The sequence below is a fragment of the Halorubellus litoreus genome (assembly GCF_037081675.1).
In the GTDB taxonomy this organism is placed as follows: domain Archaea; phylum Halobacteriota; class Halobacteria; order Halobacteriales; family Natrialbaceae; genus Halorubellus; species Halorubellus litoreus.
In genome coordinates this window covers 56,677-114,347 of sequence record NZ_JAZAQL010000003.1, presented here as the reverse complement: position 1 = coordinate 114,347, position 57,671 = coordinate 56,677, and the positions used below count along the sequence as shown (strand labels likewise).

Sequence of the window (57,671 nt, the reverse complement as noted above, 5' to 3'; positions counted from 1 at the left end):
GCGACGCCCGGTCTCCTCGACCATCTCCTTCGTCTCCGCCATCTCGTCGGTATCGAGGTCGGCGACGACGACCGAGGCACCTCGTCGAGCGAGCTCTACACAGATCGATTGACCGATACCGCGGGCGCCACCGGTGACGATCGCGGTGCTCTCGGGACGCATAGCACGATAGAGTCACACATGCTATTTAGATTTTTGGGTGAACCGGCTGACGGGGGTGAGTATCACCACGTACGCGGGATAGCTGGCCAGCCGACCGCGAGCCAACCCCACACCCAAAACTTTATACAATCATTTCGAGTCTTTTTCGACCATGGCTTACAGCGGGTACGAGGACTACTTCGAGAAGAAGCTGATAATCAGCGTGGCGACGACCGGCGGCCACCACGGCAAGGAGGCGAACCCGAATCTCCCCGAACAGCCGGTCGAGGTCGCACAGGACCTCGCGGCGTGCGAGGAGGCCGGTGCCTCCATCGTGCACCTCCACGCGAGGGACGACGCCGGTGACAAGACGAAGTCGGTCGCGCGGTATCAGGAACTCCTCGACACCATCGACGAGTACTGCGACGACATCATCGTCAACTTCACGACCGGTGGCGGCGGCATCTTCACCCGCGAGGAGCGCATCGCCCCGGCCCTGGAGACCGACCCTCGCCCGGAGATGGCGACGATGGACCTCGGGCCGATGAACTTCGGCCAGACCAGGACGGCGGTGAACACCCGCGAGCAGAACGAGGAGTACGCGGAACGCCTTCGGGAAGCAGGCGTGAAACCGGAACTCGAGGTCTTCAACCCTGGCCACTACCCCGAGATGACCCACCTCATCGACGAGGGACTCCTCGAGACCCCGTACTGGTGTACGCTCATCCTCGGGATGCAGACCGGGACGCCGGCGCATCCACGTAACCTGATAAACCTCGTCGACAACCTCCCCGAGCCGGCGGAGTGGCAGGCGCTCGCGGTCGGCCGCCACCAACTCCCGCTGACGACGATGGCGATCACGATGGGGGGGCACGTTCGCGTCGGGATGGAGGACAACATCTACTACCGGAAGGACGAACTCGCGGAGAGCAACGCGCAGTTCGTCGAACGGACCGCCCGTATCGCCGACGAGCTGAATCGCCCCATCGCAGACACGGACGAGGCGCGGGCGATGCTGGGTCTCTGACCGTCGCGTCCCGCCCACTACTTCTCTCCGTCAGCCTGGTTCGTGAGCTATCGCTCGCGCCATTCGAATTCATCACGATTGTTTGGGCCAGATTCTGCTCTCGCGAATGGGCTCCTCACCGCCCCCGGCACGGTGGCTTATTCCGGACGATGTGTCACGGACAGAAGTCGATACGTGGACGTTTATTCACCTTATAGACTACCCATTGCCTAGAGTACGTACGGGCAACCCCGGTTCACGAGGACTGGACTTCATATACCACGTTCGATACCGGGCGAGAGACGGTCGCTACCGGCGCAGAACGCGGTGTCTCTCCCTCTTGCGAACGACTACCGTGATATGCGACACCGGGTGCGATACAATAACATGCACCGTCTGTCCGCGAGCAATGGATTATATATAGGGCGGGGCCCAGATTGTGGGTATGACCAACACGGAACAGTCGCGGACGCTGCAGACGACGAAGACGACGCTGGCGATCGTTCGGTCGCTCGAGGAACACGGACCGGTTCGCGTGACCGAACTCGCCGACCGCCTCGACATGGCGTCGAGCACCGTCCACAGTCACCTCGCGACGTTGACCGACGAGGAGTTCGTCGCGAAGGACGGCGACTTCTACCGACTGAGTCTGGAGTTCCTTCGGCTCGGGACGCACGTCCGTAACCTCCGTGACGAGGCGCAGGTTCTCGGGTCCTACACCGAGCAACTGGCCGAGGAGACCGACTGTCGAGCCGTCTTCCTCGTCGAGGAGCACGGCCGCGGCGTCTACCTCTACACGCACTCCGGGAAGCACGCCGTGTGGAACTACTCGACGGTCGGCAAGCAGACGCCACTGCACGTCTCGGCCAGCGGGAAGTCGATCCTCTCGGCGCTCCCGCGCCAGCGCGTCGACGATATCATCGACCGTCACGGCCTCGAACCCGCGACGGACCAGACCATCACCGATCGCGACGCACTCCACGCGGAACTCGACGAGATCAGGGAGCGTGGGTTCGCGTTCAACCACGAGGAACAGCTCGACGGCATCAAAGCGGTCGGCGTCCCGGTCAGTGGGCCCGACGGTCGCGTCATCGGCGCGTTCAGTGCGGCAAGTCCCGCGAAGCGCATGGACGACGAGTGGTTCGAGACGGAACTCCCGAACCAGGTGCTTGGTATCGCGAACGAGTACGAGCTCGAGATATCGCTCCCGTGATTCCTCACTGACCGGGATGGGACGTCCCGTGGCAGTGCCGGGCGGACCGCGCACTCACGCTGTGTGATACAACAATATGGCTGTAACACGATATTCCGGCTCCTTTCGAACCGGTCCGACGCCCGCCCCGTATCGGCCGTCGACTCTCCACTGACCGTCAGCGGACACCGCCAACGACGTGTCGTGGGCGCCCGTGGTACGCGGCCACCCCTCTCGGCTCCGTCGGCCGTTCCACGGGCCGTGGACGCTCCACGCTCACTGACTCCGCCAGCCTCTCGTCGTCCCGGGTCTGTCACGACCGCGTCGCATAACGCTCAAAATACTTCATAACCTCTAAATTTGACAACTATGCGGATGGGTGCTTCGGTGCCCGCTCTCGATGGTCGAGACGGTCGCTGGTTCCGGGAGTGCCGCGCTCCAGCGAGGGCAGCAGGTTCCACCGGGTCTGCGTAGGGCCCCCATGGGACCGCAGAACGCGAACCCGGTGTCGGCTTCGTCGCTCTTCGTCCACGCTCCGTCTCGCAACGCCGACTGCGTTCGTCATCGAACCCGAACCGCGATCACCGGTCTGCATACGGAGATGATCGGCGACCAGAGCAGCGAACCGCACTCGAAACTGCTTCGTCACGCGCGAAGCCGACCCCGGAGTAGCTCGGCGTCCAAATGGCGGCGGTCACGCGCTTCGAAACGCTTCCCTCACTGTGTTCCACGACGACACGAACAGCATCGGGCACCGAGTCCACTGGACTCCCGACAATCACGGCCGACCGTCCACGCCCTGCACGCAGCGAATTATAACTAATATATTAAATTAGGATACCTCTAAGAATAGTATAGTGACTGAATTCGTGGTTTTGCGGGCGTTTGGATTCCCGCAGCTGCGGATGCCGGAGCCAGTGTCGACCCCGAGACGAGTTCCCGGCTGGCGTCCGTGAGTGGCGGCCCGTAAAGTCGGTGGAGGTCGTCCCCGAACGTCCAACCGTCGGCCGCTACGGTCACCTCGCGCGTCCAGCAGTCCGGATGCCAGACGCTCGACGCCGGATGTGAGCCAGCGACCTCGCTCGCCGCATTGGTGTTCCAAGTGATACTACCGCGCGATGGCGTCGTTCTCCACTCCACCGCCGTCAGTGGGGGGATGACGGTCCAGGTTTCGGACACCGCCCCCTGCGTCGAGCTGCCAAGAACAAGACACTTGTACCGGGCGGGCGACCCTGCCAGCGATGCCCTCCAGACGCGACCTCCTCGCGGCGAGCGGTGCAGTTCTCGCGGCGACGACCGCGGGCTGTCTCGACGACGTCGACGGCTCGGGGTCGCACGTGACGCCCGGGACCGACGAGAACACCGAGTGGCCGATGCCGGACTACGACTCGAACGGGACCGCGTACGCATCGGACGCGGCGGCACCGCGGTCGCGTCCGAGCGAGCGGTTCGCGGTCGAGACGCGACTCCCGTACGACCGACCGGTCGTCGCCGACGGGACGGCGTACCTGCCGACGCAGAAGGAACTGGTCGCGTTCGACGCCACGGACGGCACCGAGCGCTGGCGGTACGGCGGCGGCGAGGAGTCGAGCCTGCCGGTCCGGTCACCTGCAGTACGCGACGGGACGGTGTACGCGGCGGGCGGGCCGGGGCTCGTCGCGCTCGACGCCGCCGACGGCAGCGAGCGGTGGCGCGTGGAGACCCCAGGTGACGTGCAGGCGCCGGTTGCGGTGACTCGGGACTGGGACGCGCTGTTCGTCGGGGACGAACGCGGGAACGTGTATCGCGTGACTCCGGACGGCGACGTCGAGTGGCGCGCCGAGGTGTTCGGGCCGGTCTCGCGGATCGTCACCGTCGCGTTCGGCGGGACGTACGTCGGCACCGTCGGCGGCGAGGTGTACCGCCTCTACGACGGCCGCGGCATCTGGCGCAAGCGCGTGCCGGGGAAGGTCACGGCACTCGCCGTGGGTGACGGTGGCGGCCCGTACGTCGGGACGTTCGGCGGCGGCGTCCTCCGCCTCCAGGACGGCGCGCACGCCGGCCGGCCGCGCTGGCACGCCGAGGACGGCCCGGGGGTAGACCGGGCGCTCGTCCTCGCGGGCGACGGCGTCTTCGGGGCGGACGCTGGTGACCTTACGCGACTCGAACGGCGGACCGGCGAACGGGACTGGCGGTTCGACGGTGACTACGCGAGCACGCTCGCGGCGGCCGGCGACACCGTCTACGTCGGCGGCGAGGGCGCAGTCACGGCGTACAAGCTCGGCGGCGGCGCCGGCAGCGGCGGGAGCCGCATCGACCCGCGCCGATGGCGGTACGGCCTCGGCGAGCGGGACGCCGAGTTCATCGCGATCGCCGACGGTGCGCTGTTCGTCTCGGTCTGGGGCCGCGAGGACGGACGAACCGAACTCGTCGCGCTGGAGTAGGGCGGGTGCAGCGCCGAGGACCGACGCGACGGGCCGGCGTCGAGGGACAAGACACTTGACGTGGATGGCCGCACGTGCTCGACGATGCCCTCCAGACGCGACCTCCTCGCGACGACCGGTGCGGTCCTCGCGGCGGCGACCGCGGGCTGTCTCGGCGACGGCCGCGCCACCGGTGTGACGCCCGGCACCGACGACGAGACGGACTGGCCGATGCCCGACCACGGCGCCCTCGCGTCGAGCTACGCTCCGGACGCGGTGGCGCCCCGGTCGTCGCCGAGCGAACGGTTCGCGGTCGAGACGTCGACGCCCACGGACCGGCCCGTCGTCGCAGACGGCGCGGTCTACCTGCCGACGATGGCGGGCCTGCTGGCGCTCGACGCGACGGACGGAACACAGCGCTGGGGGTTCTCGACCGACGAGGCGGGCAGCGAGTGGTTCCGGTCGCCCGCGGTCCACGACGGGACGGTGTACGTCACGGGCGAACCGGGCCTGCTCGCGCTCGACGCGAGCGACGGAACGGAGCGCTGGCGCGTCGAAACGGCCGACCGCGTGCAAGCGCCGGTCGCACCGATGCTCGAGTGGGACGGCTTCTACCTCGGCGACGATGCCGGGAACGTGTACCGCCTGACCCTGGACGGAACTGTCGAGTGGCGGACGCAGGTGTTCGGGTCGGTGACCCGACTCGTCGCCGACCACATCGACGGCGCGATAGCTGGTACCGCAGGCGGCGAAGTGTATCGACTATACGACGGGCGCGGGCTCTGGCGGAAGCGAGTCCCGGGGAAGGTGACGGCGCTCTCGCTCGCCGACGGGGACGGCCCGTACGTCGCCACGTTCGGCGGCGGCGTCCTCCGTCTGCAGGGCGGCGCGCACGCCGGCCGGCCGCGCTGGCACGCCGAGGACGGCCCGGTCGCCCATCGGGCGTTCGCGGTCGCTGGCGACGGCGTCTTCGGTTCGGACATGGCGGGTATCACGCGCCTGGACGACCGGACCGGCGAGCGCGACTGGCGGCTCGAGGGCGACCACGGAGCGGCACCCGCCGCCGCGGGTGACACCGTCTACGTCGGCGGTGAGGGCGCGGTCACGGCGTACAAGCTCGGCGGTGGCGTCGGGAGCGGCGGGAGCCGAATCGACCCGCGCCGGTGGACGCACGACCTCGGCGGCCGTTCGGCCGGGTCGGTCGCGGTCGCCGACGGCGCGCTGTTCGTGCCGATCTTCGGAGGTAAGGACGGACGCACCGAACTCGTCGTGCTCGAATAACGGGGTCGTTGCGGGCCGCCGGACCGAACGTCGGGGCGGCCGAGACGTACAGCTTCGGGCTGCTCTCGGGAGTCGTCGTTCGCTCCGAATCGCAGGCGACAAACCCGAACGCGAACGACTGACTGGTATGGGACTCGTCGCCGAATTCTCGATCGCCTGCGAAGCCCTCCCGCTCGTGGACGTCGCCGCGGCCGTCCCGGACGCGACGGTGACGATGGAGTTCCAGTTCAACCACGGTCGTCGGCCGTCGTTCCTCGCGACGGTCGCCGGCGGGTGTGCGGACGACGTCGAGGATGCGCTCGCGGACGCTCCCGACGTCGGCCCGTGGACGCTCGTCGGCCGAGCCGGGGAGACGCGCCGGTACAAGGTGACGCCCGCATTCAGTCTCGAAGAACAACTTGGGGCGGCGGTCGACGACCTCGATGACCTCGAGGCGCTCGCGCGGACCGACGCCATCGTCGAACGCATCGACGTCACTGCGGCGGGGTCGCGACAGACCGGCTGGTTCGCGGACCGGGACGCGTTCGACGCGTTCCGGACGTTCTGGCAGCGAAACGCCGGTTTCCGGCTGCACCGCCTCACGCAGGACGGCGACCCCGAACCCGCGGGCGACGGGCTCACGGACCGGCAACGCGAGGCGCTCCGAACCGCCTACGAGATGGGGTACTTCGAGATTCCTCGTCGGACGTCGCTCGAAGCCGTCGCGGACGAACTCGACGTCGCCGCGTCCTCGGCGTCCGAGCGCCTGCGGCGCGCGGAGACCGAACTCATCGAGGCGGTCGTCGCGACCACGTGGCCGCCACTCCCCGAGTGACGGCCCCGGCGTCGTCTACTCGTGGAGGAGGGAGTGACGGCTTCGGCGTCGTCTACTCGCGGAGGAAGGCGTCGACCGCGGCGACGACGCGTTCCGGCGCTTCGCTCGGCCCGGAGTGACTGACGCCGTGGAGTTCGACGAACCGACTTCTCGGGAGTGCGCCGTGGACCGAGCGTGCGCTCTCGCGAAGGAAGTCCGGGCCGTCGGTCCCCGTCAACACGAGGACGGGCGCGTCGACGTCGAGACGCTCGGGGAGCTCGTACCGCTCGACGGCGCGGTTCATGCGGACGACCTCCTCGGCGAGGTCGACGCACTCCGGCCACACCGGCCAGTCGGCGAGCCACGCGTCGAGGTCGTCGACGCCGTCGGGGTGGAGGACCTGTTCGACGTAGCGTTTGACTGCCTCTCGGCGCTGGCCCGCGTCGACGAGGTCGGCCATGCGTCTGGCGAGGTCGGCGTCCTCGCGATAGTCGGCGGGAAGGACCGCGGGCTCGTACGCGACGACGGCGGCGACGTCGAGGTCCGTGGCGGCCTCGATCGCGGTGAGTGCGCCGAAGGAGTGCCCGAACAGGACCGGGTTGGCGTCGTCGGGGAGCGAGTCGAGGAGGGCGTGAACGTAGTCGACCTCTCCGGGGAGGACCTCGTCGCTGCTCGTCTCGGCGAGGTCGTCGCGGCACGTCCCGAACCCGGGCCGCTGTGGGACCACGGCGCGGTATCGGTCGAGGTGCGGGAGGACGGGCGTCCAGTACTCGCGCGGCGCCATGCCACCGTGGAGCAGGACGACGGGCTGGCCGTCGCCGTGACGTTCGTAGACGATCTCCGGGTCGTCTGTCGCGGACGGTTGCTGCATGCACGCTTCGTTCGTTCGCGATCCGGCTCAGTCGCACTCTCAGTCGTTCGGCCATTCAAGACGGGGGTAGTATCTTCGGTTCGTGGGAGTGGAGCGGGGAACTTGCGAGTGGCCCGGGACGATGCCGGTGACCGCCGGATGCCGAATCGTTAACCCGCGTCGTCGCCGAGTCGCGGACATGGACCTCTCTATCGTCGACCTGTCGCCGGTCCCGGAGGATGGGACGGCGTCGGACGCGTTCGCGAACACGGTGGAGGCGGCACAGCAGGCCGAACGACTCGGATACGAGCGGTTCTGGGTGGCAGAGCATCACAGTCGCGAGTCGCTCGCGGGGACGACGCCCGAGGTGCTCCTGGGGCACCTCGCGGCGGAGACCGAGTCGATACGGCTCGGTTCCGGCGCCGTGCTCCTGAACCACTACAGTCCGTTCAAGGTCGCGGAGTCGTTCGCGGCACTGGACGGCCTGGCACCTGGGCGCGTCGACCTCGGCCTCGGTCGCGCGAACGAGTCCCCCGCGGTCGACCACGCGCTCGGCACCGAACGCCACCTCGACGACCCCGACGGCGACCAGCGGGCGCGCGTCGAGGCGGTCGCGAACCACCTCGCGGACGCCTACCCCGACGACCACGAGTACGCCGACGTCACCATTCCGCGGTCGGGCGAGGGGCCGCCGACGCCGTGGGTGCTCGGGTCGAGTCCGTCGAGCGCCGAGATAGCGGGGGAACTCGGGCTCCCGTACTGCTTCGCGGCGTTCATCCGGCCGGTGTTCGCCGAGAACGCGTTCGACGCGTACCGCGAAGCGTTCCGGCCGTCGCCGTACGCGATGGGCGTCGACCAGCCGACCGGAATGATAGCGGTGAACGCGGTCTGTGCGCCGACCGACGAGGAAGCCGCCCGGTTGCGGGCGGTCGCCGAGGCCGTCTACGAGCGCCTCAAACAGGGCCGGCCGACGGGCCGGCCGAGCGTCGAGGACGCCATCGAGGAACTCGGTGGCGTCCCCGAGCCGACGCCCGCGACGCTCGACCACGACGAGTGGCCGCGCGCGGTCTCGGGGAACCCGGAGACGCTCGCTGGCCTCCTCGAACAGCTCGCGGACCGCGTCGGCGTCGACGAGGTCATGATACAGCACTCCATCCCTGACCACGAGGACGCGCTGCGCTCGCATCGCCTCCTCGCGGACGGCGTCGGGCTCGACGAGCGATAGCGCGAGCACGGGTACCGCCCACAGGACTGCAGAAGACACTTCACGCGGCCGTTCGCAGCGGCGAGTATGCCCTCCAGACGTGCGGTCCTGCGAGCGGCCGCGCCTGCCGTCGCGGCCGGGACGGTGAGCGGGCTCTCTGGCTGTCTCGGGTTCGGCGACGGCGGCCCGGAGGCGGCGGCGTGGCGAGCGTCGACGACCGCCGGCGTCGGTCGGGCGTCTCCGGTCGTCGCGTCGGGCGTCGTCGCGACGCTCGGCCACCGCGAGGACGGTGCCGGTGGTCGCATCGCGGGGTTCGACGCGGACACCGGCGAGGAGCGCTGGAGCGCGAACGTGGGCCGCCCGACCGGGCTCGCCGCCGACGGCGACCACGTCTACGCCGGCGTGAAGACCGGCGGCGACGCCGGTCGCGTCGTCTCGTTCGCGGCCGAGAACGGCGAGCGCGAGTGGACCGCCGACGTCCGGAACCTCGCGTCCGCGCTCGCCACCACCGGTGACACCGTGTACGCGGCGAACGGGACGCTCGCCGCCATCGACGCCGCCGACGGCTCTATCCGCTGGGAGGTCGAGGAGCGCGCCGGCGCGGACTTCTCGGTCCTGGCCGCGCCCGACGACCAGCTCGCCGCGACCGACGACGCGGTCGTGTTCGCGGACGCGGACCGCGTGCTCGCGCTCGCGCCGAGCGACGGCACGACCGCGTGGGAGCACGCCCTTGCGGACTGGGAGACGTCGGCGGCTGGTCCGTACCTCTGGAACGACCGCGTGTACGTCGGGAGCAGCGAGGCCCAGCAGGTGGTGGCACTGGAACGCGAGAGCGATGACAGCGGCGGCCGCGTCCAGCGCGCGTGGCGACGGGAGTACGGGAGCGCCGGCACCGTCGTCGGTTTCCACGCGCAGAACCAGTCGCTGGTGGTCGCGTCGCGAACCGGGCCGAGCGCCGACGATGGCACGGGCTCGGTTCGCGTCGTCGACCCGGTGGACGGCGGCGTCGACCGGACGATCGAACTCGCTGACGCACCAGCGCGGACGGCGAGCGCGCACGACCGGTTCGTCGTCGCGACCGGCGACGGCACAGTCGTCGGGTACGACGTCGGCTGGGACGACCCCGAACTCTGGCGTGCGTCGCTGGGCGGGGACGACGTCCGCGTCGCGACCGACGGCCAGACCGGGTACGCGCACGCCGACGACGGCACGCTCTGGGCGTTCGAGCGCTCCTGACGCTCCGCGCGACAGCGACCGACGGCGTCGAGCAGGGGCGCAGCGCCGAGTGGTACTTGTCCGTCGAGTCCTGACCATCGAGTATGGCTAGCACACCGCCCGGTCCGCGTGGCGAACCGCTCTTCGGGGACGCGCGTCGGTACGCGAACGACCCGTTCGCGTTCGTGACGGCGCTCGAAGAGAGCTATCGCGGGATCGCCGCGTTCGACATGGGCCCGATGGAGACGTACATGGTGACGGACCCGATGGCGATCGAGCGCGTGCTCGTCTCCGAGGCCGACCGGTTCCGGAAGCCGGACTTCCAGGACGACGCGCTCGGCGACCTGCTCGGCGACGGCCTCCTGTTGAGCGAGGGGGAGACGTGGCGCGAGCAACGCCAGCTCGCCAGTCCGGCGTTCGCGTTCGACCGACTGTCCGGGATGGCGGGCCGCATCACCGAGCACGCCGACGACATGGTCGCGGACTGGTCGGACGGCGACCGGGTGGACGTGGAGGCGGAGATGACTCGGGTGACGCTCGACGTCATCCTCGACCTCATGATGGGCGTTCGCGTCGACGACGCGACCGTCGAGACGATCCGCGAGCAGATGGTGCCGCTCGGCCGACGGTTCGAGCCGGACCCGCTCCGGTTCGCGATGCCGTCGTGGGTGCCGGCACCGGACGACGCGGAGTACGAGCGCGCGGTCGCGACGCTCGACGGCGTCCTCGACGACGTGCTGGCGGCCCGGAAGGGGACGGAGGGAACCGACGAGGACGGCCCGATGGACTTCCTGTCCGTCTTGCGGCGCGCGCAGGACCGCGGCGAGCAGTCGAGCGAGCAGTTGCGCGACGAACTGATGACGATGCTGCTCGCGGGCCACGACACGACCGCGTTGACGCTCACGTACACGATGTACCTCCTCTCGGAGCACCCGGAGGCGGCCGAGCGCGTTCGCACGGAGGTCGACGACGTCGTCGGCGACGACGACCCGGGGATGGCGCACGTCCGCGAGTTCGAGTTCGTCGAGTGGGCGATTCAGGAGGCGATGCGGCTCTACCCGCCGGTGTTCACGATGTTCCGCGCGCCGACCGAGCGCGTGGAGCTGTGCGGGTACGAGGTCCCGGAGGACGTCGCCATCATGCTCCCGCAGTACGCGGTGCACAGGTCCGCGCGCTACTGGGAGTCGCCCGACGCGTTCGACCCAGAGCGGTTCTCGGCGGCGCGCAGCGAGGACCGGCCGCGGTTCGCGTACTTCCCGTTCGGCGGCGGCCCCCGGCACTGCATCGGCAAGCACCTCGCGATGCTGGAGGCGCAGCTCATCCTTGCACGAGTCGTCCAGGACTACGAACTCGCGTACGACGGCGACGGGCTGGAGTTGCTGCCGTCGCTGACCGCGCACCCGAAGGACGGGATGCCGATGCGCGTCGTCGAACGCTGACGTCGCCTCGCCCCATCTTCGTCCGCGACGTTCGGGCCGCGCGCTCGCCGTCAGCGCGTCCCGGACGGCGGAACGATGAGGACGTTGCAGTTGCTTCGGCGGGCGATGGCTTCGGTGGTCGACCCGACGAGCAACCGACGGATGCGGCTCCGGCCGCGCGACCCGAGGAGGACGGTCGTGGGTTTCACCTCCTGCTCGGCGGCGAGTATCTCCGCGGTGGTCTCCCCGGAGCGAACCATCGTCGTGACCTCGTCGATGCCTTTCTCGCGGAGTTCGTCCGCGAGCGCTTCGAGACGCGCTTCGGCGTCCGCTATCGCGTCGGCGTCCGCGCGTCGGTCCGGGGGCGTGACGTGCAGGAGCGTCGCCTCCTGCGTGGCGTGCTTGAGGTTGCGGAACTGCTCGAACGCGCGCTCGGCGTTCTCGGAGAAGTCCGTCGCGTACAGGACGCGCCGGAAGAGGTGCTCGTGGGCGACCTCGTACTCGACGTCGTCGGCGCCGGGGTCTCTGGTCCCGTCGTGGTGCTCCTCGGGCGTCTCGCGCCGGATGCGTTCGAGGAGGAGCGGGCGGACGGTGGTCCGGACGAGGTCGCGCGCGGTGCCGCCGATGAAGCGCTCCTGGAGCGGGCTCTGCCCGCGCGACCCGGCGATGACGAGGTCGGCGTGGACGCGTTCGGCGAGTCCGTTGATGCGCCGGTGGGGGGTGCCGCGGACGACGTGGACGTCGACGTCGAACCCTTCGGCTTCGAGCGTTCGCTCCTGTCGTTCGAGCGCTCGTTTCGTGCGGCTCCCGACGTCGCTCCCCGGCATCCCGGTGGTGACGTTCGGGCTTGTGACGGTGATGAGGTCGATGGCGTCGATGCCGTAGCGGGCGAGGCATTCGAGGCACACGCGTGATTCGATGGCGGTGTCCATGGCGTCGGAGAGGTCGGTGGCGATGACGGCGCGCATACCACATCTCGGTGCTCCAGCGCTATAGTATTGTCTTCTATTCCCAATACTCTGTCCTCGGGGGTGGTCCGCGTCGTCACCGGCGCTCGTCGCGACGCCCGACTGGCGCGCCAGCACGCCGACGCGCCGAGGTCCGCGGTCATAAGTACACCGAGCGCGTCGACGGTCGCATGACAGTCGTCCTCTGTGGCGTCGGCGCGGACACCGGGAACGTTCGACCCGTCCCGCGCGTCGACGACGCCGGCCGGTTCGAGTACGTCCCCATCCCGGAGAAGGGCGCGACGACCGAGCCGGCGACCTACGGGTCGCTCCCGCGACGCCACGGCGACGGCTCCCTAGCGTCGCTCATCGACGGCATCCGACCCGGCAGCGAGGGCGACTGGGTGACGGACGCGGCCGACGTCGAGGACCACGCGGTCCACCGCGACCCGAACCTCGACGCGCTCACCTACGGCGAACACCGACCACCGTACGTCTCCACGCTCGCGGCCCTCGACGCCGGCGACGTCGTCGCGTTCTACGGCGGCTTCCGCGGCCCCGAGAACGACCTGAAGCACCGGTACCTATTCGGGTACCTCACGGTCGCCGCATCCCCGACCGTCCTCCAGCCCGGAATGGACGACGACGCGGTCGCCGACGTCCTCGACTCGCACCCCGAGAACGCGCACGCCAGACGCTACGCGGCCCACGGCAGCCTCTACTACCACGACCCCGAGTTCACGGACAGACCCGAGTCCGTCGTCGTCGTCCCCGGGCGCGAACCCGGCGGCCGCCTCGACCGCGCCGTCCGCCTGAGCGACCACCGCGTCGGCCCGAACTACTACATGGCGGACGACGTCGCGCGCGTCCTCGACCCGGTCCGTGGCGGCGCGCACGGCACGCACCTCGGCGGGTTCAAGCCCGCGGTCGAGTGCGACGTCGACCCCGACCGATTCAGGGAGTTCGTCGAGGCCCGCGTCGCCGACGCGACCGAGTGACCCCTCGTTCGTCTCCGCTCGCCATCACATGTGGCACGCGCTGGTTCAGTCGTAGTTCGACGGCACAGATAGCGCGACCGAACGGAGAGAGACGCGTCCTTCGACGCGTCGGCGTGGGACGAACTCAGTTCGGTCGCGTTCCGAGTGACGCTTCGCTTCGTTCCGCGGCCCCCACCACGGTTCGGGGAACGAACGCGGCGTCTCTGTCGCGGACGCCACCGTCGAGATGGGGTCGGGCGGACGACAGGGTCGTTCGACCCTTCCGTCCCGGACGCCGGCGGCGCTCCCGACACGACCGACGACCGGGTTCGCTGACCAGGCGATGGAACGTCGTCCGCCGCCCCACGTGAACCTCGGTGTCGGTGTAAGGTAGGCTCCCGGGGTCGTTCCAGCGCCGTGGGAACGACCCCGTAGGCGTTCGTGTCCAGCGGACGAACCCGGTGGTCGTCGTCCTCTCTGGGTCGTTGAGAACCGAACGAAAGTGGGGTGGGGTGGTGCCGCGTCGGCGGACCCGACGCGGCCGTAGATGGCGTCCGACTGATGGACGCCGGGGGTGGATGGGGTGGGATGAGGCACCGACGGGGTGGTGTCGGTGCCTCGGCAGGCTTGGCACTCCGACCGGTTGCGCGACGAGAGTGGGGTGCCAGTCGCGCGAACACGGGCGACTCGGAGTACCGTATGAGCGTTGCAGGTGGAGGGTCAAAAGTGAATCGCTCGTTCAATCCTGGTGAATCGACCGGCGGACGACCATCGTCCGACGGTTTGGAGTTACGTCTCGTAACTTGATAGGGTAGGGTAACCGTTAACGTGGTCGCGTCCGTAGGGCGGGTCATGAGCGAGGAGGAGCAATCGTCGACGGCGCCGGCGGAGGAGCGGCTGCCGGTCTGGTGTGCGGGCGAGGACTGGTGTCCGATCACCACGACCGCCACGCTCATCGGGAAGAAGTGGCATCCGGTCATCCTCCATCGCCTGATGGAGGGTGGGCCGGCAGGGTTCAACGAGCTCGAGGTCCGCGTCGACGGCATCTCCAGCAAGGTGCTATCCGAGAGCCTGGACGACCTGGAGGAGCACGGGCTCGTGGACCGCGATATCGTCAGCGAGAAGCCGGTTCGGGTCCAGTACTCGCTGACGGATCTGGGTGCGTCGCTGGATTCGGTCGTGTACGCGATGCGGGACTGGGGGAACGAGCATCTGGAGGAACCGGCGGACGCGGACGGTGGGTAGTCGAGTCGCGGAACGTCCAAAAACATCGAAAATATAACTGGAAATCCTCCGGCTGACGACCGTTTACTATTGCGGTTTCGTAGACGTAACCGAGTAACCGCTCGGTTGGCTGAGATTAATTACGACTCCTCACCCAGTTTCGAGTGGTTACCATGCACGACATCGATAGGCGGACGCTCATCAGGTTCGGCGGTATCGCCACGGTGACGGGCCTCGCCGGATGCACGACCGGATTCCGCGAGACGGAGACAGCGGCCGACACGGAGGAACCGACGGAGACCGATGCCGCGACGACGACTAGCGGCGGCGGCGGTGCGCCACCGGGCGCGGACGTCCTCGGCGGTCCGGACGACCTCGAGTCGGCACCGAGCGTGACCGCGGCGACCCTCGAGCGTGACCAGGGCGCCGGCCAGTTCGTGTTCACGCCCGCCGTCGTCTGGGTCGAGCAAGGCGCGACCGTCGAGTGGACCATCGAGGGCGGCTCGCACTCGGTCACCGCCTACCACGAGGAAAACGGCCAGCCAGGGCGCGTTCCCGAGGACGCGAGCGCGTTCGACTCCGGCGTCCTCTCCGCCGGCGAGTCGTTCGAGCACACGTTCGAGACGCCGGGCGTCCACAACTACTACTGCACGCCCCACCGCGGCCTCGGCATGACCGGTATCGTCGTCGTCGAGGCGTCGGAGGGCGGCCCGGGGACGACCGACCCCAGCGACGTCGAGAGCGACGCCGAAGCGACCGCGCTCGCCCGCCAGCTCGCCGCCGCGGGCCTCGGCGACGGCGGCGGCGGGGGTGACGGCGAGGCGGCGTACCAGTGGTTCGACGCGACGCTCGATTCCTACTGGTACTCGCTGTACAACATGAGCACGAACATCGCGATGAGCGGGAACGGCGTCCAGTTCCCGCACAACGAACAACAGCAGCAGGCCTTCGAGAAGCGCGTGCCTGCGATGCTGGAAGCGGCTGACGTCGAGAAGCCTCCCATCGCGAACCCGAACCTGAACATGGCGCCGTTCACGGAGGGCGACCCGCACTTCACCCAGCAGCCCGTGTTCGATAGCGGAGACGGTCGGCCGGATGCCTCGACGCTGAAGTGGGACATGTCCAAGTCCTCGAAGACCGTCAGCCCGTCGTCGGTGGCGTGGACGCACCTGAAGGGCGTGACGTGGGCGAAGAACTTCGAGTCGCACTTCGACGTGCTCCCGCCGGGGCTCGCGGCGAAGTTCCGCGCGCAGATGCTGACGACGCTCGCGCAGATCGGCGTGAACGCGACGCTCATCGCGGGCGGCCCCGACGGGAACGGCGCGCTCACGAAGGGCGACTCGCTGCAACTCGTCTCCGGGTTCAAACCGGGGACGGGCGAGGTGACCGACTCCACGACCCGCCCGAAGCACCACCTCTCGATGCTGTGGTTCCTCTCGAACCTGAACAGCCTCGCGCAGAACGGCTGGTTCGGGTACGTGAACCCCGAGCCGCTCATTCCCGCGAACAAGGTACAGCAACTCACTGACGGGATGGCGAAGACGACGATGAACGCGTTCGAGCCGAGCGACGTCGTCTCGATGGGGTCGACGCGGGACCTCGGGCTCGCGCTCGGCGCGGCCGCGTGGTACGGGACGCAGGCGGGCTCGAGCGACCTTGAGTCGATGACCGCGTCGTGGGCGAACGCGCTCGCGGACGAGGTCGCGGCGAACGTCGACGGCGACGGCCGGGTCGCCGGAAGCGCGCAGAATCAGGCGGCGACGCAGGGCGCGGTCGTCCAGGGGCTGACGTGGGCGAGCGAACTCGACGGCGTCGACCGTACCGGTCTCGCCGCGGACGCGCTCGGCTACCTGACCGACGACCTCTACGACGCCGACGCGGGGACGTTCGCGTCGAACGCCGACGACGACGTCTACCGGTACACCGCCCGCGACGTCGGCGACGTCACCGGTGGCCTGAACGCGGCCGACGCCGTCCTCGACGCGGACGTCGGCGAGCAGTACGCGTCGTTCTTCGATGGAACGCTCAACCGCGGACGCCTCCAGCGCGCGGAACGCCCGCCGTCGCGGAACGCGAACGCCGAGCACGCGCTCCCGCTGCCCCCGAAGGCCGGCGGCGAGTTCGGGCAGGCGGCAGTGTACAACCAGGCCGTCGCGTACGACACCGGCGCGGACGAGTGGTCGGTCGCCGACGACCGGTTCGTCACTGCCGACGCGCTGTACGCCGCGAACCAGGAGATCTGGATCAGTCACTGGAACGGCGACTTCTACGCCGGCCGTGGCGTTCCCGGCCGGACCGAGGAACCACCGTAGTAACCCGGGACGACCACCAGCCGCCTCGGGCCGTCCAGGGCGTCGGTGTCGGTCGCCCGAGATGGTCCGTCCCGGTCGCAGGTGCCGGGCGAACGCCATCTCGCTCCGGGTGTCGAGGGGCGTGCGGCGAGCGCGTCGCTACCAGTCGAACGCCTCGTGTATCGCGCGGCCCTGGTCGTTCAGCACCGGTCCCTGTACCGTCGTCCGGTCGCCGAGGATGGTCGCGGCGCGGACCGGCGGGTGCTCGCCGGTGAAGTCGCCGATCTCGTCGCCGGCGACGCTGTAGACGACGCGCGCGAATCCGGCGGTCCGCATGCCGCCGGCGCACATCGGGCACGGTTCGGTGCTCGTGTACATCACCGTCTCGGCGCGCTCGCTCGCGTCCAGCTCGCGGCACGCACGATGCGCGAGGTGGAGTTCTGGGTGTCGGCGGACGTCGTCGGCGGTGTTCACGCGGTTCGACTCGCGCATCACGACCGCGTCGTCGCGAACGAGCACGCTCCCGAACGGTTCGTCACCGCGTGCTGTGGCCTCGCGCGCCAGTTCGAACGCCTCGCGCACGTGTCGCTCGTGGTCGAAGTCGTCGAGGTCGGTCACGTGCAGCGGTACGGCCACCGTCGAGAAAAACGTGGGTCGTCGTGCCGGGGGAGCGCGGCGAACGCGTTCGGGGCAAGCTTCCCGGGTACGGCGCGTGAACGGTGACGTATGCCCACGGGAGAACCACCGCAGGTGGACGGGTTGCTCGCCGACACTCACGTGCCCGCGGACCGCGACCGCGAGTACCTCGACGTCCGAGAGCTCCCGCCACCGGAACCGCTCACGGAGACGCTCGAACGGCTCGCGGCGCTCGCCGACGACGCGACGCTCGTGCAGGCGAACGACCGCGTTCCGCAACATCTGTTCCCGAAGCTCGACGACCGCGGGTTCGCGTACGAGCACGTCGAGGCCGACGACGGCACGGTCTACACCGCCATCTGGTCGCCGACCTGACCGCGAGCGCCACCGCGGATCGGCGTCCACGCCACCACTGTCATCCCACCCAGCGAGACCGAGCCGAACATGTTCGGCTAAACCGACAGGGGCGTGGTGTTCGTAGCCGAACACGTTCACAGATGCCCGAAGCCCGCCTCACGCTCTCGATCCCGGAGCACATCTGGATCGGCGAGATCTCTCGACGCTACCCCGACGCGGAGGTGACCATCGTCGCCGCCGTCACCGACGACGACGCCGGCGTCGGCGTCGCGGAGATAACCGCGGAGGAACTGCTCGCCGTCGTCGAGGACATGACCGACCACGACACCCTGGAGTCCGTGGAACTCCTCGAACACCACGGGAACACCGCGATGGTACAGTTCCGGACGCGGGAACCGATGCTGTTGTTCGCCGCGCGCGGCAGCGGGCTCCCCGTGGAGATGCCGTTCGACATCCAGGACGGCGACGCGACGTGGGAGCTCACGACGACCCGCGAGACGCTCTCGGAGCTCGTCACGAAACTCGACGCGTTCGGCATCCCCTTCGAGGTCGAGGAGCTCCGCGAGCGCGTGGACGCGCCCGAGTCACCGCTCACGGAACGCCAGTGGCGGCTCGTCAGCGAGGCCGTCGACCGCGGCTACTACGACACGCCCCGCGGCACGACGCTCACCGAGCTCGCGGACGCGGTCGGTATCGCGAAGTCGACGTGCAGCGAGACGCTGCATCGCGCCGAGGAACGCATCGTGAAGCACTTCGTCGAGAACGCGACGCGCCCCCGCGAGGTCGCCGCCACCGTCGAGGAGTGACCGACTCGACGACGGCGACCTCGGCACTGACCGTGCGGCGAACGTGTTCGGCGAATCCGATACCGACGCCGCGGTCGTAGCTCCGTGCATGCGTCCCGACGACGTGGATACGGCCGAGCGGCCGGTGGTGTTGGTGTGGGAGGTGACGCAGGCGTGTTCGCTGGCGTGCGAGCACTGTCGCGCGGAGGCGACGCCGCGACGCCACCCCGACGAGCTCTCGACAGCAGCGGGCGAGGCGCTCCTGGAGGACGCGGCCGCGTTCGGCGACGGCCAGCTCGTCGTGCTTTCGGGGGGCGACCCGCTCGCTCGCGACGACCTCGAGCACCTCGTCGCGTACGGCGACGACCTCGGCCTCCGGATGACGCTGACGCCGAGCGGCACCGACTCGCTGACCCGCGAGCGCGTCGAGGCGCTCGCGGACGCGGGCCTGCAGCGGATGGCGTTGAGTCTCGACGGCGCGACACAGGATGCGCACGACGCGTTCCGCGGGGAACGCGGGAGCTTCGAGTCGACGCTCCGCGCTGCGCGGTACGCCGCGGACGCCGGGCTCCCGGTCCAGGTGAACACGACCGTCTGCGAGTCGACGGTCGAGGAACTCCCCGGGCTCCGCGACGTCGTCCGCGACCTGGATGCAGTGCTTTGGTCGGTGTTCTTCCTCGTGCCCGTCGGCCGCGGCCGGCTGCTCGACCCGGTCGAGCCGGCGCGCGCGGACCGCGTGATGGACTGGCTCGACGAGGTCCGCGCCAGCGAACCGTACGCGGTGAAGACGACGGAGGCGCCGCAGTACCGGCGCGTGGTCCTCCAGAAGCGCCGCGCGGAATCGACCGAGGATGACGCCGGCAGCGCATCCGGGGTCCCCGGACGCGACGGTGGCGGGCCGCCGGCATCGGTAGCGGGGCGACGCGGTGGCGTCCGTGCCGGCTCCGGGTTCGCGTTCGTCTCGCACGTCGGCGACGTCTACCCCTCGGGGTTCCTCCCCGAATCAGCCGGGAACGTCCGCGAGGACTCGGTCGTCGACGTCTACCGGGACAGCGACCTCTTCGAGTCGCTCAGGGACCCCGACGCGTTCCGCGGGAAGTGCGGCGCGTGCGAGTACCGGCACGTCTGCGGGGGCTCGCGGTCGCGAGCGTACGCCGCCACGGGCGACCCGCTGGCCAGCGACCCGCTCTGCCCGCACGTCCCCGAGGACTGGGACGGTGCGCTCCTGGGCGACGGCGAGGCGTCCTCGACCGGCGTGCACGGGGACTGAGCGACTCCACGGGTCGGGGGTGGCCCACAGAAGACTTATCCTGAACTCGTCACGATTACGGCCCAATGCCCTCCCATGGAGAAGACGCTGCGACGAGCGACGGTGCCGGGCGGCCGTCGCGGCGCGGCCTCCTCCGGACCGGCGGCGCCCTCGCGCTCGCGACGCTCGCGGGGTGTAGCACGACGCGCTCGCCGACCAGTTCGACGGATTCGAGCACCGACGCCGGTGTCGAGACCAGCACCGAACGGCCGACGGACCAGCCGCCTTCGGGGCCGGCGGCGCCCCCGCTCCGCGGCCCGTGGCCGACCGTGCACGCGGACGCCCGGAACACCGGTGCGGTCGAGGCGTCGGGACCACAGGGGCCGCCGGCGCTCCAGTGGCGCAGCGGCGTCCGCCTCGGCACCGAACTCACCGCCGCGAGCGGCCCGGACGGCCCGGTCGTCACCCAGCGGAACGGGACCGTCGTCGCGTACGACCACGACGGCGGCGTCCGCTGGCGCGACCGCCACGACGCGGACTTCGTCGCCGCACCCGTCGTCGCCGCGGACGGCACGGTCGTCGTCGGCACGCTCGACGGACGGGTGACTGCGTACAACGCGGGCGGGGACCGTCGCTGGGAGCGCTCGACGCAGGACGGGCTCTTCGCGCCACACGCCAACGACGCGACGCCGTTCGCGGTCGTCGACGACGTCGTCTACCTCGCTCACCCCCGCGGGAGCGCGTACGCGTTCTCGCTCGCAGACGGAACGGAGCGATGGCGGACGAGCGTCCCCCGTCGCTGTCACCGGCCCGCGCTCGAAGCCGGGAACGTCATCCTCACGTCCCGTGGAATGCGGAGCAGTGGCGACGACGAGAGCCCGGTGCTCGCGCTCGACGCGACCGACGGGAGCGAGGTCTGGCGGACGAACGTACCGGGGACGGTCTCCATCGGCGCGGGCGTCGACGGCGACGCCGCGTACGTCGGCACCATCGACGGCCGCCTCTCCGCGCACGACGTCGCGGACGGGAGCGAACGCTGGACGGTCCAGGTCGACCCCGAGGAGACGCCGTGGATAAGCTCGATACCGACCGCGTTCGCGGACCGCGTCTGGGTCGGAACGCTCGACGACGGCCTCTACGCGGTGGACGCGGACGGCGTCACCGCGCACGTCGCCGTCGACGCGGAGACCACGCCCGCGGTCGGCGACGGGCGACTCTACGTCGGGAGCGCGGACTACGAGTCCGGCGACGCGGAGGCGAACGGCTCGCTCCTCGCGGTCGATCCCGACGGCAGAGTCGCGTGGCGAACGGAGATCCGGGGCCAGCCCGACGCACAGGTCCTGTACCGCGACGGCCAGGTCGTCGTCGGCACGCACAGCGGCGTCGTCGAGACGGTCGAGGCGTCGACGGGCGACCGACGCTGGCGCGCGTTCGAACGCCCCGCCTCGCTCCCGTCGCCGATCGTCGGCGACGGCGCGCTCTACTGCGGGAGCCTCCACGACGCCGTCAGCGGGTACGACGCGAGGAAGGGCGAGAGTCACCTCTGGTACGTCGAGCTCGGCGGGCCGACACCCGGGGCGCCGGTCTCCGCTGGCGACACCGTCCTCGCCGGCAGCTGGAGCGGCGAGGTCGCGGGGACGCCGCCCCACGAGCACGCCGACCCGCCGACGGACCCGATGACGAAACCCGACCGGACGACGACGACCGTGCACGTGGACGCGCCGAGTCCGAACCCGCGCTGGCGCGTCGACCTGGACGGCCCCGTCGGCGACTTCGGCTACGGGACGCCCAGCGAGGCCGGGACCGAGGCAGGGACGACGGCCGGGGGTGCGTTCGTCGGCGCCGGGTCGCGCGTCGTCGCGCTCACGGCGAACGGGGACGTCCGCTGGGAGACCGACGTCGGCGCGCGCGTCGCCACGAGTCCAGCGGTCCACGACGGCGCCGTGTTCGCGACGACGACCGACGGCGACCTCCTCTCGCTCGCTGACTCCGATGGCGGCGTCAACTGGCAGACGGACGTCGGTGGCGCGGCGACCGCACCGGTCGTCGTCACCTCGACCGACCCATCGCTGGTCGTCCTCGGGACTGCAGAGGGCGTCGTCGCCCGACAGGCCACGGACGGCGCCGAAGCCTGGACCGCACCCGGCCAGGGCCGCGTCCGCGGTGCACCGGCGCTCGCGAGCGACGGCACCGTCGTCGCGGCGGACGACGCCGGTGTCGTCCGCGGTCTCGACGCTGCGTCGGGGGAGGAGACGTGGCGATTCCAGGCCGACGGTGCGGTCCACGGTGCTCCCGCTATCGCCGACGGCGTCGCGTACGTCGGGACCCGCGGCAGTCGCCTCCTGGCTATCGACGTCCAGGAAGGGGGCGTCGAGTGGTCGTTCGAGATGCAGGACTGGGTCGACGGGTCACCGGTCGTCGCCTACGGCGCCGTCTTCGTCGCGACGCAGGCCGGGACCATCGACGCCGTCGTCGCCGACCCGGCGTGAGGAGCGACCGGCCGCGACGACCGCCGCCAGCGCGAGCCTAGTTCTCGTCGACGTCGGTCTTGACGATAGTGACCGGGCGGTCGCTCATCCGCGCGACGCGCTCGGCGACGCTCCCGAGGAGCCGCCGGTACTCGCCCGATCGCTGCTTCGTTCCGACCACCGTCACGTCGACGTCCACGTCGTCGGCGTACGCGAGGATCTCCTCGTGCGGGACGCCGTGTCGGACCACCGTCTCCACGTTCACGCCGGCCGCTCGCGCACGCTCGGCGATCGCGTCGATGGCTTCGCCACCGGCTTCCTCGAGCGCGTGCTCGAGGCCCTCGTCCTCGTGGACGTACTCGTCGCCGGGATACGACCCGACGGTGTCCGCGTCGACGACGTAGAGCACGTGCAGGGTCGCGTCGTACTGGCTCGCGAGGTCGATGGCGTGCTCGATGGCGTCGGAGACGCCGGCGCTGCTGTCGGTCGGCAGGAGGATGTTCTCGTACATACTCGAAGAAAGGTGCGGACGAATCGTATAGCTTGCTCTCGATTCCACGCCGATGAGAACGAGCGAAAACCCCTGCTCGACGACGCGAAAGCGAGCGACAGCCTCAGTCGTCGCCGTTGCGCGCGTTCACCGCGAGCACGGGCGCGTCGGCGTGCCGGACGACGCGCTCCGTCGTGCTCCCGAGGAGGTAGCGGTCCAGGCCCGTGCGACCCGTCGTTCCCATCGCGACCAGGTCGACGGCCTCGTCCTCGACGTACTCCAGGAGCGCGTGCCCCGGCGACCCCTTCAGGACCGCCGTCTCAGCGGCGAGCCCCGCCTCGCGGGCGCGCTTCGCGACGTCGCTCGTCGCTTCCTCACCCGCCGCCTCGAAGCGCTCCAGGAGTTCCGTCGCGGGCGCCTCGCCCGCCGACGCGGCGAGCGACGACACGTCGACGACGTTCACCGCGTGCACCGTCGCGCCGCCGACCGCAGCGAGCGCGAGCGCGTGCTCGACAGCCACGTCCGCGTCCTCGCTCCCGTCCGTCGGCACGAGCACGTTCTCGTACTCGTCGAGCGACCGCGCCGCTTCGAGGTCCCGAACCGTCAACACCGGAACGTGCGTCCGGCGGAGCACGCGCTCGGTGACGCTCCCCGCGACGTACCGGTCCACGCCCGTCCGGCCGTGCGTCCCCATCACGAGGAGGTCCGCGTCCACCTCGTCGGCGTACCCGACGATGGACTCCGTCGCGTGCCCCTCCACGAGCGTCGACTCGACGCGCTCGACGCCGTCGAGCGCCGACGCCGTCGTCCGGAGCGCGCGCTCGCCCTCCTCGCGCAGCCGCTCGCGGGTCTCCTCGTCCACGTCACCGCGCTCGAAGACACTCGACGCCGCGTCCTCGTCGACGACCGACACGACGTGCACCGTCGCGTCGAACGCCACCGCCACACCGGCCGCGTGCTCGGCCGCTCGCTCCGCGTACTCGCTCCCGTCCGTCGGCACCACGATGGTCTCGTACATGTTCGTACGTACACGTTCGGCGACCAGGGAAATAACCCGGTCGTCCGTCCCCATCGACTGAGAACGACCCGCGTGAACCCGCCCGACTGCCCGCCGGTGCTTCCGGACCGGTCGCGGCGACGGACCGACGACGCCTTGAGGCCCCGCCGCCGAGTGCGAGTACGACCGATGGCCGACTCCCCCTCGCCACCGCCAGCGGACTCGACACCGGAGCCGACCGCACGCCAGGAACGCGTGTTCGACCGAATCTGGACGCAACTCCCCGCCCAACAGAACCCGACGTCGTCCTCGTGGTGGTTCTTCATCCTGTTCCCCGAGGGCGAGGACGGGTTCGGGCCGCGACAGATGATGTTCTCCATCGCGGCGCGCGTCGGCGACACCATCCGCGTGAACGACGTCACCATGCCCGGGATGGACCTCGACCGAGACGTCGAGGACGGCGTCGACGAGTTCGAGGCCATCTCCGTCGGGTGGGACGGCGACGACGAGCGCATCGACGAACGCATCGTGAACCAGCCGGCTCGAGCGACGCTCTCCGCCGACGGCAGCATCGAAGCGTGGACGGAGACGCCCGACGGCGAGCGCCGCGGGAGCGCCATCCACGCCGCCGAGGACCGCCCGCTCGGTCTCGAAGCCGAGTTCGTCGGCGAGAAGGGCAGCGTCGCGTTCGAAGCGTGGGGCGACCTCGACTCCCCGAACACGTCGCCCGTGCAGTCGATGGACATGGACACGCCCCTGGGTGGCGCCGACGTCGTCGCCTTCCGCCAGATGCGCTTCGAGGGCGAGTTCGACCTGCCCGCCGGCACCGAGACGCTCCAGGGGTCGTGTTACTTCCAGCGCGTGTGTTTCAACGTCCCCCTGTACCCCTGGAAGTGGGTGTGGGCGGTGTTCCCGAACGGAGCGGCGTTCTCCGCGATAATCCCGTTCGTCGGCCCGCACGTCTTCCGCGAGGGCTACGAGTTCTACGAGTCGGACGCGCTCGAACGCGCCACCCTCCCGTTCCGGACCTCGGGGTTCTTCAGTCCCGCGGACGGGAGCGAGGTCGTCCGGTTCGACGACATCACCATCGAGCCCGTCCTGGAGGACGACACCGCCGAGGTTGCCCCGGAAGCCGACCACGCCGACGGCGACGCCCACCCGGACTTCGTCGTCGAGGTGTCGACCGACGACGGCGACTTCGTCGAGTTCACCGCGTCGACGTACGGGCACGCCCGCAACCACATCGACCGCCCCATCCTCGGCGGCCGTCTCGAGTCCCACTGGAGCTACAACGAGTACCTCTTCGAGATGACCGACCTCGACGGCCGCGTCGGCGGCCAGCACCTCTCCGCGGAGACGATGGGGCAAGCGTACGGGACGCTCGAGTACAGCACTGGCCTCGGGCTCTGACGGTCCCAAGATCACCCCCTGCGAGACGACGCGCTTAAATCACTACGCGGCGAACACGTGACTGGAGCCGGCGGGGTGGAGACGTAGGATACCTCGACCCCAACTGCTCCACTTTCAACACTCGCGAGCGACCGCGTTGCCGCTCCCTCGCGACGATACCCGACGCGTACCCCGGCGACGACCGGTCGTCTTATGCCGGTCGCGCACCCGGTCTCGGACGTGACATCGTGGCCGCCTGCGGACCCGACGGACGCGTCGACGATAACCGAGCACCGCGACGAACTCGTCGCCGCGGTCCGCGACCACGCCGGCCGCCTCGCGTACCAGCTCGCGCGCCTGGAGGGCGGGGACTACGGCGACTGGTCGACCGACGGCGAGCACGGCGAGTGGACGGTGAAGTACGAGGGCGGCGACCTCGATTACCTCAAGTACGCGCCCGACAGCGGGAGCGACGTCTACGTCGTCTCCACGAAGCGCGACCCCGAACCCGAGGCGCTCGCGACCGCGCTCCGCGATTACGACGCGCTCGTCGACGGGTTCGCCGAGTACGTCGACTCGGTATCCGGCGTCCTCGACGACGTCTCCACGGACTTCCCCGGGGTCGCGTCCACCGATACCGTCGTCGCGGAACGCGACCGCGTCCTCGACCGCGTCCGCGAGGTCTGCGACCGGATCGCCGCGGAACTCCGCCGGTACGAGGGCGGCGACTACGGGACGTTCACCGCGCGCGTCGACGGCACCCGCTGGGAGCTGAAGTGGGACCAGGACGGCGCGTCGTACCTCCGCGTGAACGGCTCGAACGGCGTCTACGTCCTCTCGCAGTACTCGCCGCCGTCCGCGGACGACCTCCGCGAGTACGCCCCCCAGTTCCACGGGTTCGTCGACGCGTACAACGCCGAGGTCGAATCCCTCGAATCGGACCTCGCCACCATCGAACTCTGACCCGGGCTTCGGAATCAAGTGACTCGTCCCTCGAGAGGACGGCCCGCAGGACACCAAAAGTAACGCATTCTGATAAAACTGGATAAACATACTAGAATTGCCATACCTACGGCACGGCCCAGTCCCCGCCGTCGACCGCGCGGCGACGCAGACTCGTGCACGGCCAGCGACCACCACGACAGCGCAATCCGTTACGGCCTTAACCCTGTAACGAAGAGGCAGAGACATGACTGACGACGCCGCCTGTACCTGCAAGGTCTCCCGCACCAGAGACGAGTTCGACCTCGAGATGGACGACGACTCGCTCGTCGCCGCGTGGCAGGACGGAACGAGCGTGCGCGAGCTGACCCGCTCGTTCAACGAAGCCCTCATCGAAGCACGCCTCGACCGTCTCGACGGCTCCAGCACCACCTGGAACCGCCTCCCCGTCTACGACGCGCTCAAGACCGACGACCTCTCGGAAGCCGACGTCATCGAGATCCAGCGGGAACTCGAACGCGACGGCGTCGACCCGGACGAACTCCGATCCACGCTCATCTCCCACCAGACGATGTACCGCCACCTGACGTCGTGTCTCGACGCGTCAGCCAGCCCCGACCCCACGCCCGACGAACGCCGCGAGAAAGCGCGAGACACGGTGTACGCGCTCCAGCGACGCACGACGCTCGTCACCGAATCGACGATCGAAACGCTCCAGAACACGGGGACGACGGACCTCGGAGACCCCGACGTCCTCGTCGACATCCAGGTCCTCTGTCGAGAGTGCGGGTACTCCGCGGACTTCGATACCGCGCTCACCGAAGGATGTAACTGTCCCTGAAACACACCACTTCAGTTCCCCGTGGACGATACAACGTCATCTAGCACTACCCCAGCGTAATTGTCTGTCCGACCGAACGAACAGCAAGACCCTTAGTATAGAATTGACAAGATGGATGCATGGAATCGACTGAATCACTCGCCGCGCCCTTGTCGCTGTCAGTCGAGAACGTCGGCGGCATCGACACCACAAGCGTTCGACTCGAACCCGGTGTCACGGTCCTCGAAGGCCGGAACGCCACCAACAGGACGTCCTTCCTGAAAGCCGTGATGGCGTCGATGGGAAGCGACCAGTACACGCTCAAGGGCGACTCCGACGCCGGCCGCGTCGAACTCGCGGTCGGCGACACCGTCGTCGAACGTCGATTTGAACGCCGGAACGGGACCGTCACCGCGCTCGACGACGGCTACCTCGACGACCCGGAACTCGCCGACCTGTTCGCGTTCCTCCACGAGGACAACGAGGCACGGCAGGCGGTCGCACGCGGCGACAACCTCCACGAGATAATCACGCGACCGATCGATACCGTCGAGATCGAAGCCGAGATAGAACGATTGCAGGCGACCAAACGCCAGATCGACGAGCAACTCGAACGCATCGACGACCGCCAACGGGAGGAAGCCGAGTTACGTGACCGCAAGTCCGAACTCGAATCCCTGGTCGCGGACGCCGAGGATCGACTCGAGGACCTCGAAGCGGAGATCGAGGCGACCGACGCGGACCTGGAGACGGACCGGGAATCGGACGAAACCGTGGAACGCGACCTCGACTCGCTGACCGACAAGCGGTCCGAACTCGAAGAACTCCGGTTCGAACTCGAGACGCTGAACGAGACGATAGAGTCGCTGGAAGCGGAGCGCGAGGCGAAACGAGAGCAGCGCGAATCGATCGCCGTCGACCCCGACACGGACCTCGCTTCGCTGCGGAGCGAACTCAAGGACCTCCGTGACCGACAACGCCGGGTGACGTCGCAGATGAGTGAACTGCAGAGCATCATCCAGTTCAACGAGAACATGCTCGAGGGCACCGACACGGAGATCGCGAGCGTCCTCAGGGACGACGAGGGTGACTCAGCGCCGGCGGACGGGCCGCTCACCGACCAGCTCGTCGCGGAGGAGACGGTGGTCTGCTGGACGTGCGGGTCGGACGTCGCCGAGGAGGACATCGAGGAGACGCTCGAACGACTGCGGTCGTACCGGCAGGACAAGTTCGGCGAGCGGCAGTCCCTCGAATCGGAGATCGACGACCTCCAGGAGCGGGTGTCGTCGCTCGAGAGCGCCGAGCAGGAACTCGACGACCTGAACGAGCGCCTCGCGGAGATCGACGCGGAGATCGACCGGAAACGAACGCGGATCTCGGAACTGGAGGACCGCAAGGCGACTCTCCACGACGAGATCGCGGAACTCGAAGACGCCGTGGAGGCCCAACAGTCGTCGGACTACAGCGAACTCCTCGACCTTCACAAGGAAGCGAACAAGGTGGAGTTGGAGCTCGAACAACGCAACCGTCAGCTTGCGTCGGTCGAGGAGGAGCTCGCGGAGGTCGAGTCGCTGCTGGACGAACGCGAGGAGTACGCTCAGCGACGCGAGCAAGTTGTCTCGGAGCTCCAGGACCTCCGGAATCGCATCGACCGGCTCGAGGACGATGCCGTCGACGCGTTCAACGAGCACATGGCGGACGTGCTCGACGTCCTGGAGTACGAGAACCTCGCTCGCGTGTGGATCGAACGGCAGACGCGGGAGACGCGCGACGGCCGTCGGAAGGCGCTCGAGAGCTTCTTCGAGCTCCACATCGTCCGGGAGACCGAGGACGGGACGGCGTACGAGGGGACGGTCGAAACGCTCAGCGAGAGCGAGCGCGAGGTCGTCGGACTCGTCTTCGCGCTCGCCGGGTACCTCGTGCACGACGTTCACGAGACCGTGCCAGTGATGCTCCTGGACTCGCTCGAAGCCATCGACGCCGAACGCATCGGCCGACTCGTCGAGTACTTCGCTGACTACCCGGACCACCTCGTGGTCGCGCTCCTGCCGGAGGACGCAGCGGCCGTGGACGTTCAGCACGAAGTCGTCCACGAGATCTGACGTCGCAGGTCTCCGGATTCTGCTCCGTTCCAGTGCGGATTCGAACCGTTCGATGCCGGACCGGTAGCGTCTCGCTCGCCCCGTCGAGGAACGGCTCCTCTCCCAGCGCCTCGCCAACGGGACACGCATTAATATATTTAATCCTTCATACAATAAAATCTGATATAATCGGCTGTCGGGTCGCCTCGAGCGCATCACCATCGACGCTCGGTGAGGCGTCCTACGCTGAGGCGTCCTACGCTGAGTCGTACTGCGGTGAGGCGTACTGCAACCAGTAGCGAACCATGAGTCCGACGCCCACTCACGTCCCGCCGTGCTTGCGGAACCATACCGTCTCCCCGACCGGTGAGTCGTCGTCTTCGAGGTCGAGCCGTCCGAGGAAGAGGTCGCGGACCGCGAGCGTGACGACGAGTTCGACCACGTCCCGGTCCCCGCCGCTCTCGGGTTCGACGACGACGACGCAGTGCCCATCGCGTTCCTCGACCGTTCGGACGATACCACGCGTCCACCGGTCGACGTGATGCGTCGGTTCGCGAGCGTGAATGCGGTCGTGAGGCATCGTACTACGAGACAGATACGGGCCCGAGCCCGAAAACGAGTCGGGTCGCCACGCTAGCGTGGTGAACTCGGGGAACGCGAAGCGGGCCGCGACCGATTCAGATCTCGGTGACGCGACTGTAGTCGTCGCTGAGCGCCTGCGCGTCCTCGGGGAGGAGCGCGACGACGAGGTACTCCGGGAACGCCGAGAAGTACTCGACGAGCGACGCGATCCGATTCGAGTCGATGGCCTCGAGCGAGTCCAGGAGCATGAACGGCACCGTCTCGTGGACGTCGTGCACGAGGTAGCCGGCGAGCGCGAAGATGAGTCCCGTCACCTCGCGCTCGCTCTCACTGAGGTGCTCGATGGTGTCCTCGTACGCCGTCCCGTTCTCCGTCGTTCGGACGACGTGCAACTCGAAGACCGTCCGCTCCACCTTCTCTCGTCCCTCCCGGACCGTTCGCTCCAATCGCTCGATCCAGATGCGTTCGAGGTTCTCGTACCCGAGGACGTCCAGTATCGCGTCCATGTGCTCGTTGAACGCGTCCACGGCGTCCGCTTCGAGCCGGTCGATCCGCGTCCGAACCTCGGTCAACTCGTCGAGCAGTTCCTCCCGTCGGTCCCTGAGCTCGTCCGCACGCTCCAACTCCGCCTCTATCGTCTCGATCTCGTCGTTCACCGACTCCAGGTCCGCTTCCAGTTGCTGCAGTTCGAACTCGAGTTCGTTCGCCTCCCGATGGAGCTCCAGGACGTCCCCGAAGTCCGCGGACTCCAACTCGTCGACGTCGTCCTGTAGCGACTCGATCTCGGCCTGTAACTCGTCGCGCTCGTTCTGCAGCGACTCGATAGCGGACTGGTGACGGTCGATCTCGGCGTCGATGTCGTCGACCTTCGAGCGCGTCTGCTCGCGGTTCTCCTGTTTGCGCTTCGCCTCTCGCCGAGCGGACTGGACCTCCTCCAGGTCGGCCTCGACCGCCGAGATGTCGCTCATCTTCGCCTCCCGCGTCGCTCGAAGGGTTTCGAGCGTCGACTCTATCTGCTCGCGGTCGACGGTCGTCCCGCACGTCCAACACGCCACGCTACCGGACTCCGACGCGAGCAACTGGTCCGTGACCGCGTCGTCGCCCGCGTCGGTGTCGCCGCCCGCGAGCGCTCCGAGGAGTTCGTCGTTCGCCTCCGAGAGCATGTCCTCGTTGAACTGGATGACGCTCTGTAACTCGGATACCTCCCCGTTCAATCGACGTTTCTGCTCGCGTAACGACGCGACCTCGTCCTCCAGCGCCGCGTGCTCGTCCATCGGCGCGTCCGGCAACTCCTCGAGGACTTCCTCCAACTCGCGACGCTGCCGTTTGAGCGACGACACGCTCTCGGTCTTCGTGTCGATGTCGCGCCGGATGGACTCCAGCTCGCCGCGCGTCTCGCTGAGCGCCTCGAGCTTCTCCTGTAACCGCTGCTGGTCCTCGCGACTCTCCTCGAGGTCCCGATTCGACGCGTCGATCTCGGCTTCCTTCGCTTCGAGCGCGTCCTCCACGTCCCCGATCTCCTCGCGGAGGTCCTCGCGGCGCGCCTCGAGCTCCGGGAGTTCGCGCTTCCGCGAGTCGAGGTCTGCGAGCTCGTCGTTGATGTCGGCCTTCTCGGCTTCGAGCCGTTCGATCTCGCGCGTGAGTTCGTCGACGTCGACGGGCCGCATGATGATGTCGAGGAGGTCGTCGCCGCGCGCGACCGCCTGCCGCGCCTCGCTGCTCTCCAGCAGGAATGCGAACAGGTCCGCGACCGTCGGGTCGTCGAGGTACGGGTCGCCGCTGTAGGTGACGGTGCCGTCCGCTCGTTCGAGCGTCCGCGTCGCCGTCACGCCGTCGAACTCGAGCTCGACCGACCCGGCGTCCGCGTCGCCTTTCAGTGTCGCTCGATGACTCCCCATCGCCGCCATGATCGATTGGAGGAACGACGTCCGGTTCGTGGCGTTCTTCCCGCTGAGCACGGTGACGCCAGGCGGGAGGTCGACGGTGGTCTCGTCGATGCCACCGACGTTCGAGGCGGAAACGCGGGCAGTCGCACCCGACGCTACGTTCGCTTTCATGTACCCATGGTGTTCACGAGGCTATAAAAAACGTTGCACCCGAGGTCGGCACCATCGCGGCGGTGGACTCGATACGCCGGGCCGTCAGCCGTGGGTCGGCGAATCGACGTCGAGCCGTGGACGAACGGTTTTATGCGGTCGCTCGCGTACGGTTCCGTATGGACGAGACGGACGACGAGGACGAGGGGACGCCGTCGACGAAGGTGGGGCGGCTCCTGGAGTCGTACGACTTCGACCCGGGGTACGGGGCGGAACTGGAGGCGCGGTGGACGGGCGAGAGCGGCGAGCGAACGAGCCTCCGGGACCTCGCGGACGCGTTCAACACCACGTTACTCGAGTTGGCGTTACGGTCGGCGGGGGCGTCCGTCATCGACGGCGAGGTCGACAACCTCTATCGGTTGCTCACCGACGAGGAGGCGAGTGCGGGCGGTCGGGTCGAGGCCAGGGGGCGACTGGAGCGGGAGGGCGTGGACGTCGACCAGCTCGAGGCGGACTTCGTCACGTATCAGGCCATCCGCTCGTATCTCAAGGACGTCCGCGGCGCGGAACACGAGTCGACGTCGCCGGAGAAGCGAGTGGAGAACACGACCGAGACGGTCGAACGACTGCTGTCGCGCGTCCAGTCGGTGGTCGAGTCGGACCTCGCCGGACTCCGGCGCGCCGACCGGATCACGCTCGGGGACTTCCACCTGTTCGTCGAGGTGAACGTCCTCTGTCGGGACTGTCAGGCGCAGTACGGCGTCGTCGAGCTGCTTCGGCGAGGCGGCTGCGACTGCGAGTCATCGTCGGACCCGCGACAGGACGAATAACACTGTTAGCGGTGTTATCTTCACTCGGCGTCAGTTCGTCCGCGAGCCCTCCGAGGACGTCGTGCCCGAGTCCTCGACACGTCCCGTTCCAGCTCCGTCGCCAGATGGCGAGTCCGCGTCCGCCGACTGCGGGCCGGACCCCCCCGACTCGACGTCGTCGACCGGACCGCCATCGACCGGATTCGGCAGGTGGAGGTCCGCGACGACGAGTTCGTGCACCTCCATGTCCTCGAAGACCGCGCCCCAGCCACCGATGGAGTACGAGCCGTGCTCGGTCTGGAGTTCCACGGTCGCGAACCCGGCGAGCTGCTCGAGTGAGGGCGTCTCCGTGTCGAACTCCGACCCCGTGTAGGAGATGTTCGTCACCGGGCCACTGACCGTCCGCATCCGCTCCTCGTTGTTGTCCCAGCCGTGTGCGACGACGTGGATGCCGACCCCGTCCCAGTACAGCTCGATGAAGTCCTGGATGAACTCCTCGATACTGATGTACGGCAGCGGCCCGTCGCGCGTCGTGTGAACCTGCGGTTGGACCGCCCAGAGGCACGTCTGGAAGTACCAGTGGAAGATGAAGGAGAGGATGTCGTCGTTGACGATGACGCCGTAGGGGTCGCGACTCCGGTCGTTCGGCGCGAAGTACGTGTGCCGCCTGTCGACGACGGCGAGGAACGGTCCCGGTATCTCGCATTCGCGGACCTCGAGCGCCGCGCCGTCGAGGTCGAGCTCGTCCAGGACGTTCGTCGACGCGGAGTGATTGTACACCGATAACCGAACGATGATGCCGTCGTCGTGGGCGTCCCGGAGCGCGGGGAGCAGCGACTCGACCTGGTCGATGGTCGCGGCCAGTTCGATGGCGTGGTCGGCTTCGGCGATGGAGGACCGGACGCGGTCGTGTATCGTCGACTGGTGCTTGACGACGCTCATCTGGTGGTCGGTCTGATGCGGTTCCTTCCACCGGTCCTCTATCTCGTCGGCCGTATCCTTCAACACCTCGCTGTAGCTCCGAAGGTTGTTGAGGACGTCGACCGGGTCGCGTGGTCGCGCGTGCAGTTGCTCGCGGTCGATGGTCTCGACGTACCCCTCGTCCTCGAGGTCGTCGAGCACCTTGTAGATCTGGGACATCGGAACGGACGATCGCTTGGCGACGTCGACCGCGGGAGCGATCCCGAGGTCCAGGAGTGTGAGATAGGCGTCGGCCTGGTACGACGTCAGGCCGGCGCGTTCGAGCGCGTCCTGCATTTCCTCCGATTCCATGGTCTCGCTTGTGTGGTGGGAACCATAGTCATTCCGTTCCCTCAATACCACGACCGGGCCTGCACACGCCGAACGTATCCTCGAACTGGTCGTACTAGAAGACCGATAGGCAGCGGTCGAACCGACCGACACGAGTGGGATAGATTGCGCGCGATTCTCTTTGTTGGCTCGAACAAAATCGTCTCCTGACTGTTAGCGCGCGGACGTCGGCGGTCGCAGCAGGGACGTTGCTGGCGCTGGGGTCTCGTCGAAATGGCGCGCGAAGAAGCGAATCGTAGGGCGAGCGGGGGTGGCTGCTACGGGCCGCGGTCGTACGTCGCGACCACCGTGATGCCGTCCTTGGAGACGCGGAGGCGTGCGTTCGCGGGCACGTCCTCGAACGTCCGCGTCGTCCCGTCCGGCCATTCGACGGTGATGGTCACGGTCGTCGCCGAGCCGAGCCCGACGTGCTCGACGCGGGGTTCCTGCGAGAGGTAGTCGACGTTCGCGGTCTGGTGGACGACCGTCTCCTCGCCGTTCGCCGAGACGGTGACGACCGCGCCGAGCGCCGTCGCACCGTCGTCGTCGACGACCTCGAACGCGACGCTGTTCCCGCCCGCGACGGTGTTCTCGTAGACCGTGACGGGGCCGCCGTACGTCGCGGCGACGACGTCCCGGTCGCCGTCGTTGTCGTAGTCGATACTCACCATCCCGCGGCCGTTCCGTTCGGCGACGCCGCGCTCGCTCGCGTCCCTGGACCGGAAAGACGACCCCTCTCGCTCCCAGAGCATCGCGTACGTGTAGCGTGGGTCCTCGGGGTCGATGCGGAGGACGTGCTGGGTGGCCTGCCAGAGGTCGCGGTCGCCGTCGTTGTCGAAGTCGGTGAGGCTCGCCGCCCACCCCCAGCCACCGCGTCGGACGCCGTACGCGTCGGCGCGATCTCCGAACCGGCCGTCGCCCTGGTTGACGAGGAGCGTGTTCCCCTTCGTCCGTTCGGAGTGGATGACGAACTCGAACAGGCGCTCGTAGCGCTCGTAGCGCTCCGCGGACATGTTCTCCTGCGATATCGGGAGGTAGATGTTCGACACGAACACGTCCGGGCGGCCGTCGCCGTTCACGTCCGCGACCTCCGACGCCATCCCGTTCCGCGCCGTCGCGCCGCCGAGCAGTCGCCGTTCGAACGTCCCGTCCCCCTGGTTCACGTAGACGGTGTCGTTGTTGTAGTCGTTGGCGACGTGGATGTCGGGGCGGCCGTCGCCGGTCAGGTCCACGAAGCTCGCCGCGAGACTCCACGTGTCGCCCGTGATGCCGGCTGTCTCGACGCGCTCGAACCGATGGCGGTCGTCGTCGGACTCGCTCGGGGCGACGTTCTCGAACAGCACGTTCGGGTTCCCGTTGTCGTCCGCGACGTGCCCGGTGTCGTCGAAGTACCCCGCGGGTTTCCCGTTCGCCCAGTCGCCGGACTGGTAGACGAACAGGTCGAGGTCGCCGTCGCCGTCGAAGTCGGCGACGGTCGCGCCCTGTGGATACGTGAGGTTCCCGATGCCGAGGTCCGTTCGCTCGAAGGAGCCCTCGTCGTTGTGGAGCGCGACCGGTGGCGCGTCCTCGGCGAGCAGGAGCAGGTCCGTCCAGCCGTCGCCGTCGTAGTCGAAGAACACCGCACTCCGGAAGGGTCGCTCGAGAGCCGGTAGTCGCTCCGAGCGCGCGAACGACCCGTTCTCGTTCACGTAGAGCATCGGTCGTTCACCGCCGAGTGCGAGGACGTCCGTCCAGCCGTCGTCGTTCACGTCCGCGGCGAACACGCCCGCGTTCCCGTTCCCGATACCGCTCGCCTCGTCGGTGTACTCGATACCGGCGTCCTCGGTCGCGTCGCGGAACTGTATCTCGGGGCTCGGCGGTTCCGAGTCGAATCCGAGCGCGCCGCTCGCCACGACGATGCCGCCGACGACGGCAGCGACGACGAGGACGACGGCGACCATCCGGGCGCGTCCAGCGACGAACCCTCGCGGTCTCATCGGTGCACCGGGAGTGCGATGTCGTCCCGTGGCGGAATCAGGTACGTGCCCCGCGAGCGCGTTTCGAGGTAGTCGACGATGCCGTGGCGTTCGGCGGGAACGTCGACGTCGTACTCGTCGACGTTCATCGCCTTTCGAGTCTCGACGAAGTCAGCGACGGTCCCCTGGATCGACGAGAAGTTGAACTCGGTTCCGTCGACCGCGTCCGTCGCGACGCCCTCGGAGCGCCTGAGGATGGGGGTCTCGAAGTCGTCGTCCCGGACGCGAGCGAGTTTCTGGGAGTGCCCGAGCGTCCCATGCTCGTCGGCGTGCTCGTCGATGGCATCGACGTCGTCCTCGGTGATGCCGCTGTCGCCGCCGAGCTTCGACCCGGTCTCGCCGACGTCCTCGGGGTCGTGTGCGGGACAGAACATCTCCGCGGTCCGGTCGCCGTGAGACTGGTCGTACCAGCGATCGAGGTCGATGCGGAGCCGCGAGACGGCCTGGGTGGTGCCGCCAGCGAACGGGCCGTCCTGGAGCGTGACGCGGTCCTCCGGCGGGAGGCTGTCCCGGAATCCCGACTTGAACCCCATCGAGAGCGGCGCTTCGTCCGGGACGTCGTCGTTGTCGAGCTTCTCGGCGGGGAGTCCCTTCCCGACGACGCCGGTCCGCCGGTCGACGCGCTCGAAGACGCCCTCGAGCGTCGCGTCGACGCGCACGCCGTTGACCGTCTCCGTCTCCCCGAACAGCGCGGCCTCGGCGGCGAGCAGTATCGACCCGAAGTCGCTCGTCAACACGAGCAGCGCGTCGTGTTCGTTGGCCTTCCCGCGGTCCTCGCCGACGGCTTCGAGGACGTCCTCCGGTGGGTCGAGCTGGTCGGGCACCGCCCCGAACCGCTCGAAGTACCGCGGTGCGTACCCGAGCGTGTACAGCAACCCGTCGTTGATCGCTGCCCCCGTTCGCGTCCCGGTCCCCCAGCGGAACGCGCGGTCGAGCGTCTCGAACGCCGCCGCGACCTGCTCGCGCTCTCCCGCCGTGGGCTCGGCGTCGCTCTCGTAGGAGAGTCCCAGCAGCAACTGGTGCTGTGGGAGGACGGTGTTGCCGTGGGCGTCGCGAACGAGGTAGTCGCCCCAGCGATGCTGGCCGTCCGGCACGACCGACGGGTCGCCCTGCGGGAACTCTGCGCTCTCGGACTTCCTCCCAGCACTCGTCGACGTCGTCGACTCGTCGCCTCGTTCGCGGTCCATGCAGGCCGCGAGCGCGCTCGTCCCCCCGATAGCCACGGCCGCCTTGACGAAGTCGCGTCGCTCGATACCGCGAGCGCTATCGAATCGCATCGTTCCTAATCGACCATGACACTATAAAAAAGTACCCCGCTATGGGTTCCTGCGCGACGTCCGGCGTCCGTCAACTCCCGTCCTCGACCTCGCTCGCCGTGGCCGTCGCGGTGTTCCCGGCCGCGTCCGCGACGACGCACTCGAGCTCGTACGTGTGGCCGTCGTTCTCGGCCTTGAAGGCCTTCAGCGAGACGGTATCGGAAGCGGACCCGCCGCTGACGCCGATGGACGCCGAGTCTTCGACGACCCCGTCGGCGGTGTCGGTCAACGTGAGGTCGACCGTCGAGAGGTCGCCGTTCGCGTCAGAGACCGAGTAGCTGGCGTCGAACTCGGCGTGCGGACTGTTCGAGGAGCGCTCGGTCAAGCTGAGGCCGTCGACAGTGGGTGCGTTCCCGCCCGTCGAACTCTCCGTCTCGCTCACGGCGGTCGACCCGGCGCTCGACGCGCCGGCCGCGTCGGTGACGACAGCATCGACGGTGTAGCTGTTCGCACTGCCCTCGTCGCCGACGGCGACGAGACGCGTGGTGCCGCTCGCGTCGCTCCCGCTGACGCTGATGGACGCGGTGTCCTCCGTCGACCCGTCGGTGTCGTCCGTCAGGGTGAGGTCGACCGTCGAGAGGTCGCCGTCCGCGTCGCCGACGCTCCACGAGACGTCGAACTCGGCGTCCGAATCGCTCGTCTCGACCTCGGTCGCCGACAGGCTATCGAGCGTCGGCGCGCTCGAATCGCCCGAATTCGACGAGTCCGTCGCCATCGAGTTCGCGGGGACGTCGAGCGAGACGCCATCGGAGAAGTTCACCGTGACCTGGCTCCCGGTCGGGTTGTACGCGACGTGGGTCCTCGCACTCCCGTCGTCGTACACCGACGCGAGCGCGTGGTCCGCGGTGACCGACGGCGTCGCGGTCCCCATCGCGTCGTGGTTGTAGATCCAGTGGTAGGTGTGCGCGCGGCTCTCCCCGAACTCGACGGGATAGCTGTCCTTGTTCGCCGTCCACATCGACTTCGCGTCGTCGACGTCCGAGAGTGCGCGGTACTCCCACATGACGTCCGGCCAGTACTGGAAGTCGTCACCGTCCGGGTCGTTCGCAACGAGTTCCTGGTAGTTCGCCGCGGCGGCGTCGGTGTCCCACCCGAGGTACGAGCGGCCAGCGGTCACCGGGAGGACGTTGATGCCGTGCTTCGCTTCGACGTCGCCCGTCCACCACGTGTCGTACTTCACGCCGTTGCTCCACACCATCGCGGCGTAGTCGTACGGCCAGTCCGCGGGCAGGTTCGTGCCGTCCTCGTCGTACCAGTACTCCTTGATGGCGTGCACCTCCGTCGTGTACAGGTAGACTGCGGCGTCCCGCATCGCGGTGTTCCCAGTGTATTCGGCCCAGAGGAGCATCGACGTGTACGCGTTGATCGCCTCCGAGGAGGACTCCTGGTTGTTCCCCTGCTCGTAGTCGCCGCTCCCCGACGCCCACGAGTGGCCCTCGTACGGACTGAAGTTCCGGAGGAACGGGAACGAGTCGTGCGGGTTCGACGCGGGGTCGAGCGCGTTCGACCGGTCGGGGCGCTTCCAGTTCGCGTAGTCCGCGACGAGTAACTCGACCATGCCGCCCCAGTTCGCGTCCTCGGCCCACGTCGGGTCGTGGCGCGCGACCTCGGCGGCGCCACGGACGTAGTAGCCGTAGTGGAAGTGGTGGTCGTTGATGTCCGCGCCCGAGCCGAACGAGTCGTTGTACCCGACGAGCGTCCCCCACGTGTCGTCGTAGTAGAAGACGTCCTCGGAGCGCGTGGACCCCGCGCGGTCCGCGTCGAGCCACGTCTCCAGGTCGCCGCGGAGCCCGACCGTCGACGAGTCGCCGTCGAGGAAGTACGACGCGGCGGTCGCGTCGCCGACCTGTTCGGCGATGGGGATGAGTTCCGAGAGCCGCCCGTAGTTCTTCCCGGTCCAGTACGTGCCGTCACCGGGCTTGTCGGGCCCGGTCTCGACGAGCGTGCTGTTCGACTCCTCCTCGTCGACGTAGCTCGCGAGCTCCGCGTCGTCGTACGTGCCCTCGTCGGGGAGGAAGGGGAGCACGCCCGGGAACGTGTACGTGGTCGTGAACGACGAGACGCCGCTCGTCGTCTTCATCGTCCCGCGAGCGCTCGCGTACGTGTAGCCCGTGAACGACGCGCTGGAGTACTTGTGCTGGTGCGGGAACAGCCCGGTGAACGTCCCCGACGCCGAACTCTCGGGTTTCGCGTCGAACGCGAAGTCGAACGTCGTCGTCACGTCGCCGCTCGCTTCGTCGTACGTCCAGTCCACGGTCGTGTCCGTGACGTGGTTGTACGCGTACGCTTCGAGGTCGGCGAGCGCAGTGCTCGTCGCCTCCGGGAGCACGGCGACCGTGAGGTAGCCCGCGCTCCCCAGTGTGCTCGTGAGCTCCGTCGTCCCCTTCCCGGACCAGGTCGCGTCCGAGGGTGCGTACAGCCCGTACGCGTGCCCGTTGACCTCGACGCCGAGGACGTTTCCCTCGTCGGCGAACACCGTCGGTGCGCTCGGGAACGTGAGTTTCGCGTCACCGCCCGCGTACTCGCAGAAGACGTACGGCGACCCCTGCGCGACTGTCGTCCGCAGCGTCGTCGACGTCCCGTCACCGAACTTGCCGACGGTGTGCCAGTCGCCGAAGCCGTCGCAGCGCGCGTCGCCGAACGACGACGTCGCGCTGTGCCCGATGGTCAGGTCCGTCGTCTGGTCGAGGGTCGCGACGCTGTCCGTGTCGTAACCGTCGCTGTACGTCCACTCGGTGCCGTGCCAGACGTCGAGGCCCGAGCCGGTGAACTCCATCGAGACCGGGTGCGCGAATATCGGCATCGAGTGCTGTTTCCAGACGAGCGAACTCCACCACTCGTTCGTCGGGACTGGTGGGCTGACCGCGCCGGTCGTGTACGTCGTATCGGGCGGCGAGCCCTCGCCGGACGGGAGCGTCGTCGTGTAACTCCCGTTCCCGACGCTGACGGACGTCGCCGCGCTCGCGAGCGATGCGGTACCCGCGACACCGCTGGAGAGCCCGCCGAGGAGACCGACCGTCTTCGCGAAGTCGCGCCTGCCGATTCCTGTCCGTGAACGATCCGTTCCGTCGTCGGATGGCTGATTGTCCTCTGTCATCGTGGGTGCCTCTGCTCCCGCTATGGGAGGCCGCAGCCACGAGGTTACGCGTCTGCGCTCGACACGCGTTCGCGCCACGCTGGCGCTATGTGGCTGTCTGCCATGGTCTTCACAACCATGGTAGTTAAAATAACCGGTCGCCGTGACCAATGGCATCGTACCCCGGGGGTCTACGCCCACCGCCCGACCCAAACCCGGCCCAGGCACCACAATCCTCTTGTAGGAAGAACTGACTCTTCCTTAGCATGGTTCTCGAGTCAGGGCCGCTCGCCGACGTCGACCCGGAGACGGCGACCGTAGCCGACCTCTCCGTCGCGGCCGTCGAACGAGCGCTCGAATCGGACGACCCGCTCGTCCGCCAGCACGCCACCGACGGCTGCGTCACCGCTGCCGCCGACGAACCGGACGCGATGGGTCCGTTCGTGGACGTCCTCGTCGACGCACTCGACGACGAGAGCGTCGTCGTCGCGCAGAAGGCGGCGGCCGCACTCGTCCCCGTCGCGCCGGTCGACCCGGCGGCGTTCGAGGACGCCATCGACGAACTCCTCGCGCTCTACCAGCACGACGTCTCCATCGCGCAGGCGTATGGCGCGAAACTCCTCGGGACGCTCGCCGTCGAGCGACCAGCACTCCTCGTCGACCACGTCGACGCCGTCGTCGACGCGCTCGACGCACCCACCCAGGAAGTCGACGCCGCCGCCGCCGCGGACGCCGCACCCGTCGACGACGAGGTCCGCGCGGCGATGTCACAGCACGACGACGCCGAACTGAAACGCGAGCAGGCAAGCCGCGAGACCGTCGCGAACGTGGTCGTCGCGGTCGCAGAGGCCCATCCCGGGGCCGTCGCGCCACACCTCGAAGCGATCTGTGACGCAACCGAGGACGCACCGACCATCGTCGCCGCCGCGTACGTCGACGCCATCGCGACCGTCGCCGAAGCCGACCCGGACGCCGCACAGGACACGACACCGGTCCTCCTCGACTGCCTCGACCACGACCACCCGATGCTTCGCGGCCGCGCCATCCGCGCACTCGGATTCCTCGGCGACGACGACACGGCCGAACAGCTCCGCGAGGTCGCCGCCGAAGACGAAGACGAGGACGTCCGCTCGCTCGCCGCCGAGACCGCCGACTTCCTCGAAACGAACTGACGTCCACCGACGGACCTCGCCGAGTGCGGCGACGCGTCGGCGCCCAACCGGCGATGGTTTTAACTCGACGCCGAATGCTTCTTCGAGTCGAATGGAGCGAGGACTCGTACTCGTCGAGCAGACCGTGGACCACCTGGACCTCCTCGCCGAGGCCGTCGAACACGCCCTCGGCGCCGACGCGGACCTCGTCCTGCTCGCCACCATCACGCACGACCAGTTCGAAGACGACACCCAGATGCTCGAGACCATCGGGCACCTCGAGAACACCAGCTACGACACGAGCTCGGTACTCGACCGCGCCGTCGCCGACGTCCGCTCGTTCGTCGCGGACGAGATCCCCGACGACGTCGACGTCACCATCGTCGCCCGCGCAACCGACGACCCCGGACAGGCGCTCCTCGACGTCGGCGACGAACACGGCTGCGACCACGCGTTCGTCCTCGGCTCGCATCGCTCACCGACAGGGAAAGCCCTGTTCGGCGACGTCGCCCAGCAGGTCGCGTTGAACTTCGACGGCTACGTCACGCTCGCGACGCAGTGACCGACACCGAAGGACTCCCTCTCCGGACGACCTCTCAGGGCTCGCGGCGCGCACACACGACCGACGTGCCGCCGACGACCACGAACGCACCGACGAGGAGGACGATGTCCACGACCGCGATCGCGTACGGGCCAGTTCCGGGTTCGAGGAACGGGAGCGAGAACACGAGCAGCACCGTCATCACGACCAGGAGCGCGACCAGGCCACGCATCACGTCCTGGTAGGCACAGAGCGTCTCGAAGAGCGGGCCGGTATCGACCATACTGTGACGTGGTAGCGGGGTGGTAAGAACGTTGCCGTCGGGTTCGGTGTGGTGGTGGGCATGACAGAGGCACGATGGCGCCATCGGCCCTCAGACCGATAGCGCGCGGCCTCGACGCCAACTCCCACCCCGCTCGGTTCGCAACGCGACCGTCTCGCGTTCGATACGATACCGCGACCGGCCGTCGGTCCGCGCGCAGCGCGCAGCGATACGCTGCTCAGTCCTCTAACGGAGCGCTCTCCCAGTACGCGTGCTCGGGTTGCTCGCGGAAGCACGCGACCTCCTGGCCGTTCCCGTCCACGGGCTCGCGTGCCGGCGTCCCCTGCTTGCAGGCCTCGCGCGCCTCCGGACAGCGCGTGTGGAACCGACACCCCGAAGGCGGGTTCACTGGGTCCGGGATGTCTATCTTCCGCATCGGCGGGTCGACCGCCTCCGTCGCGTCCAGCGACAGCTCCGGGGTCGCCCACCGGAGCACGTTCGTGTACGGATGCCGCGGGTCCTCGATGAGCTCCTCGGCCGTCCCGAGTTCGACGAGCTCCCCGAGGTACATCACGCCGATGCGGCCGTCCCCGTGCTCCGTGAAGTACCGCGCGTTCGAGAGGTCGTGACTGATGAACACGTACGTCGTATCGAAGACGTCCTGGAGGTCCAGCATGAGGTCCATCATCTCGACGCGCAGCGACACGTCGAGCGCGCTGATGGCCTCGTCCGCCAGGATGACGTCCGGGTTCATCAGGAGCGCGCGACACAACGCCACGCGCTGCTTCTCGCCGCCACTCAACTGGTGCGGGTAGCGGTCGCCGAAGTCCGCCGCGGGCGACATCCCGACGCGCTCCAGCAGCGAGAAGATGCGCTCGCGGCGCTCGGCACTATCCATGTCCGGGTGGACGTGCCGGAGCGGCTCCGAGAGGATCTCGACGAGTCGCTGGTTCGGGTTCAGCGAACTCCCCGGGTCCTGGTGGATGATCTGGAGGGACTGCCGGATCTCCTCGAAGGAGACGTCACCGCGGCCGGCCTTCGCCTCCCAGATGTCCTGCCCGCGGAACTCCACGGACCCGCTCGTCGGCTGCTGGAGCCCGATGGCGGTCTTCCCGAGCGTCGTCTTCCCGCAGCCGGACTCGCCGACGAGCGCGAGCACGTCGTTCTCCTCGATGTCGAGCGACACGCCGTCGACCGCGTGCACGACGTCGGGGTCCTGGTAGAAGTCCCAGAGGCTCTGCTCCTTCTCGAAGTGCACCTCGACGTCCGACAGCCTGAGAAGCGGGTCACTCATCGTCGCTCCCCTCCATCGTCACCGTCCGCGTCCACGCCGTCTGGGGCACCACCAGCGGCATCAACTCCAGCGGGCGTCCCGCCGTCCGTGTCGACGCTGTCCGGCGTCCCGCCGTCGGGTGCGTAGTTCAACGGGATCTCCTCGGCGCTCTCCTCCCAGTAGTGACACGCCACGGTGTGGTCGTCGACGACCTCCGAGTGTTCGGGCGCGTCCACGCGACAGGACTCGTCCGCGAGCGGACACCGCGGCCGGAACGAACAGCCCTCCGGCACGTTGATCGGGGCCGGACTCGACCCCTCGATGGCCTCCATCTCCTCCAGTGGCGCGTCGAGGTTCGGCGTCGCGTTCAGGAGCGCTCGCGTGTACGGATGCGACGCGTGCCCGAGGATCTCCTCGGTCGGCCCGACCTCCACGAGCTCGAACGCGTACATCACCGCGAGCCGGTCTGCGAGCGACGCGACCAGCGGCAGGTCGTGCGTGATGAACACCATCGTCAGGTCGTACTTCTCCTGGAGCTTCTCCAGGAGCACGAGTATCGAGCGCTGCATCAGGAGGTCCAGCGCCGCCGTCGGCTCGTCCATCACGAGCACGTCCGGTTCGAGCACGAGCGAGAGCGCGATGAGCGCGCGCTGCTGCATCCCGCCGCTGAGCTCGTGCGGGTACGAATCCAGCACGCGCTCGGGGTCGAGGTAGAGGTCCTCCAGTAACTCCCCGGCGCGCGCCATCCCCGCCTTCCGGTCCGCGTCGTGCGCGTCCAGGGTCTCCTCGAAGTGCCCGCGGACCTTCATCGTCGGATTGAACGAACTCATCGCGCCCTGGAACACCATCGAGATCTCCTCCCAGCGCAACTCCTTCAACGACGCCGCGTCCAGGTCGAGGACGTCCACGCGGTCCCCGCCCTCCGGGTAGTACGACACCTCGCCGGACAGGAGGCCCGGATCGGGTATCGCGTCCAGGAGTGCGGACGCGAGCATCGACTTCCCGCTCCCGCTCTCCCCGACGATACCGATTATCTCGTTCCGTTCGATGTCGATACTGACGTCGTCGAGCACGTAGGACTCGCCGTCGTCGTACGTGACGCTGGCGTTCCGGAGCTCGAGTATCGTGTCGCTCGCGTCGACGGCTGACGTCGCCGTCGAAGAGTGGCTCGCGGTCATGTTAGAGTATCTCCGTGGAGGCGTTCGAGTCCTCCTCTTCGCTGCCGGCAGTCGACTCCGATTCCCCGGCGAGGCGCGTCCGGACGCGCGGATTGAACACGCGATCCATCCCCTGCCCGAGCAGGATGAGCCCGAGCGAGAGGAAGAGGATGGCGAGCATCGGCGCTATCAGCCAGTGCGCGGCCTCGATGGTGTACAGCGCACCCGCGGTCGAGTACGCGAGGTACATCGTGATACCCCAGTTCTCGGCGCCGATGGGGAGGACGCCGAGGAAGTACAGCCCGACCGATGCGAAGATGACGTACCGTGCGGCCGTCACGAAGTTCACGGTGACGTACGGCATCAGGTTCGGGATGATGTCCTTCCGGATGATGCGGTGCGTGGGCGTCCCCATCGTGCGCGACGCCTCGACGTAGTTCTGCTCGCGGATGGTGAGTACCTGCGAGCGAATGGAGCGTCCGAGGCCCGCCCAGTAGTTCAGCGTGATGAGGACGCCGAGCACGAGCGGGTTCTCGGGCGTGAACGCGATGGCGAGGATCATGATGAGCGGGAGGCCCGGGATCGCCATCACGAAGTCCGCGATCGCCATCAGCACGCGGTCGGTCGTCCCGCCCTTGAATCCGGCAACGGTCCCGAGGACGACCGCGACGCCGGTCGCCCAGATGGCGCCGCTCGTTATCATCAGCATCATCTCGGGCGTGGCGTGCACGAGGAGCGCGAGCAGGTCCGTCCCGGTCGCGGTCGTCCCCAGCACGTAGTTCATGTTCTCCAGCGGCAGGAGGTACCGGGGCGCCTGATTCGTCTCCGGCGACGGGTAGAGGCCGAGCGCCGCTATCAGCGCGATGACCACGTAGAACCCGACGATGAGCAGACCGAAGCGCGTCCGCCAGTCGCTCCACGCGACCAGCGCGGGCTTGTACACGCGCTCCTGGTAGAGGTCGCGGTAGCGGTCCATCCGGGAGAGGTCGGTCGCGGCCGCGTTCGAACTCGACCAGTCGACGCCACCGACCTGCGAGTCGGCTTCAGTAGGCTTCATTGCTACCTCCCGAAGAGATGCGCGGGTCGACCTTGCTGTACGTCAAGTCCGCGACGTACGCCCCGACCACGAGCGCGACCGTGATGACGAGGAACGTCCCCATCATCAGCGGATAGTCCCGTGCTTTCAGTGCCTTGAACATGTAGAATCCGAGTCCCGGATACGAGAAGATGCGTTCCAGGATGATGGTCCCACCGAGGTTGAACCCGAGCAGCAGCAGGAAGCCGGTGTACATCGGGAGGATGGCGTTCCGCCCGACGTACCGCGTGGCGATGCGACGGTCGGCGAGCCCGCGGAGGCGCGCGACGCGGACGTAGTCCTCGCCGAGCACCTGGATGCTGTTCCCGCGCATCGCGAGCGCCTGCACGCCCATCCCCGTGACCGTGAACGACGCCACGGGGAGGATGGCGTGTTCGAGTGCGCTCATCACGAACGGGACGCTCAACTCCTTCTCGACGGCCAGTCCGGTCGTCCCGCCGGTCGGGAGGATCTGGTACTGGTACCCGAGGAAGTACACGAGCAGGAGCGCGAGCACGTAGAAGGGGACGGACGCGGAGACGATGGAGACGCCGGTCAGCGCCTGGTCGAACCGGCTGCCTTCCCAGTACGCCATCATCGCGCCGAACAGGACCGCGAACGCGAACATGAGGACCGTCGAGACGACGACGACGAACACCGTCCACGGAACCGCTTCCGCGAGGACGTTCGCGACCGGTTCGTCGAGCGATATCGACCGGCCGAGGTCGCCGCCGGCGACCGACAGCATGTAACTCTGGTACTGTTCGAGCAGCGTCGCGTCCGGCCTGATGTTCTGGTAGTTCTCGATGTACGCGTTGATCTGGTCGGGGTCCATCCCCTGTCTGGCGAGCTTCACTCGCAGCGTCGTCAGTGGGCCGCCAGGGAGCAGACGTATCATGCCGAACGTGAACGTCGCCACCAGATAGACGGTGAAGAGCACGCGCGCCGTCCGCTTGGCGAGATAGTGGGACATACGATATCGAATCTCTCTTTGTGATTATTAACGTTTGGTGCTGGTCTGGGTCTACTTCGCCTGGAGGTTCCCCTGCCGCGGCAGCCAGTGGCACGGCCACTTGACCTTGTACTTCGAGTCGCCGTCGTCGGGGACGTCCCATTCGTCCTCGGTGACGAAGGACTGCTCGCGCTTCTCGAGGAGCGAGAGCATCGGGAGGTCCTGGTTGTTGTGCCAGGCGGCCTGCCGGACGAGGTCCTGCGCGGCGGACTCGTCGGTCGCGGTCGGGATCTTCTCGACCTTCGAAGCGGGGTTCATGCTCGTCGTGCCCGAGCCTTTGCGCGCGGGCACCTCGATCTCGCCTTCCGGATAGTTGTGCCCGCGCTGCCACGTCGTGAGCTTGACCTGGTGACGTAGCGGGTAGAACGGGAACGCCGAGCGCGGCCCGCCGGGCAGCCAGAACGCGGTCGCGAGCCGGAAGTCGCCGTCCGTGATCTGCCCCCACATCTGGCCGGTCGGGACGGTGGTGACCGACGCGTCGAACCCGAAGGAACTGAGCTGGTCGGCGATCGTCTGACTCGCCGTCACCCAGTCACCCCAGCCCGCGAACTGCTTGATGGGGATGGAGATGACGTCGCCGTTCTCGTCCTTCCACTTCCCGTTCTCCTTCGTGTAGCCGACGGATTCGAGGAGCGACGCGGCCTTCTTCGACTGCGTCTCGGCCTGTCCGTACGTCTCGTAGGTGTCCATCTCGTCGCCGAGCCAGCGCTCCTGGTCGTCGACCGCGATACCGCAGGGGACCTTCGGCGTGGACTTCGTCCGCGGGCCCGCGTTGTCGCGGACCTGATCGCGGTTGATGACGTGCATGAGCGCCTGCCGGACCTCTCGCTTCCCCATGACGGGGTCGTCGTGGTTCGGGACGAGCCCGTACCCCCACTTCGCGGGGACGCGCGCCTCGTTGACGGCGTCGGGCATGTTCGCGACGACCTTCGGCGGCGTGAAGAGACTCATCGCGACGTCCAGCTTCCCGCCGAGCAACCCGGCGTGCATCTGCGGGTTGTCCGGCATGTGGACGTACTGGTACTCTTCGAAGTTCACGTTGTCCGCGTCGGGATGGTCCGCGAACCGCTTCAGCGTCACCTGCTGTTTGTCGGCGTCGCCCGTGAACTTGAACGGGCCGGTCCCCTGGACGTTCTCGTCGTAACTGAAGCTCTGTACGGCGCTCGCTTCCTTGTCGAGGTACTTCTTGTAGACGCTGTGCTTGGTGTCGACGCGCATCGGCGCGAGCGTGTGCTTGACGATGGTCGGGTTCGTCTCCTCGGAGAAACTGAGTTCGACCGTCTTGTCGCCGGTCGCCTCGACGCTGTCGGTGAAGTCCCAGAGGCTATCCCCGGTCTTCTTCCCGATCTTGAACTGCGTGGCGAGGTCCTGGCTGGTGACGTCGTCGCCGTTGTGCCACGTCAGGTCCTCTCGGATGGTGAGCGTCGCCGACGTGGACTCGACCTGCCAGTCGTCGAGCGCGTAGAGGATGAACTCGCCTTTCCCGAAGTGGTACTGTGCGAACTTGTCGAACACCATCTCCCCCGACCAGGCGGCGTACTTCTGGGTGTTGTGGGGGTTGTAGTGCATGTTCTTCGGCACGCCTTCGTTCGTCGCGCCGACGAGGGTCTTGTCCTGGACGGTGACGCTACCGGACGAATCGTCGGTGCCGTCGGAGCCGTCACCGCTCCCGTCGCTGTCCTCGCTGTCGGTATCGTTGTTCGAGGTGGTGCTACATCCGGCGAGGGCGACCGCGCCTGACGCCCCCGTCAGTTTCATGAACCGGCGACGGCTGCAGACGTCCCGGTAACTGGTGGCTGAGTCGCTTGCCATTATCCACCAAAACCACCAACCCAACAATACATAAAAGTTTGGGAGAGTGCGAAGGATTGATGCGGTCTGTCGGTAGAACCGCAGGACAGCATCCACCCACGGTCGCAACGCTATCCGTCAGCGAGGACTGTCACCGGTGAACCGCCGCCAGCACACCGACCGAACTGGCGAAAAACATAAGTAACCGATTCATCTTGTACTGGACAATGCAGCAAGACAGCACAGAGTACGAGTTCCAACAGCCCCACCTCCCCGTCGACACTCGCGTCGAGGACCTCCTCGACAGGATGACCACGGCAGAGAAAGCCGGCCAGCTGGTCGGCACGTGGGCCGGACAACTGAGCGAGTTCAACGACGTATCCGACGTGAAAGCCGCCATCACCGACCACCACATCGGCGCCGCCGCGACGTTCGGCTGGGGCGGCTCCCTCGACACCACCGTCGACGACGTCGTCGAGACCGTCAACGAACTCCAGACGTACGCCGTCGAGGAGACCCGCCTCGGCATCCCGCTGCTGTTCAACGTCGACGCGGTCCACGGGCACGCCTACGTCGCCAACGCGACCGTCTTCCCGAACGGACTCGGCGTCGGCGCCACCTGGGACACCGACGCCGCCGAACGCGCGGCGAACGTCACCGCGAGCGAGATCCGGGCCACCGGCGCCCACCAGAACTACTCGCCGACGTGCGACGTCGGCCGCGACCCGCGCTGGGGGCGCGTGTTCGAGACGTTCGGCGAGAGCCCGTACCTCTGCGGCGAACTCGCAGCCGCGAAAGCCCGTGGCTACCAGGGCGACGGTATCGAAGGCGACGAGAACGTCATCGCGACCGCGAAGCACTTCCCCGCCTACAGCGAACCGGAACGCGGCGAGGACGCCTCGCCCGTGGACGTCTCCGAGTACAAGCTCCGGAACACGTTCGTCCCGCCGTTCGAACGCCTCCTCGAAGCGGACGTCGAGTCCGTCATGCCGTGCTACAACTCCATCAACGGCGAACCCGCGCACTCCTCGGAGCGCTACCTCATCGACCTGCTCCGGGACGAACTCGGGTTCGACGGCACCGTCGTCTCCGACTGGAACGGCATCCGCCAGCTCTGCGACGAACACCGGACCGCCGTCGACCGCCGCGACGCCGTCCACCAGTCACGCGTCGCCGGCCTCGACCTCGCGTCCGTCGGGCACGTCGGGCACGTCGAGGCGCTCGTGGCACTCGTCGAGGACGGCGACCTCCCCGAGAGCGTCCTGGACGCCAGCGTCCGTCGCGTCCTCGAACAGAAATTCAAACTGGGCCTCTTCGAGGACCCGTACGTGGACGCCGACGACGCGGCCGACACCGTCGGCGCGAGCGACCACCAGGACGTCGCCCTGGAGTGTGCGCGCGAGTCGATGACGCTCCTCCAGAACGACGACATCCTCCCGCTATCCGGGGACGAGGACGTGTTCGTCGCGGGCCCGAACGCCGACGACCTCGTGCATCAGGTCGGCGGCTGGAGCGTCGACGAGGAAGCGCACGTCGCGGGCGATAGCATCCGCGACGCGCTCGCCGACCACACCACGGGCACGGTCACCTACGAACGGGGCGCGTCGATGTCGACGACCGAGGACGTCGAAGCGGCCGCCGCGAAGGCCGCCGAGGCGGACGTTGCGGTCGTCGCGGTCGGCGAGAACTGGTACCTCCACGAGTTCGGTCCGGAGGTCCAGTCCGGCACGAAGACCGGCGAGTTCCCGACGCGCTCGGAGCTCCGTCTCCCGGAAGCGCAGCGCGAACTCGTCGAGGCTATCCACGAGACGGGGACGCCGACCGTCGGCGTGCTCGTCACCGGCCGGCCGCTCATCGTCGACTGGATGGCCGAGCACCTGCCGGCGATCCTCATGGCGTACTACCCCGGCTCCCGGGGCGGGACCGCGGTCGCGGAGACGCTGTTCGGCGCGAACGAACCCGCCGGCCGTCTCCCGATATCGGTCCCGCGGTCGCCCGGCGACCTCCCCCAGCACTTCGACCACCTCGCGCATCCGGCCCCCATCGGCGCCGACGAACATCCCGACTCGTACGACCCGCTGTTCGAGTTCGGGCACGGCCTCAGCTACACCGACTTCGAGTACGCGGACCTCTCCGTCTCCACGGACGTCCTCGACGCCGACGACGAGTTCGAGGTGTCGGTCACGCTCGCGAACGTCGGGGACCGAAGTGGGACCGAGGTCGTCCAGGCGTACAGTAGCGCTCTCACCGCGTCGCACGTCCCTCGCGTCCGCCGCCTTCAGGCGTTCGAGCGCGTGACGCTCGACCCCGGCGAGGAACGCACCGTGACGCTCTCGCTCGCCGCAGCCGACTTCAGCGTCTACCACCCTGGCGACGGCCACACGCTCGAAGACGGCGAGTACCGATTGCGCGTCGCCGACGAGACCGAGACCGTCACCGTCGACGACGCCGCGCTCTGACTTCCGCGGAAGCAACGCCTTCTCTCTCCGATCGCCGATGCAACAGCGCCGCGTCCGATAGCGCCGGTGGTCGTCTATCCACTACACGTCCACGCCACGGACGGGTGCCAGTCTTGTGACCCCTCGCCCGAGCGTCGCGATCGCTTCCCAAGAGCAGCTGTGACACCCGCGACATCGCCGCCGCTACCGTCTCGCCCGATACCGGGCTGGCACGAACCTCCGGCCCTCCGTGGGACCGTCGGAACCCGGTGACGGGACGGCACGACGCGATACCATACGAAAGGTGACCAATATGGGAAGTGTCATGACTGCCGGGTAAACACACGAGGGAACGGTGAATAATGAACGACCGATGTATTTTGATGCAGCAATAAAACATCCTTCCTGCAGGACTGGCCGCTGTCGAACCTTCCCCGCCGGTTCTCGATGGCCGCCTCGTTCACCGTTTAGAATAACGACCATAGGGCTGTTATTAGAACTCGGTCGATCGATTCTCCACCGACCCGCACGAACCCGACCGCGACAAACAGTATAACACACCTATCTTTGTTATATTCGGCTCCCTGTTCGTTGCCCGACTACCATCGGGTCGAACCGGTTTCACCCGCCCGCTGACCGTCGAAGGGACGAGCAATCCCTACGAACGGCCGACTGTATCGGCTCGTGATGCATTACACACACTCACAATAGCCCTCAGGTCGCCCGCTGCACGCCGAGACCGAATTATCCGTCGTAAACGCCGACTGACGATTGCCGGTGCCCGAACGCGACCGGCTCGCCCACTCACCGATCGACCGCTCTCGCGCCGTTGTGCTTGATGCGAATGATGTCCGCGGTCTCGGTGACGAGTTGCGGGAGCGTCGACTCGAAGTACTCGCCCTCGATGCGACTGGCCGGCCCAGAGAGCGAGACGGTTCCGATGACGCCATCCAGTCCCCGGACCGGAGCGGCGACACCGCGGATACCCACGGCCGCTTCCTCTCGGTCCCGCGCGAACCCCTGCTCGCGGACGGTCTCCAGTTCCGCCTCCAGTGCGTCGCGGTCCGCGATCGTATTCGGCGTCATCGAATGAAGACCGTGCGTTTCGAGGACGTCGTCCAGTTCGTCCTCGTCCATGTGCGCCAGGACGACCTTCCCGCTGGCGGTCGCGTTGAGACGCCAGCGACTCCCCGTGGTGTACGCGCCACTTTCGACGGCGTCCTCGCCGCCGGTCTTGTAGAGATAGTACCCGAGCCCTTGCTCGACGACCATCAACCAGACGTACTCGCCCGTCTCCGCCGCCAGATCGTCCGCCGGGTCGGTCCCGTGGACGTACAGCGGATAGTTCTCCTTGATGCTGTTCCCCACCTCGTAGTATCGGAGCCCGGGGCGATAGCGGTCGTTTTCCTTCACAGCGAATCCGCGACGTTCGAGCGTCCGGAGGTGGGCGAGCACGTTGCTCGGCGATCGATCGAGCACCTCCGCGAGTTCGGTGATGGTCATCGGCCCCTCCGTGGTCAGGGTCTCGACGATGTCCAGCGACGTATCGACCGACTTGATCCCGGTCTGCTCGTCGTCCGCCGGGTGATTTGGCATGGTCGAACAATGCGGCGCGTCCATCATTAGCATATCGACCCGACGACGTCCCGGAGACGCCGAGGGCACCTCGTTCCTCGAAAGCGGACCCGTCACGTGACGCGATGGTATTCTTTCATAGAGAATTGGTGGTCGTTCCACGTGGAGACGCCACGGACAGCCGGTCGGGGTCCGTCTCTGCGGACTGTACTGCGTCATCGGCTACCTCGGTTCGAACCGTCGCCTCCTTCGCTCCGAATTGCTCGGTCTGCCCAGCCCACGCCGGGCGAGGACTCGAGGCCGTCCAGGGGGCCTTCTCCACGCTCCCTCGAGTTACCCGGTCGGACGATGGGAGCAGGAGATTCTCCAGCGGAGAACTGACAGGTTCGGTTCACCACGTTCCTCTGTACGCTTTGCTTGAACTATCTGAAACGGGGCGACAGAGGGCCGCTGGCGGACGAACGACTGTGGGCCGTCCGGCAGCCGCCGGTTCACATAACAGCTCTTACAAAACACTTAATTACCGTGTCGGTTAGTACCAACCACGGATGAACGTAGTGTCTGACTTAGAGGCGCGAGTAGGGAACCCGCTCTCGGTCACCCTGATCGGGCCGGGCGTCTACGGATCGCACCTCGCTTACCAGATCGAGGAGACACCCGGCGTCGAGCTCTCGATACTCGCCGACATCGAACGACGAAAAGCCGAGGACGCGTTCCGGAAGGCCGGCGTCCCCGACGACGACGTCTCGATCGAAGAGAGCGCGGACGGCATCGCGAGCGCTCTCGCGGCGGATCGCCGCGTCGCAACGAGCGATGGTGCACTGGCGGCTGGTGCGCCGGTGGACGTCGTCATCGAGACGACCGGTGACGCTGAAGCGGCGGCCGTCCACGCGTGGGAAGCGATCGACGCCGGCAACGACGTCGTCATGGTCAGCGTCGAGGTGGACGTGACGATCGGCCCGCTGCTGGCTCGCTTCGCCGAGTACCGCGGCGTCACCTACTCGATGGCGTACGGCGACGAGCCGGCACAGGTCGTCGAGATGGTCGACTGGGCGCGCACCCAGGGCCTGGACATCGTGGCCGCGGGACAGGGCACGGAACTGACGTTCAAGCCTCACGCGACGCACGAGGACTCCCTCCAGCGGTACGACCTCCCCGAGTCGTTCATCGAGAACAGCGAACCGGACGCACGGATGTACAACACGTTCCTCGACGGAACGAAGGTGGCGGTCGAGCTCTGTGCGGCCGCGAACGCCCTCGGACTACCGATCGACGATGACGGCGTCCACATGCCAGAGACGGACAAGGACGGGATGCTCGAGACGCTCAGACCAGTCGAGGACGGCGGGGTTCTCGAGCGGTCGGGCGTCATCGACTCCGTCACGCCGACCGACCAGAACCCGAGCGCGTTCGTCGTGACCGAGGCGACGAACGAGTCGACGCAGGCGTACCTGAGCCAGCGGTACAACATCAAGACGACGTCGAACGGCCGGTACCAGCTCTTCCATCGCCCCTATCATCTGCCCCAGGAGACGATGGTCAGCGTCGCTCTCGCCGGACTCCACGACGAGCCGACGGGCGTCGTGACCGAACAGAAAACCGAGGTCGTCGCCGCGGCGAAACGCGACCTCGAACCCGGTGAGACGATCGTCGGCGGTGGTGGTGACACGATATACGGCCGCCTCCAGAACGCCGACGTCGCGTCCGATGCGGACCTCGTTCCGTTCGAACTGCTCTGTGGCGCGACCGTCGAACAGCCCGTGAGCACCGACCAGCCCATCTCCGCCGCGGACGTCAGCCTCGACACCGACTCACCGCTCTACCACCTCCGCCAACTCCAGGAATCGCTTCTCTGACCGACAGCAAGCGGCTCTGATCGACAGCAAGCGGTCGTCTCGGTAATAAACGGTGGGCTATGTTCGCATCCGCTTTTGTGTGAAAGACACTCACATGTTCGCTGGATGTGGTTCCGGGAACGGTCGTCTCGTGGGTCGGACGACCCAACAGTCGGCCGAGCGTCGGCGGCACCATTGGCGCGGCCCCGAAGTATTATACTCGCCCTCGCAGAAATAGCGGTATCGTGGAGGTATCCGAGAGCGGTCACTACATCGACGGTTCGTGGCGAACAGGCACGCCAGAAGTGGACGTACTGAACCCAGCGACCGGGGAGACGATAGCGAGCGTCCCGAGCGCCGACGAGGCGCTCGTCGCGGAAGCGCTCTCGGCCGCGCAGGACGCCCAGGACGAATGGGGCGCCATGCCCGGCATCGAGCGCGCGGAGGTCATCCGAGACATCGGTGCGGTTATCGAGAACCACGTCGAGGATATCGGGGACGTCCTGATGGCCGAGCAAGGGAAGCCGCGGTCCGCGGCCCACGGTGAGGTCGAGGGAACGCTGACGCTCGCCGACTACGCGGCCGGCTGGGGGCGTCGGATCGAGGGCGACATCGTTCCGAGCGACAGCCGCGACGAACAGATACAGTTACAGCGCCATCCGATGGGCGTCGTCGCTGCCATCATCCCGTGGAACTACCCGGTCGCGGTACTGATGCGGAAGATCCTCCCGGCGCTCATCGCCGGGAACGCGGTCGTCGTGAAGCCGAGTTCGACGACGCCACTGTCGACGATCCGCCTGTTCGAGGCTCTCGACGAGGAACTCGACCTCCCCGACGGCCTCCTGAACCTCGTCATCGGCGACAGCGCCGTCGGTGACGCGCTCGTGACGGCACCCGAGACGGACATGGTGACGATGACGGGGTCGACGCGCGTCGGGAAGGAGATCATGGAGGCCGCCGCGCAGAACCTCACGCCGGTCTCGCTCGAACTCGGCGGGAAGGCACCCGCGATCGTCGCGGCGGACGCCGACGTCGACGCAGCCGTCGAGGACATCCTCACCGCCCGCATCACGAACGCCGGGCAGGTGTGTACGTGCGCCGAACGCGTCTTCGTCCACGAGGACGTCGCCGATGAGTTCACGGAGAAGTACGTCGCCGCGACGGAAGCGCTCGAACTCGGCCCCCCCGAGGACGACCCCGACATGGGCCCGCAGGTATCCGAAGGCGAACGCGAGTGGACGCATTCGTCGGTCGAAGCAGCCGTCGACGCCGGTGCGACGCTGCTCGCCGGGGGCGAGGCACCCACGGACGAGAGCCTCGAGGCCGGCTACTACTACGCGCCGACCGTCCTCGGCGACGTCGACCCGTCGATGGACGTCGTCGAACAGGAGGTGTTCGGGCCGGTGACGCCGATCGTGACCGTCGAATCCGTCGACCAGGCCGTCGAGTACGCGAACCGGTCGCGGTACGGGCTCTCCTCGTACGTCTTCACAGAGGACTACCAGACCGCGATGCAGACCGTGGACGACCTGGACTACGGCGAGACCTACGTGAACCGGACGCTCGGCGAAGCGTGGCAGGGCCACCACATCGGCTGGAACGACTCCGGCATGGGCGGCGACGACGGCAAGTACGGCGTCCTCAAGTACACACAGATCAAGAGCGTCTACCACGACTACAGCTAGAGCGCCCGGCGCTGGATTCGAGCGACGAGGCACTGACGCCGGGTTTTCTCACCGGCAAAGACATAAGTGCAGCCGCGTCGAGAGTCTGATTCGTTGGAGCAACCGACAGATAGCATGGAGATAACTGGCATCAACTCATACCACATCGACTACGAGATGGACGCGCCGTTCGAGCCCTCCTGGTACCCGGAGCTCGAGCAGCACGTCCACAAGGTACAGCTCTACGAGGTCGAGACCGACGCGGGCATCAGCGGCATCACGTCCGTCACGGGCGACGCGTCCCGCGTCGATTCGCTCGACCTCGCCAGGGAGTACCTCGTCGGAGAGGATCCGCGCCACATCGAACAGCGACTCGACGATCTGGCGTCGCTGAACTCCTACGGCCCGCGACCGTGGCACTTCGAGATCGCGTTCTGGGACATCAAGGGCAAGGAGGTCGGGAAACCGATCTACGAGTTGCTCGGCGGGGACGGCGACCCGATCCCGGCGTACGCGTCAAGCGGCGAACTGCGCTCCGTCGACGAGCGCCTCGACTGGGTCGCCGACCGCGTCGACGAGGGGTTCGAGGCGATCAAGCTCCGCTTCCACTCCGACGACATGGCCGAGGACGTTGCCGTCGCCCGCGCCGTCCGGGAGGCGTACCCCGACCTCGAGATCATGGTCGACCTCAATATGGGGTGGAGTTTTGCGCATCCCGGCGGCGGGACGTGGACGTTCGACGACGCGCTCTCGGTCGCGCGGGACCTCGAGGAGATCGGGAACATCGGCTGGCTCGAGGAACCGTTCAATCAACGGAACTACGAGAGGCTCGCTCGCCTCCGCGAGAAGACGGACATTCCGATCGCGGGCGGCGAGTTCAACAACGGCGTCCACCAGTTCCGCGAGTTCGTCGAGCACGACGCGCTCGACGTCCTCCAGCCGGACGTCATGCTCAGCGCGGGCATCTCGAAGACGAAACTGATCGCGGGACTCGCGGACATGCACGGGCTCCAGTTCGCGCCGCACACGTGGAACGACGGCATCGGGTTCGCCGCGAACGTCCAGTTGCTCGCGTGCACGAACCCCAGCTGGTGCGAGTACCCCATCGAGCCGCCGGGTTGGTCGCTCGACACGCGAGACTTCCTGCTCGAGGAGCAACTCACCGCAGAAGACGGCGCGATCGTCCCACCCAGTGGCCCCGGCCTCGGTATCGACCTCGACTGGGACCTGGTGGAAGAACTGTCCGAATCGACCGCCTGAGTCAGAACTCGGTGACGACTTCCATCCCGAGCGTTCCGTAGTCGTCCATCGACGCGAGCCGATCCGAGACGTCGTCTAGAGCGACCTCGTTCGTGACGAGGTCCGCGGGCGTGAGTTTGTCACCAGCTATCATGTTGAAGAGCTCGGGGTAGCGACTCGGCGGCATGCCCTTGACGCCGACGAACTCGAGTTCCGAACCGACCATCTCGTCCACCGGGAGCGAGATCTCGCCGGCCTCGTCGTCCGTCGTCATCCCGACCTGGACGTGTTGGCCCTGCTGGGCGAGGGAGTCGATGGAGTTCCGGCACGTCTCCGCGATCCCGAGTGCGTCGACGGAGACGTTTGCCCCGCCGTTCGT

At 67.9% G+C, this 57,671-nt stretch carries 46 protein-coding genes (2 of these 46 only partly in view); 26 read left to right on the top strand and 20 right to left on the bottom strand.

What is annotated here, in order from left to right:
• On the bottom strand, positions 1-162 hold the 5' end (the start) of the coding sequence (locus VYJ16_RS15455) for an SDR family NAD(P)-dependent oxidoreductase (RefSeq protein WP_336351212.1). The gene continues 615 nt to the left of window position 1, outside the view; the window shows 162 of its 777 coding nt (coding positions 1-162); it begins with the start codon at positions 160-162; its stop codon lies beyond the left edge, outside the window.
• Between the two features lie 151 nt (positions 163-313).
• Between VYJ16_RS15455 and VYJ16_RS15450 the strand changes: the two genes are divergently transcribed.
• From VYJ16_RS15450 to VYJ16_RS15430, 5 genes are all read left to right on the top strand, one after another.
• Positions 314-1,168: a beta-keto acid cleavage family enzyme gene (locus tag VYJ16_RS15450; RefSeq protein WP_336351211.1), complete on the top strand. Its 855-nt coding sequence runs from the start codon at positions 314-316 to the stop codon at positions 1,166-1,168.
• Positions 1,169-1,592: 424 nt separating this feature from the next.
• Entirely contained in the window at positions 1,593-2,360 is a 768-nt protein-coding gene (locus VYJ16_RS15445; RefSeq protein WP_336351210.1) for an IclR family transcriptional regulator, read from the top strand.
• Between the two features lie 1,220 nt (positions 2,361-3,580).
• Positions 3,581-4,762, top strand: coding sequence for a PQQ-binding-like beta-propeller repeat protein (locus VYJ16_RS15440; RefSeq protein ID WP_336351209.1), 1,182 nt, complete (start codon positions 3,581-3,583; stop codon positions 4,760-4,762).
• An 84-nt stretch (positions 4,763-4,846) separates the two neighbouring features.
• Positions 4,847-6,022, top strand: coding sequence for an outer membrane protein assembly factor BamB family protein (locus tag VYJ16_RS15435; RefSeq protein WP_336351208.1), 1,176 nt, complete (start codon positions 4,847-4,849; stop codon positions 6,020-6,022).
• 127 nt (positions 6,023-6,149) lie between these two features.
• On the top strand, positions 6,150-6,836 hold the full coding sequence (locus VYJ16_RS15430) for a helix-turn-helix domain-containing protein (RefSeq protein WP_336351207.1): 687 nt from the start codon (positions 6,150-6,152) through the stop codon (positions 6,834-6,836).
• A 52-nt stretch (positions 6,837-6,888) separates the two neighbouring features.
• Here VYJ16_RS15430 and VYJ16_RS15425 read toward each other — a convergent pair whose 3' ends face one another.
• On the bottom strand, positions 6,889-7,686 hold the full coding sequence (locus VYJ16_RS15425; RefSeq protein ID WP_336351206.1) for an alpha/beta fold hydrolase: 798 nt from the start codon (positions 7,684-7,686) through the stop codon (positions 6,889-6,891).
• A gap of 178 nt (positions 7,687-7,864) precedes the next feature.
• Between VYJ16_RS15425 and VYJ16_RS15420 the strand changes: the two genes are divergently transcribed.
• From VYJ16_RS15420 to VYJ16_RS15410, 3 genes are all read left to right on the top strand, one after another.
• Positions 7,865-8,890, top strand: a complete 1,026-nt coding sequence (locus VYJ16_RS15420) for an LLM class flavin-dependent oxidoreductase (protein WP_336351205.1) — start codon at positions 7,865-7,867, stop codon at positions 8,888-8,890.
• A 66-nt stretch (positions 8,891-8,956) separates the two neighbouring features.
• Positions 8,957-10,105, top strand: a complete 1,149-nt coding sequence (locus VYJ16_RS15415; RefSeq protein WP_336351204.1) for an outer membrane protein assembly factor BamB family protein — start codon at positions 8,957-8,959, stop codon at positions 10,103-10,105.
• 83 nt (positions 10,106-10,188) lie between these two features.
• A complete protein-coding gene (locus VYJ16_RS15410) occupies positions 10,189-11,523 on the top strand; it encodes a cytochrome P450 (protein WP_336351203.1) in 1,335 nt (444 codons plus the stop codon).
• Positions 11,524-11,573: 50 nt separating this feature from the next.
• On the opposite strand, the gene VYJ16_RS15405 is transcribed toward VYJ16_RS15410, so the two are convergent.
• Positions 11,574-12,470 (bottom strand): universal stress protein, encoded by an 897-nt coding sequence (locus VYJ16_RS15405; RefSeq protein ID WP_336351202.1) that lies wholly within the window; start codon positions 12,468-12,470, stop codon positions 11,574-11,576.
• 170 nt (positions 12,471-12,640) lie between these two features.
• On the opposite strand from VYJ16_RS15405, the gene VYJ16_RS15400 reads away from it, so the two are divergent.
• The 3 genes from VYJ16_RS15400 (at position 12,641) to VYJ16_RS15390 (ending at position 16,962) form a co-directional block, all read left to right on the top strand.
• A complete protein-coding gene (locus VYJ16_RS15400) occupies positions 12,641-13,447 on the top strand; it encodes an Nmad3 family putative nucleotide modification protein (RefSeq protein ID WP_336351201.1) in 807 nt (268 codons plus the stop codon).
• An 831-nt stretch (positions 13,448-14,278) separates the two neighbouring features.
• Positions 14,279-14,671, top strand: a complete 393-nt coding sequence (locus VYJ16_RS15395; RefSeq protein WP_336351200.1) for a winged helix-turn-helix transcriptional regulator — start codon at positions 14,279-14,281, stop codon at positions 14,669-14,671.
• 152 nt (positions 14,672-14,823) lie between these two features.
• Entirely contained in the window at positions 14,824-16,962 is a 2,139-nt protein-coding gene (locus VYJ16_RS15390) for a plastocyanin/azurin family copper-binding protein (RefSeq protein ID WP_336351199.1), read from the top strand.
• A gap of 138 nt (positions 16,963-17,100) precedes the next feature.
• Here the strand turns inward: VYJ16_RS15390 and VYJ16_RS15385 are convergent, their stop codons facing one another.
• The gene (locus tag VYJ16_RS15385; protein WP_379762580.1) at positions 17,101-17,559 is read right to left on the bottom strand and encodes a nucleoside deaminase; all 459 of its coding nucleotides are present in this window, start codon (positions 17,557-17,559) and stop codon (positions 17,101-17,103) included.
• A 108-nt stretch (positions 17,560-17,667) separates the two neighbouring features.
• Here VYJ16_RS15385 and VYJ16_RS15380 point away from each other — a divergent pair, with 108 nt between their 5' ends.
• From VYJ16_RS15380 to VYJ16_RS15365, 4 genes are all read left to right on the top strand, one after another.
• Positions 17,668-17,952: a DUF2249 domain-containing protein gene (locus VYJ16_RS15380; RefSeq protein ID WP_336351198.1), complete on the top strand. Its 285-nt coding sequence runs from the start codon at positions 17,668-17,670 to the stop codon at positions 17,950-17,952.
• 122 nt (positions 17,953-18,074) lie between these two features.
• Complete coding sequence (locus VYJ16_RS15375) at positions 18,075-18,740, top strand: helix-turn-helix domain-containing protein (protein ID WP_336351197.1); 666 nt, start codon at positions 18,075-18,077, stop codon at positions 18,738-18,740.
• Between the two features lie 88 nt (positions 18,741-18,828).
• Positions 18,829-19,989: a TIGR04053 family radical SAM/SPASM domain-containing protein gene (locus tag VYJ16_RS15370; RefSeq protein ID WP_336351196.1), complete on the top strand. Its 1,161-nt coding sequence runs from the start codon at positions 18,829-18,831 to the stop codon at positions 19,987-19,989.
• Between the two features lie 65 nt (positions 19,990-20,054).
• The gene (locus VYJ16_RS15365) at positions 20,055-22,457 is read left to right on the top strand and encodes an outer membrane protein assembly factor BamB family protein (protein WP_336351195.1); all 2,403 of its coding nucleotides are present in this window, start codon (positions 20,055-20,057) and stop codon (positions 22,455-22,457) included.
• Between the two features lie 37 nt (positions 22,458-22,494).
• Here the strand turns inward: VYJ16_RS15365 and VYJ16_RS15360 are convergent, their stop codons facing one another.
• Both VYJ16_RS15360 and VYJ16_RS15355 read right to left on the bottom strand, forming a co-directional pair.
• The gene (locus tag VYJ16_RS15360) at positions 22,495-22,947 is read right to left on the bottom strand and encodes a universal stress protein (RefSeq protein ID WP_336351194.1); all 453 of its coding nucleotides are present in this window, start codon (positions 22,945-22,947) and stop codon (positions 22,495-22,497) included.
• A gap of 103 nt (positions 22,948-23,050) precedes the next feature.
• Positions 23,051-23,944 carry a universal stress protein gene (locus tag VYJ16_RS15355; protein ID WP_336351193.1) on the bottom strand — a complete coding sequence of 298 codons (894 nt, stop codon included), beginning with the start codon at positions 23,942-23,944 and terminating at the stop codon, positions 23,051-23,053.
• Between the two features lie 168 nt (positions 23,945-24,112).
• On the opposite strand from VYJ16_RS15355, the gene VYJ16_RS15350 reads away from it, so the two are divergent.
• The 4 genes from VYJ16_RS15350 to VYJ16_RS15335 all read left to right on the top strand — a co-directional run bounded on the left by VYJ16_RS15350 (position 24,113) and on the right by VYJ16_RS15335 (position 29,176).
• Positions 24,113-25,333 (top strand): hypothetical protein, encoded by a 1,221-nt coding sequence (locus tag VYJ16_RS15350; protein ID WP_336351192.1) that lies wholly within the window; start codon positions 24,113-24,115, stop codon positions 25,331-25,333.
• 219 nt (positions 25,334-25,552) lie between these two features.
• On the top strand, positions 25,553-26,275 hold the full coding sequence (locus VYJ16_RS15345; RefSeq protein WP_336351191.1) for a profilin-fold protein: 723 nt from the start codon (positions 25,553-25,555) through the stop codon (positions 26,273-26,275).
• 226 nt (positions 26,276-26,501) lie between these two features.
• Complete coding sequence (gene rdfA / locus VYJ16_RS15340) at positions 26,502-27,095, top strand: rod-determining factor RdfA (RefSeq protein WP_336351190.1); 594 nt, start codon at positions 26,502-26,504, stop codon at positions 27,093-27,095.
• A 119-nt stretch (positions 27,096-27,214) separates the two neighbouring features.
• On the top strand, positions 27,215-29,176 hold the full coding sequence (locus VYJ16_RS15335) for an archaea-specific SMC-related protein (RefSeq protein WP_336351189.1): 1,962 nt from the start codon (positions 27,215-27,217) through the stop codon (positions 29,174-29,176).
• A gap of 301 nt (positions 29,177-29,477) precedes the next feature.
• Here VYJ16_RS15335 and VYJ16_RS15330 read toward each other — a convergent pair whose 3' ends face one another.
• Positions 29,478-29,735 carry a DUF7861 family protein gene (locus VYJ16_RS15330; RefSeq protein ID WP_336351188.1) on the bottom strand — a complete coding sequence of 86 codons (258 nt, stop codon included), beginning with the start codon at positions 29,733-29,735 and terminating at the stop codon, positions 29,478-29,480.
• A 97-nt stretch (positions 29,736-29,832) separates the two neighbouring features.
• Positions 29,833-31,794 (bottom strand): archaea-specific SMC-related protein, encoded by a 1,962-nt coding sequence (locus VYJ16_RS15325; RefSeq protein ID WP_336351187.1) that lies wholly within the window; start codon positions 31,792-31,794, stop codon positions 29,833-29,835.
• A gap of 158 nt (positions 31,795-31,952) precedes the next feature.
• Here VYJ16_RS15325 and rdfA (VYJ16_RS15320) point away from each other — a divergent pair, with 158 nt between their 5' ends.
• The gene (gene rdfA / locus VYJ16_RS15320; protein WP_336351186.1) at positions 31,953-32,603 is read left to right on the top strand and encodes a rod-determining factor RdfA; all 651 of its coding nucleotides are present in this window, start codon (positions 31,953-31,955) and stop codon (positions 32,601-32,603) included.
• Between the two features lie 30 nt (positions 32,604-32,633).
• Here the strand turns inward: rdfA (VYJ16_RS15320) and VYJ16_RS15315 are convergent, their stop codons facing one another.
• The 4 genes from VYJ16_RS15315 to VYJ16_RS15300 form a co-directional block, all read right to left on the bottom strand.
• Entirely contained in the window at positions 32,634-33,854 is a 1,221-nt protein-coding gene (locus VYJ16_RS15315) for a TrmB family transcriptional regulator (protein WP_336351185.1), read from the bottom strand.
• Positions 33,855-34,150: 296 nt separating this feature from the next.
• The gene (locus VYJ16_RS15310) at positions 34,151-35,848 is read right to left on the bottom strand and encodes a CRTAC1 family protein (RefSeq protein ID WP_336351184.1); all 1,698 of its coding nucleotides are present in this window, start codon (positions 35,846-35,848) and stop codon (positions 34,151-34,153) included.
• Positions 35,845-37,164, bottom strand: a complete 1,320-nt coding sequence (locus tag VYJ16_RS15305; protein ID WP_336351183.1) for a DUF7405 family protein — start codon at positions 37,162-37,164, stop codon at positions 35,845-35,847. Before VYJ16_RS15305 ends, VYJ16_RS15310 begins: the two co-directional genes overlap by 4 nt.
• Positions 37,165-37,234: 70 nt before the next feature.
• Positions 37,235-40,300 carry a glycosyl hydrolase gene (locus VYJ16_RS15300; RefSeq protein ID WP_336351182.1) on the bottom strand — a complete coding sequence of 1,022 codons (3,066 nt, stop codon included), beginning with the start codon at positions 40,298-40,300 and terminating at the stop codon, positions 37,235-37,237.
• 245 nt (positions 40,301-40,545) lie between these two features.
• Here VYJ16_RS15300 and VYJ16_RS15295 point away from each other — a divergent pair, with 245 nt between their 5' ends.
• Both VYJ16_RS15295 and VYJ16_RS15290 read left to right on the top strand, forming a co-directional pair.
• A complete protein-coding gene (locus VYJ16_RS15295; protein WP_336351181.1) occupies positions 40,546-41,451 on the top strand; it encodes a HEAT repeat domain-containing protein in 906 nt (301 codons plus the stop codon).
• Between the two features lie 91 nt (positions 41,452-41,542).
• Positions 41,543-41,992 carry a universal stress protein gene (locus tag VYJ16_RS15290; protein WP_336351180.1) on the top strand — a complete coding sequence of 150 codons (450 nt, stop codon included), beginning with the start codon at positions 41,543-41,545 and terminating at the stop codon, positions 41,990-41,992.
• A 34-nt stretch (positions 41,993-42,026) separates the two neighbouring features.
• On the opposite strand, the gene VYJ16_RS15285 is transcribed toward VYJ16_RS15290, so the two are convergent.
• The 6 genes from VYJ16_RS15285 to VYJ16_RS15260 form a co-directional block, all read right to left on the bottom strand.
• Entirely contained in the window at positions 42,027-42,254 is a 228-nt protein-coding gene (locus VYJ16_RS15285) for a hypothetical protein (protein WP_336351179.1), read from the bottom strand.
• Positions 42,255-42,471: 217 nt separating this feature from the next.
• A complete protein-coding gene (locus VYJ16_RS15280; RefSeq protein ID WP_336351178.1) occupies positions 42,472-43,527 on the bottom strand; it encodes an ABC transporter ATP-binding protein in 1,056 nt (351 codons plus the stop codon).
• Positions 43,524-44,684 carry an ABC transporter ATP-binding protein gene (locus VYJ16_RS15275; RefSeq protein WP_336351177.1) on the bottom strand — a complete coding sequence of 387 codons (1,161 nt, stop codon included), beginning with the start codon at positions 44,682-44,684 and terminating at the stop codon, positions 43,524-43,526. The genes VYJ16_RS15280 and VYJ16_RS15275 overlap by 4 nt, the downstream gene beginning before the upstream one ends.
• 1 nt (position 44,685) lies before the next feature.
• Entirely contained in the window at positions 44,686-45,720 is a 1,035-nt protein-coding gene (locus VYJ16_RS15270; protein ID WP_336351176.1) for an ABC transporter permease, read from the bottom strand.
• The gene (locus VYJ16_RS15265) at positions 45,707-46,711 is read right to left on the bottom strand and encodes an ABC transporter permease (RefSeq protein ID WP_336351175.1); all 1,005 of its coding nucleotides are present in this window, start codon (positions 46,709-46,711) and stop codon (positions 45,707-45,709) included. Before VYJ16_RS15265 ends, VYJ16_RS15270 begins: the two co-directional genes overlap by 14 nt.
• A 51-nt stretch (positions 46,712-46,762) precedes the next feature.
• Entirely contained in the window at positions 46,763-48,562 is a 1,800-nt protein-coding gene (locus VYJ16_RS15260; protein WP_336351174.1) for an ABC transporter substrate-binding protein, read from the bottom strand.
• A gap of 206 nt (positions 48,563-48,768) precedes the next feature.
• Here VYJ16_RS15260 and VYJ16_RS15255 point away from each other — a divergent pair, with 206 nt between their 5' ends.
• The gene (locus tag VYJ16_RS15255) at positions 48,769-51,000 is read left to right on the top strand and encodes a glycoside hydrolase family 3 N-terminal domain-containing protein (protein WP_336351173.1); all 2,232 of its coding nucleotides are present in this window, start codon (positions 48,769-48,771) and stop codon (positions 50,998-51,000) included.
• Positions 51,001-51,783: 783 nt separating this feature from the next.
• On the opposite strand, the gene VYJ16_RS15250 is transcribed toward VYJ16_RS15255, so the two are convergent.
• A complete protein-coding gene (locus tag VYJ16_RS15250) occupies positions 51,784-52,575 on the bottom strand; it encodes an IclR family transcriptional regulator (protein WP_336351172.1) in 792 nt (263 codons plus the stop codon).
• 527 nt (positions 52,576-53,102) lie between these two features.
• On the opposite strand from VYJ16_RS15250, the gene VYJ16_RS15245 reads away from it, so the two are divergent.
• From VYJ16_RS15245 to VYJ16_RS15235, 3 genes are all read left to right on the top strand, one after another.
• Complete coding sequence (locus VYJ16_RS15245) at positions 53,103-54,410, top strand: SAF domain-containing protein (protein ID WP_336351171.1); 1,308 nt, start codon at positions 53,103-53,105, stop codon at positions 54,408-54,410.
• A gap of 224 nt (positions 54,411-54,634) precedes the next feature.
• Complete coding sequence (aldA, locus tag VYJ16_RS15240; RefSeq protein ID WP_336351170.1) at positions 54,635-56,074, top strand: aldehyde dehydrogenase; 1,440 nt, start codon at positions 54,635-54,637, stop codon at positions 56,072-56,074.
• 93 nt (positions 56,075-56,167) lie between these two features.
• Positions 56,168-57,313, top strand: coding sequence for a mandelate racemase/muconate lactonizing enzyme family protein (locus VYJ16_RS15235; protein WP_336351169.1), 1,146 nt, complete (start codon positions 56,168-56,170; stop codon positions 57,311-57,313).
• Position 57,314: 1 nt separating this feature from the next.
• Here VYJ16_RS15235 and VYJ16_RS15230 read toward each other — a convergent pair whose 3' ends face one another.
• Positions 57,315-57,671, bottom strand: partial view of an alcohol dehydrogenase catalytic domain-containing protein gene (locus tag VYJ16_RS15230; RefSeq protein WP_336351168.1) — the 3' end only. Its footprint extends 696 nt past the window's final position; 357 of the gene's 1,053 nt are visible here — the last part of the coding sequence; its start codon lies off the right edge, out of view — the gene reads right to left on this strand; its stop codon occupies positions 57,315-57,317.

What these genes read in the sequence shown, in the direction of transcription:
- VYJ16_RS15450 (WP_336351211.1), top strand. Translation starts at nt 314, where the DNA reads ATGGCTTACAGCGGGTACGAGGACTACTTCGAGAAGAAGCTGATAATC.
- VYJ16_RS15445 (WP_336351210.1), top strand. Translation starts at nt 1,593, where the DNA reads ATGACCAACACGGAACAGTCGCGGACGCTGCAGACGACGAAGACGACG.
- VYJ16_RS15440 (WP_336351209.1), top strand. Translation starts at nt 3,581, where the DNA reads ATGCCCTCCAGACGCGACCTCCTCGCGGCGAGCGGTGCAGTTCTCGCG.
- VYJ16_RS15435 (WP_336351208.1), top strand. Translation starts at nt 4,847, where the DNA reads ATGCCCTCCAGACGCGACCTCCTCGCGACGACCGGTGCGGTCCTCGCG.
- VYJ16_RS15430 (WP_336351207.1), top strand. Translation starts at nt 6,150, where the DNA reads ATGGGACTCGTCGCCGAATTCTCGATCGCCTGCGAAGCCCTCCCGCTC.
- VYJ16_RS15425 (WP_336351206.1), bottom strand. Translation starts at nt 7,686, where the DNA reads ATGCAGCAACCGTCCGCGACAGACGACCCGGAGATCGTCTACGAACGT.
- VYJ16_RS15420 (WP_336351205.1), top strand. Translation starts at nt 7,865, where the DNA reads ATGGACCTCTCTATCGTCGACCTGTCGCCGGTCCCGGAGGATGGGACG.
- VYJ16_RS15415 (WP_336351204.1), top strand. Translation starts at nt 8,957, where the DNA reads ATGCCCTCCAGACGTGCGGTCCTGCGAGCGGCCGCGCCTGCCGTCGCG.
- VYJ16_RS15410 (WP_336351203.1), top strand. Translation starts at nt 10,189, where the DNA reads ATGGCTAGCACACCGCCCGGTCCGCGTGGCGAACCGCTCTTCGGGGAC.
- VYJ16_RS15405 (WP_336351202.1), bottom strand. Translation starts at nt 12,470, where the DNA reads ATGCGCGCCGTCATCGCCACCGACCTCTCCGACGCCATGGACACCGCC.
- VYJ16_RS15400 (WP_336351201.1), top strand. Translation starts at nt 12,641, where the DNA reads ATGACAGTCGTCCTCTGTGGCGTCGGCGCGGACACCGGGAACGTTCGA.
- VYJ16_RS15395 (WP_336351200.1), top strand. Translation starts at nt 14,279, where the DNA reads ATGAGCGAGGAGGAGCAATCGTCGACGGCGCCGGCGGAGGAGCGGCTG.
- VYJ16_RS15390 (WP_336351199.1), top strand. Translation starts at nt 14,824, where the DNA reads ATGCACGACATCGATAGGCGGACGCTCATCAGGTTCGGCGGTATCGCC.
- VYJ16_RS15380 (WP_336351198.1), top strand. Translation starts at nt 17,668, where the DNA reads ATGCCCACGGGAGAACCACCGCAGGTGGACGGGTTGCTCGCCGACACT.
- VYJ16_RS15375 (WP_336351197.1), top strand. Translation starts at nt 18,075, where the DNA reads ATGCCCGAAGCCCGCCTCACGCTCTCGATCCCGGAGCACATCTGGATC.
- VYJ16_RS15370 (WP_336351196.1), top strand. Translation starts at nt 18,829, where the DNA reads ATGCGTCCCGACGACGTGGATACGGCCGAGCGGCCGGTGGTGTTGGTG.
- VYJ16_RS15365 (WP_336351195.1), top strand. Translation starts at nt 20,055, where the DNA reads ATGCCCTCCCATGGAGAAGACGCTGCGACGAGCGACGGTGCCGGGCGG.
- VYJ16_RS15360 (WP_336351194.1), bottom strand. Translation starts at nt 22,947, where the DNA reads ATGTACGAGAACATCCTCCTGCCGACCGACAGCAGCGCCGGCGTCTCC.
- VYJ16_RS15355 (WP_336351193.1), bottom strand. Translation starts at nt 23,944, where the DNA reads ATGTACGAGACCATCGTGGTGCCGACGGACGGGAGCGAGTACGCGGAG.
- VYJ16_RS15350 (WP_336351192.1), top strand. Translation starts at nt 24,113, where the DNA reads ATGGCCGACTCCCCCTCGCCACCGCCAGCGGACTCGACACCGGAGCCG.
- rdfA (WP_336351190.1), top strand. Translation starts at nt 26,502, where the DNA reads ATGACTGACGACGCCGCCTGTACCTGCAAGGTCTCCCGCACCAGAGAC.
- VYJ16_RS15335 (WP_336351189.1), top strand. Translation starts at nt 27,215, where the DNA reads ATGGAATCGACTGAATCACTCGCCGCGCCCTTGTCGCTGTCAGTCGAG.
- VYJ16_RS15330 (WP_336351188.1), bottom strand. Translation starts at nt 29,735, where the DNA reads ATGCCTCACGACCGCATTCACGCTCGCGAACCGACGCATCACGTCGAC.
- VYJ16_RS15325 (WP_336351187.1), bottom strand. Translation starts at nt 31,794, where the DNA reads ATGAAAGCGAACGTAGCGTCGGGTGCGACTGCCCGCGTTTCCGCCTCG.
- rdfA (WP_336351186.1), top strand. Translation starts at nt 31,953, where the DNA reads ATGGACGAGACGGACGACGAGGACGAGGGGACGCCGTCGACGAAGGTG.
- VYJ16_RS15315 (WP_336351185.1), bottom strand. Translation starts at nt 33,854, where the DNA reads ATGGAATCGGAGGAAATGCAGGACGCGCTCGAACGCGCCGGCCTGACG.
- VYJ16_RS15310 (WP_336351184.1), bottom strand. Translation starts at nt 35,848, where the DNA reads ATGAGACCGCGAGGGTTCGTCGCTGGACGCGCCCGGATGGTCGCCGTC.
- VYJ16_RS15305 (WP_336351183.1), bottom strand. Translation starts at nt 37,164, where the DNA reads ATGCGATTCGATAGCGCTCGCGGTATCGAGCGACGCGACTTCGTCAAG.
- VYJ16_RS15300 (WP_336351182.1), bottom strand. Translation starts at nt 40,300, where the DNA reads ATGACAGAGGACAATCAGCCATCCGACGACGGAACGGATCGTTCACGG.
- VYJ16_RS15295 (WP_336351181.1), top strand. Translation starts at nt 40,546, where the DNA reads ATGGTTCTCGAGTCAGGGCCGCTCGCCGACGTCGACCCGGAGACGGCG.
- VYJ16_RS15290 (WP_336351180.1), top strand. Translation starts at nt 41,543, where the DNA reads ATGGAGCGAGGACTCGTACTCGTCGAGCAGACCGTGGACCACCTGGAC.
- VYJ16_RS15285 (WP_336351179.1), bottom strand. Translation starts at nt 42,254, where the DNA reads ATGGTCGATACCGGCCCGCTCTTCGAGACGCTCTGTGCCTACCAGGAC.
- VYJ16_RS15280 (WP_336351178.1), bottom strand. Translation starts at nt 43,527, where the DNA reads ATGAGTGACCCGCTTCTCAGGCTGTCGGACGTCGAGGTGCACTTCGAG.
- VYJ16_RS15275 (WP_336351177.1), bottom strand. Translation starts at nt 44,684, where the DNA reads ATGACCGCGAGCCACTCTTCGACGGCGACGTCAGCCGTCGACGCGAGC.
- VYJ16_RS15270 (WP_336351176.1), bottom strand. Translation starts at nt 45,720, where the DNA reads ATGAAGCCTACTGAAGCCGACTCGCAGGTCGGTGGCGTCGACTGGTCG.
- VYJ16_RS15265 (WP_336351175.1), bottom strand. Translation starts at nt 46,711, where the DNA reads ATGTCCCACTATCTCGCCAAGCGGACGGCGCGCGTGCTCTTCACCGTC.
- VYJ16_RS15260 (WP_336351174.1), bottom strand. Translation starts at nt 48,562, where the DNA reads ATGGCAAGCGACTCAGCCACCAGTTACCGGGACGTCTGCAGCCGTCGC.
- VYJ16_RS15255 (WP_336351173.1), top strand. Translation starts at nt 48,769, where the DNA reads ATGCAGCAAGACAGCACAGAGTACGAGTTCCAACAGCCCCACCTCCCC.
- VYJ16_RS15250 (WP_336351172.1), bottom strand. Translation starts at nt 52,575, where the DNA reads ATGCCAAATCACCCGGCGGACGACGAGCAGACCGGGATCAAGTCGGTC.
- VYJ16_RS15245 (WP_336351171.1), top strand. Translation starts at nt 53,103, where the DNA reads ATGAACGTAGTGTCTGACTTAGAGGCGCGAGTAGGGAACCCGCTCTCG.